The following is a 57,026-nucleotide window of genomic DNA, read 5'->3' as shown; positions in this document are numbered from 1 at the left end:
GCCGTCGTCGTGGCACCGCTGCCCGCTGCCTACGCCACGCCGTCGTCGACTGCGGTGATATCGGAGGCGTACGGCGGCGGCGGCAACTCGGGGGCCACGCTGACGAACGACTTCGTGGAGCTGGCCAACCGTTCGACGACCGCGTACCCGCTCGACGGATACAGCGTCCAGTACCTGCCGGCCTCCGCGTCCGCGAGCTCGCTGTGGCAGGTCACCCCCCTCACCGGCTCGCTCGCCCCCGGCGGCAGCTACCTGGTCGGCGAGGGCGCGGGCACCGGCGGCACCGCCGCGCTGCCGGCCCCCGACGCGACCGGCTCCATCGCCATGGCCGCGGGCAGCGGCACCGTGGCCCTGGTCAAGGGCACCACGGCGCTGACCTGCAAGACGGTCGCCGACTGCACCGGCAACCCCGATGTCGTCGACCTCCTCGGCTACGGCACCGCCGTCGTCCGCGAGGGCTCCGCCGCGCCGGCCGCGACCAACACGACCTCGGTGTCCCGGTCCGCCTCGCTGGCCGACACCGACGACAACTCCGCCGACTTCACCGCCGGTACGCCCACCCCGACCAACAGCGCGGGCCAGACCGCGGGCGGCGGCGACGGCAGCGGCGGCTCCGGCGGCCCCACCGCGCCCGGCGCGTTCCGCATCCACGACATCCAGGGCACCACCCGGGTCTCGCCCCTCAAGGGCCAGAGCGTGGTGGGCGTCCCCGGCATCGTCACCGCCGTGCGCACCACCGGCAGCAAGGGCTACTGGATCCAGGACCCGACCCCGGACGCCGACCCGGCCACCAGCGAGGGCCTGTTCGTCTACACCGGCTCCGCCGCCCCGACCGTCTCGGTCGGCGACTCGGTGCTGGTCAGCGGCAAGGTCACCGAGTACTACCCGGGCACCGGCACGCAGTCGGTCACCGAGCTCGGCAGCCCGGTCTCCACCACCCTGTCCAGCGGCAACGCCCTGCCGGCCGCGGTCGTCCTCGACGACTCGACCATCCCGGACGTGTACACGCCCACCGCGGGCGGCGGCAGCATCGAGGCCCTGCCCCTCCAGCCGGCCGTCTACTCGCAGGACTTCTACGAGTCGCTCGAGGGCATGCGCGCCTCGGTCAGCGACGCCCGCGTGGTCGGCGCGACCAACACCTACGGCGAGATGTTCGTCACCGCCAAGCCCGACGAGCGCCCCACCCCGCGCGGCGGCACCGTCTACGGCGCCTACGACCAGCAGAACACCGGCCGTATCGAGATAGCCGCGGCCGACGGCTCCACCCCGACCCTCAACGTCGGCGACGAGCTGGCCGGCACCACCACCGGTCCGGTCGACTACGCCTCCTTCGGCGGCTACCTGCTCGCCCCGACCGCCGCCACCACCGGCACGGCCGTCGACAACGGCCTCAAGCCGGAGGTCACGCGCCGTCAGAAGGGCAATGAACTCGCCCTGGCGACGTACAACGTGGAGAACCTCGACCCGACCGACAGCGACGACAAGTTCACCCGTCTGGCCAAGGGCGTCGTCACCAACCTCGCCTCGCCCGACATCGTCACCCTGGAGGAGATCCAGGACGACAACGGCGCCACCGACGACGGCACCGTCTCCGCCGAGGCGACGCTGACCAAGTTCACCGCGGCCATCAGGGCGGCCGGCGGCCCGAAGTACTCCTGGCGCTACGTCAACCCCGTCAACGACAAGGACGGCGGCGAGCCCGGCGGCAACATCCGCCAGGTGTTCCTCTTCAACCCCAAGCGGGTCTCCTTCGTGGACCGCGCCTCGGCCACGGACGTCTCCACCACCGCCGTCTCCGTGGTCAAGGACCGGTGGACGCGCGAGGCCCACCTCTCCGCCTCGCCCGGCCGCATCAACCCCACCAGCACCGCGTGGAACAGCAGCCGCAAGCCCCTGGTGGGCGAGTTCAGGTTCCAGGGCCGCACGGTCTTCGTGATCGCCAACCACTTCAACTCCAAGGGCGGCGACGACCCGATGCACGGCCGTTTCCAGGAGCCCAGCCGCTCCTCGGAGACGCAGCGCAAGCTCCAGGCGCAGGAGGAGAACGCCTTCGTCGACTCCCTCCTCGCCGCCGACCCCAGGGCGCGGATCGTGGCCCTCGGCGACCTCAACGACTACGAGTTCTCCGACGCGGTCAAGACGCTGACGGACAACGGCGCCGTCCTCACGGACCTCATCAACACCCTGCCCGTCGCCCAGCGTTACAGCTACGTCTACGACGGCAACAGCCAGACCCTCGACCACATCCTGACCAGCCCCTCGGTCACCCACTACGACTACGACGTCGTCCACATCAACTCCGAGTTCGCCGACCAGGCGAGCGACCACGACCCCCAGGTGGTCCGGATCGACGTGAACAAGTGCGGCGGCAAGGCCTCCGAGCCCGCGCCGGGCACGCACAAGTAGGTCCGACCGTCCCTTCCCCCCGAGCCCTCCGTCCGCGCCCCACCGCTGGACGGGGGGCTCGGGCGTGTGCGCGCGGCCGCATACCGCACGAGGACGGCGGCGATCGCGGATTCACCGGTACCCGTCCTTGCCCGTCCCACCGCTTCCTACCTTGGACCCCCGAGGCAGCCGTGCGGGCGGCTCCCGCCGGAGCAGGCCCGCGCGCTCGCACAGACGCTCTGATCAGGGGGTGCCGTGAAGACCTCACGACACGGGTACGACGCCGAAGTGGCTGAGCTGGGACGGCGGATGCTCGAACGGGCCGCCCCCGTGGCGCCGGAACAGGTCGCCGCCGAACGCCGGGCGTTCGCCATGATGGCCATGGCGTACTTCGCGGATCCCCGGCGGGCGCCGGCACCGCGCGCGGCGGCGGAGGACGGACCCCTGAGGCTGGGCCTGCCCGGCGCGCACGAGCTGCTCACGCCGGTCCTGCTGGCCGCGGCCTGCGCGGTGACGACGTACCTGGCGGACAAGGCGGCCGCCTCCTCACGGGAGCTGATCCGCCGGATGCTCCACCGGACCCCCGGCGAGGCCGGGCCGCCGGGCGCCGCTCCCGCGGCGGAGGAACCGCCGGTGGCGCGGCTCGACGAGGAGCAGTGGCGGGAGGTGCGGCGGATCGTGACCCGCACCCTGATGCACCACGGAGGGATGCCGCAGGACCGGGCGGAACTGATGGCGGCCGCGGTGGTCGGCGACGGACCGGCCGGGCAGGAACCGACCGGCTGACCCCCACCCGGCCCGGAACCGGCACACCGTACGCGAAGGAACCCGCGAAGGCACCAGCGAAGACACCCGCTCGGCTGCCCGGCCGGCGTACGGACCGGGCCGCCCGGCGCGGTCCCGTCGAGCAGGGCTCCACCGGGGTGCGACCCTTGAGCTTCGCTGTTCACAGGGTTGCCGACAGGCGCTCCTGCCGCTGGAGGACCGCTCTGAGTACCACCGTTGCCTTCGAGGCCGTCTCGGTCGTGCTGCTGCTGGCCGTGCTGGCCTTCGCCGTCGTGCGCCCGCGCGGCTGGCCGGAGGCGGCGGCCGCCGTACCCGCGGCCGTGCTGGTCATGCTTCTGGGGGCCGTGTCGCCCCACGACGCCTGGGCGCAGACGCGCAGTCTGCTGCCGGTCGTCGGTTTCCTCGCCCTGATCCTCGTACTGGCGCAGCTGTGCGCGGACGAAGGCCTGTTCGAGGCTGCCGGGGCGGCGGTCGCGCGCTGGTGCGGCAGCGGCGCGGGCCCGCTGCTGACCGGGGTGTTCGTGGTCGCCTCGGTGACCACGGCGGTCCTCAGCCTGGACGCGACGGTGGTCCTGCTCACCCCGGTCGTCTTCGCGACCGCGGCCCGCACCGGCGCCCGCGCGCGCCCCCATGTGTTCGCGACCGCCCATCTCGCGAACTCCGCGTCCCTGCTGCTGCCGGTGTCCAACCTGACCAACCTGCTGGCGTTCTCCGCGAGCGGGCTGACGTTCACCCGGTTCGCGGCGCTGATGGCGCTGCCCTGGCTGGCCGCGATCGCCGTGGAGTACGCCGTCTTCCGTGTCTTCTTCCGCACCGACCTGGCCGCGGGCACCACGCCGGGCAGCCCGCAGCCGAGCCCCGAACTTCCGGTCTTCACCCTCGTGGTGCTGGCCCTGACGCTGGCCGGCTTCGTGCTGACGTCCTTCGCCGGGCTCGACCCGGCGTGGGCGGCGCTCGGCGGCGTGCTCGTCCTCGGCGGCCGCGCCCTGCTCCGGCGCCGCAGCACACCCCGGGAACTGGTCGGCGCGGCCGCCCCGCTGTTCTGCCTGTTCGTGCTGGCCCTGGGCATCGTGGTGCAGGCGGTCGTCGACAACGGCCTGGACACCGGGCTCGGAAAGCTGCTGCCCGCCGGGGACTCGCTGACCGAACTGCTCGTCGTGGCCGTGGTGGCCGCGGTCCTCGCCAACCTGATCAACAACCTGCCCGCCGTCCTGGCCCTGCTGCCCCTCGTGGCACCCCACGGTCCCGGACCGGTCCTCGCGGTCCTGATCGGCGTGAACCTCGGCCCCAACCTGACCTACGTCGGATCCCTCGCCACCCTGCTGTGGCGGCGCATCCTGCACACCCACGGCACCCGCGCGGAGCTCGGCCCGTTCACCCGGCTCGGCCTGCTGACCGTACCGGCCACGCTTCTTGCGTCCACCCTGGCCCTGTGGGGGATGCTGCACACCATCGGCACCTGAAACCGCCCCTCCGCTCCCGGAGCCGCCCCATGAGCGCCATCGTCTGGATCACCGAGGGCACCTGGCCCGCCTGCGTCGACGCCGCCCTCGCCCGCACGGCCCCCGACGAGGAGATCGTGCTGCTGTACGTGAACGACGACGCGCTCGCCGAGACCGTCCACGGCGCCTTCGCCGGTCTGCTGGGCCGCGGCCACCGGGAACGCGACCCGGGCACCCGGCTCGAACACCTCGCCGCCGACGCGGCCCACCGGCTGCTTCAGGATGCCGCCGACCGCCTCGGGCGCGACTGCGTCCGCGTGGAGCGCGGCGGACGCGTCGAACACGAGGTCGTCCTCGCGGCCGAGGGCGCCGATCTGCTCGTCCTGGCCCGTGACGGCGACCGCACCCGCCTCGGCCCGCACAGCCTCGGCCCGGCCACCCGCTTCGTGGTCGACCACGCCCCGTGCCCCGTGCTGCTGGTCTGGCCGGGCGAGGCCCCGCGGACCGCGCTGCCGCCGCCGCCCGGGCCCGGCCACCACCACTGACCCGGCGCCTCGGGGCGCCGGGTCGAGTTGACTCGACCGACACGCGGGCCAAGGATCGGAAGCGGGCCGACTCTCGACACATGAGCGGGTGATCCGGACCCGCCCTCGCAGGAGGAGGCAGGTCCATGCGAGGAAGAATCCAAGCAGTCGCAGTCCTGGCAGTGACATCCGCGGCCGCGAGCGTCATCGCGGTGTCGGCCGCGCCCCCCGCAGCGGCACACAGTCCGGGGAACCCCGCCGCGGAATCGGCGCTCCGCTGCTATGCCACGCGCAGTGATCCGGCGGATATCGTGTGTTATCGAATATCGGCGAAGGCCGAATTCCGGCACGGCGAAATGGTCTACGTTCCGTTTCTCGTCCAGGTGCCCAGGCCATCGAATCCGCCGGCCACGATAACCGTCGAAAGCCTCGACGACATCCACCCGACCTGACGGGTCACTCGGCGGACCGGTCTCCCAATACACCGTATTTGAGTGCCAGCCGGGTGAGATCGGCCCTGCGCCGGGAGCCGCTCTTTCTCCGCAGTCGCTCCAAGTGCGTGTGAACGGTGTTCTCGGTGATGTTCAGTTCGGCGGCGATCTCGCGATCCGTGGAGCCGCCCGCGACCAGTTGCAGGATCTGCCTCTCCCGGAGGGTGATGCGCGGGGGCGGCGCGGGCAGGCTGTGGCCCGCGAGACTGGCGCCGAAGTAGCTGCTGCCCGCGGCGACGGCGCGGACGGCCGTCACCAGCTCCGTGTCGTCGGTGTGCCGGCTCAGATACCCGCGCGTGCCGGCCTGGATGCACAGGACGGCGTCGGACTGCGTCTCCGAGATCGACAGCACGATGACCGCGTACCCCTGCCGGTGCAGCCGGGCGACCTGCCCGGACGCCACTTGATCGGACATCTGCAGGTTGATCAGCATGGCGATGTCCGCGACGTTCTCCTTGTGGGACAGGTCTTCGACGCTTTTCACGAAGGCCGTGATCTCGAGGTCCGGCTGGGTGTTGATCGCCTGCGCCAGACCGGACCGGAGCAACGGCCAGTCGCAGACAACGGCCAGGGACGTCACCGACGGGCTCATCGAAGGCTCCAGCGTAGGCGGGGGCCCCGGCCGCATGACGGGGCGGGGCGGACCGGCCGGCGGCTCCTGCCGTCCATTCCCAGCGTCGGTCCTCGCGCGGGGCGCAGCACTCCCGGCGGCCCATACGGGCGGGTGTACGGGCGGGTGCGCGACGGTTCCGCGGCGAGCGGGCCCGTGCCGCCGAGGCGTACCGCCCGGCACCGCGCACCACGTGTGGTCAATTCCGCCCTCGGCATGTGGTTAATTCCACCCACAGCACCGACACCGGTTCGCTTATTGATTACGTCGGTCCCTTGCCTCACGTGTGGGCATTTCCGGTGACAGCCGAGGTGATCGAATATTCTCCGACCTGGGATTCCAGTTGACTCAGCCGACACGCGAGGCGAGCATCGGACTGGGTCGCGTCGTCGACCGTACGGAGCAGCCGAAATATATTCGACTCCCTGGAGGAGGAATTCCATGGCAAAGGGAATTCTGGCAGCGGCGGTGACAGCGGTGATATCCGCGGGATCGGTCGTCTGCTCCATTCCAGCCGCTCAGGCCGCCACCGGTCCGACGGCTGCCCCGGCGGCGACATGCAAGCTGCAGGGCGGGACGGTGACCGGCACCGGCTTCACCCCCAATCAGATGTACGACGTCATGAGCAACGGAAAGTCCGTTTTCAGGACCTCCGCCGGAGCGACCGGAGACATCAAGGCCACGGTTTCCGCCAGCGGCCCGATCTCCCTGGGCACCGTCAAGTGCACGTCGTCGGGGACCGCGTCCGGCACGGCAGCGAGCGCCGGCGCCGCAGCGGCCACCGCGAAGGGGACCGCAGCCGCACAGCAGGCGGTACGCAGTGGCGCGTCCGCGGCACAGGCCACCGCGATCGGGCGGCAGGCGGCACAGACGGCGGCGCAGCAGCTCGGCCTGCCGGCTTCCGTGGTGAACCAGGTGACGAACAACGTCACGAACATCGTCAACAACACGATCAACGGCGGTACCGGCAACACCATCGGCGGGACCCAGATCGGCGGCCAGGGCAACACCCAGGGCGGCACCCAGGGCGGGGCCGGCAACACCCAGACCCAGGGCGGCACCCAGGGCGGCACCGGCAACGCCCAGGGCGGGACGACGGGCACGACCGGGACGACCGGCACCACCGGGACCACGGGCACGACCGGAACCACCGGGACCACCGGCACCACCGGGACCACGGGCACGACCGGCACGACCGGGACCACGGGCACTACCGGGACGACCGGGACCACCGGGACCACCGGGACCACCGGGACCACGGGCACGACCGGGACCACCGGGACCACCGGCACCACCGGCACTACCGGCACTACCGGCACGACCGGAACCACCGGGACCACCGGCACGACCGGAACCACCGGAACCACAGGCACTACCGGAACCACCGGAACCACAGGCACTACCGGCACGACCGGGACCACAGGCACTACTGGGACCACCGGGACCACAGGCACTACTGGGACCACCGGGACCACGGGAACTACCGAGACCCCGGGCACTACCGGCACTACCGGCACCACCGGCACCACCGGCACCACCGGCACCACCGGCACCACCGGCACCACCGGCACCACCCAGAGCGGAACACCGACCGGCAACACCACGACGACAACGCCTTGAGGTGCGCGAAGACCAACTAAATCCGCGGTTCATTCGCTGCGCCTCCCCAGGCGGTCGGCGGTCCGCGTCAGACAGCACTGAAAGCCGAAGCAAGCATCGCTTCACGCAAAGAGAAAAGGAGCACGTCGTGCGGCTCAGTCGGAAGCAGCAGACAGCCACAGCAATCGTGTCGATGGTGATCGCCGGAGGACTCGCCACGGTCGGCGCAGCCCCTGCCTCAGCGGCGCCTGCACCGAGCAGCGCTCAGACGCAGGTCGAGAAGACGGTCTGCAAGTTCAATCAGCAGCGCACGCAGCGGGTCTGCAAGCAGGTTGTCGGCAACACCCAGGGCGGGACGCAAGGTGCCGGCCGGGGCAACACCCAGGGCGGGACGCAGGGCGGTGGCACCGGTAACACCCAGGGCGGCACGCAGGGCGGTGGCACCGGTAACACCCAGGGCGGGACCCAGGGTGGCGGCGGCGGCAACACCCAGGGCGGCACGCAGGGCGGTGGCGGCGGCAACACCCAAGGCGGCACGCAGGGTGGCGGCGGCGGCAACACCCAGGGCGGGACCCAGGGTGGCGGCGGCGGCAACACCCAGGGCGGGACCCAGGGTGGCGGCGGCGGCAACACCCAGGGCGGCACGCAGGGTGGCGGCGGCGGCAACACCCAAGGCGGCACGCAGGGTGGCGGCGGCGGCAACACCCAAGGCGGCACGCAGGGTGGCGGCGGCGGCGGCAACACCCAGGGTGGAACCCAGGGTTGACCGTTCAGATCAGTTCAGCGCCTCGCGGGGTTTCGCCCCGCGAGGCGCCTCTGTGTGCTCTCACCTCACGTCGACGAAGTCCCCGGCCGCCGTGGACGGTCCGGTGGTGGTCGTACCGGCGAAGCGGAAGCGGTAGTAGCCGTCGGTCCCGGCCTTGACGGTGGTCCTCACCGTGCCGCCGCTGCCGCTGGTGACGGTCTTGAGGGTGGTGTAGGTGGTGCTGCCCTTCTTGCGGAACTGCAACGCGACCGGCCGGCCCGCGTAGCCGGTGTAGGTGCCGCTCTCCCAGTTGGCGCGGGTCAGCCTGCCGGTGACCGTGACGGTCCGGCCCTTCTTCACCGGCTCGGGCGAGGCGTTGACCGTCACCTTGGCGTACCGCTCGACCGACGCCGTGCCCGCGACGTCGACGGCCGTCCAGTCGTCGCCGTTGTCCTGTGCTTCGGCGAGTACCTTCCAGGTGCCGGCGAGGGCGTTGTGGTGGAGGTCCCGGGCGTTCACGGCGAAGCTCACCCTGCAGGTGGAGACGGCGGGGTCGGCGGGCGAGACGGTGCAGGTGCCCGCGGGCGGGTAGACCGGCAGGCGGCCGTCGGCATCATCGGTGTCGGATCCGTGCCACAGGTAGGCCCAGGACGCGGCGACGCCGTCCGGGTCCGTGGCCGTCCAGGTCAGGGTGACGGTCGTGCGGGTGGTGAGGCCCAGCACGATGTCCTTGCCGCCGTTGACGACGACGTTCGAGAACGTCGTCGCTCCGGACGTGTCCCGGCCCGCCGCCTGGGCGGCCGCCGGGATCACCGATACGCACACGAGGGTCGCCAGGGACACGACGGTCATGGCCGGGCGGATGCGCATGGAATCCCCCTTCGGGAGCCTTGGCCCCGCCGGCCTCTCACGGCGGAACCCGCTGGAGTGTCACGCTGCCTAGACCCGCGAGGCCCGCTCCTGGTTGCCCGGCCGCCGTGACCGGCGCCGCCCGGACCGGACGGACGGGCGGACGCACAAGGCGGCGAATGGGCGCAACTGGTCGTTACTCCTTCAAATACTGTCGCGCAAAAGGGAGTTGGCGGTCGGGTTTCGAAAGTGAAAGGACACACACAGCCTCTTCCCAGCCGGTAGCTTCTCCCCGTCAGAAGGGGCCCGAGCAAGGGTGGATGTGTGGTTACCTCTCCGCAGACCGAGAAGTTCGCCGCCTGTCTCAGGCTGCTGAAGGACCGCAGCGGCCGGGGCTACGACCGTCTGGGCAAGGAAGCGGGCGTCAGCGGCTCCAGTCTGCACCGGTACTGCTCCGGTCTCAGCGTCCCGGCCGACTACCGGGTGGTGCACACCTTCGCCAAGACCTGCGGCGCCAGCGCGGAGGAGCTCCGCGAACTCCACCGGCTGTGGGCGCTGGCGGACGCCGAACGGGACGTACCGGCCGCGACCGCCAAGGAGGACCCGGAACCGGCCGCGGCCCCGGACGAACCCTCCGCCCCCGCGCGGACGGGCGCCGGACCGGCCGGAGGCACCCCGCCGGGTGCCGCTCCCGACGGGGCGGGGCGACCACGCCGGTACCGGGTGCCCGAGAAGCTGTCCTCCCGTTTCGCGGTCCTGGCGGCCGTGGTCGCGGTGGCGCTGGTTGCGGGCTTCGTATGGCTGCCCGCGGGGCACTCGGCCAGTGCCTCGCCGACGGCCGACGACGGGCTGCTGTACTCCCCGGCGTGCAGGTCGGTGAGCATGGGACAGCACGACGAGTGCGTGCGCGAGGTCCAGAAACTGCTGGTGCGGGCGAAGGGCAGGCTCGCCGTCGACGGGGACTTCGGGCCGGAGACGCTGCGCCGGCTGACCGCGTTCCAGGTGCTGGCGGGCATGACGGCCACCAACGTGGTCGACGACGCCACCAAGAAGGCGCTCTACGCGCAGAAGGTGAGCATGGCGACCTGGTCGCCGGACCGGGTGACGCAGCGGATCCGGGAGGTGTTCACCGAGGATCCCGACACCGCCGTGGCGATCGCCCGCTGTGCCTCGTTCCTCGACCCGCTGTGGGTGCTGCCCAACACCAACGGCAGCCGCAACTGGGGCGTGTTCCAGATCTCCGACGCCCGGCTGCGGGAGCTCGGCGGCACACCGCTGCGGGCGTTCGACCCGGCGTGGAACATCGAGGCGGCCCACCGGCTGTGGAGCGCCCGGCGGGACTTCCACGACTGGCCCTCCTGCGAGGCGGCGCTGCGGAGCGCACCGACGGACGCACCGAAGAGCTGAGGCCAGGCGGCCCCGGGTACCGCCGCCGCGGTACCCGGGGCCGCCTGCTACGGACGGTCCGGAGCGGCGTCAGACCGTACCGTCCTGCCACCACCAGTCGCGGCCGAGGTCGGCCCTGCTGTCGACGTGCTGGTGGTCGACCGTGTACGTCTCCAGCCCGGAGAACCCGCAGGTCTCCGCCTTCTGGTAGACGGTCTTGGTGGCCACCCCGGGAACGTCGAGGTCGGCCGCGGTGCCGTACAGGTGCATGCTGTCGCTGGCGCCGCCGATCTCGGCGTTGTGCGCGATGTTGCGGAAGCCGGAGTTGACCGTGATCGGCTTGTCGCCCAGCTTCTTGCGCAGCGCCTCCAGCTTGTACATGCAGCGGCGGACGTTCTCCTTGACCTGCGACGCGCTCACCTTGCCGCCGTTGAAGGTGCCGTCCGTCTGGTTGTAGAACTCGCTCCAGTTGAAGTGGAGCGTGGAACCGTCCGACTGCTCCAGCGCGTTGAGCTTCGCCTGGGTGTTGGGTCCGACGCTGGCGTCGGCGGTCAGCCCGTACGCCGCCTGGAACCGGCGCACCGCCGCGGCCGTGCCGGGGCCGAAGTCGCCGTCGATGCCGACCCGGCTGTGGCTGGCGCTGTCCGCCGCCCAGCCCGCGACCCTGATCTGCAGCTCGGTCACGTCGGCGCCGGTGTCGCCCTGGTTCAGGGTGCGCGACCACGAATAGGCCTGCGCGGTGCCCGAGAACAGGAGCTGGCCGAACGCGACGCCGGCACCGACGGCCAGCGTGCCCCGCAGCATGCTGCGGCGGTCCATGGGACGGGAGGAGAAGGTCATGTGTCGTCCTTTCGGAGAGCGGTCGTGCGGGAGAAGGTCAGTAGGCGATCTGGAACGTCACGTTCTGCGCGTCGATGTCGTAGGCGTGCACGCGCAGGACGAAGTGGGTGCCGTCCTTGACGTCGGTGGCGACGGTCGCCCACTCGGTACCGTGGGTGGTGTACGCGTCGTCGTTGTTGCACTTGGTGGTGTGGTCGGTGAACACCACGCAGGCGTCCAGGAACACCCCGGGGACGTCCGTGACGAGCCGCATGTTGATGTCGTTGCAGCGCGAGGACGTGGTGTAGGTGCCGTACTCCTTGGCCGCCGCCTGGTAGTGGTACGTCAGGGTCTTGGCGCCGCCGTAGCAGCTCGTCGCGGCGGCCGAGGGCTGCGCGGAGGCGGCGGCGGGAGCGACGCCCGCGCCCAGGAGCGCGGCCGCGGTGCACAGAGCCGAGGCGAACACTCTGCTTGCGGTCATGGTGGTCTCCGTTCGGGTGGGGGGTCAGAAGGCGATCTGGAGGGTGGCGGAACTGCCCTCCAGGTCGACGCCGTTGGGCACGGTGAACCGGGTGCCGTCCAGGACGTCGGTGGCGATGGTCGTCCAGCTCCAGCCGACATTGGTCCAGCGGTTGCAGACGCCGGTCTTCTCGAACTTCACGCAGGCGACGACGTACTCCGCGTCGCCTCCGACGATGCGCATGTTGATGTCGTTGCAGCGGCTGGTGGTCCGGTACGGGCCGAAGTCGAGCACCTCCCCGTAGTGGACCGTGACGGCCCCGCCGTAGCAGCTCGTCGCGGCGGCGGCGGAGCCGGCGGCCGAGGCGGGCGCCGGAACGGCGAAGCCCAGGGCGACGAGCAGGCCGACGAGGGACGCGCGGGCGGATCGGCCGGTCATGGGGGTCCTCCTCGTTGCGTCCGGGGTCACCGGTTGGCCAGCCGGTCGAGATCGGCCTGGGTGCCGTTGAAGACGTCCGCGGTGGCCGGTGCCTTGACGCCCGGGAAGAGCGCGGCGTCGGTGTACTGCCACATCGCCCAGGTCGTCGAGCCGTTCGGCACCGGCGGCTGGGTGATCGACTGGCGGTAGTCGGCGAGTTGCAGCGGATACCGGGCGAAGGCGGTGGTCGAGCCCAGGCAGTCGTCCAGGAAGGACTTCTGGGTGTAGATGATCGGGGTCCGCCCGAAGGCCGCCTCCACCTTGTCGAGCCAGGCCTTGGCGTCGGCCACCGTGCCGTAGGTGGGGCAGCGTCCGCTGCCGTCGTCCATGCGCTCCAGGTCGAACACCGGCGGCAGGTCGCCCGCGCGCTGTCCGGTGTAGCCGGTGGCCTTCACGGCGGCGATGAACCGGTCGGCCTGTGCGGCGCCGGTGCCGGCCGCGGTGCCCGTGTAGAAGTGGTAGGGCGCGACGGCCAATCCCGCCGCCCTGGCCGCCGGCAGGTCGGTGGCGAGGTACTCGTCGGTGACGTTCAGGCCGCGGGTGGCCTTGACCGTCGCGAACTCGACACCCGAGGCCTTCACGGCCTTCCAGTCGATCGCCGCGCCGCCGGGGTGCTGGTACTTGGCGGTGTCCAGGCCGTCGATCGGGTAGCCGGCGGGGCGCGGCGGCGTGCAGTACGTGTTGCGGCCGGACCAGTCCACCAGCTTCGCCCAGGTGTTGGGGCCCACGACGCCGTCGGCACCGAGGTTGGCGCAGTGCTGGAACTCGATGACCCGGCTCTCGGTGCCGCCCCCGAAGTCGCCGTCGATCGTCAGCGGCGGGTAGTGGAAGGGCTCCATGGCCAGGTTCAGCCGGCACTGCACCTCTTCGACCTCGGTGCCCTTCGCGCCCTTCTGCAGGCTCGGGCGGGTGTCGGTGTGACCGCACACGGCCGCCTGCGCCGTGGCCGAGGTGCCCTGGGTCGCGCAGGTGTGCGGCTGGGCGGCCCAGGTGTTCAGCGCCGCCCAGGTCTGCGGGCCGAGCACGCCGTCCGCGTCCAGCCCGGCACACCGCTGGAACTCCTTGACGCGCGTCTCCGTCCCGGATCCGAACGAGCCGTCGGCCGCGATCGGTGTGTACCGGCTCGGCTTCGTCGCCAGGTTCAGCTCGCACTGCGCCTCGACCGTCGAGTCCCCCGTCGATCCCCGTTGCAGCGTGGGCTGTGCGCTCGTGTGCCCGCAGACCGCGACCGCGGCGGCCGCGGCGGACTGCGCCGCCTGCGCCACCACGGGCCCGTACAGGGGCAGGACCGCTGCCACGGCGAGGGTCAGGCCCCGCAGAAGCGTCCGTTGTCCCATCTGTGTTCCCCTCTTGTGAGTCGCCGGGAGCCCCGGCGCGGATCATGCTGGCAGCGGTTGCCGCGCAGCAGATCCTTTTGCCGCCGGATTGGGACGCCGGGACAGTCCCACCCCTGTGACCTGCTGGGACGGGTCACCGCTGAGACGGCCGTGGGACACGGACGGGAAAGCCGGGGCTGGCGGGAGGGGTGAGGCGGGCCGGACGCCGGCCCGCTGGGCGGACGCCGGCCGCGGATGGACGCCGGCCGCGGGCGGACGCCCACCACGGGCGGACGCCCACCGCGGGACGGACGCCCACCGCGGGACGGACGCCCACCGCGGGACGGACGGCTAACGCGGGGCGGGCGGCTAGCGGGCCCCGACGGCCGTCAGGTCCACGTCCTTGGTCTCCCGGTAGCGCAGGAACGACACCGTGCTGATCAGGCAGAGCGCCGCCACGTACCAGGGGTACCAGCCGGCGTGCCCGTGCGCGGAGAGGTACTCGATCAGATAGGGCGCCGTGCCGCCGAACACGGCCACCGTCAGCGCGTACGGCAGCCCGATACCGCTCGACCGCAGCGCCGTCGGGAACATCTCCAGCGTCGCCGACGGCGCGGCCCCCGCGTAGCAGCCGAACAGCAGGAGCGCCGCCGTCATCACCACGCCCAGCCGCACCGCCGAACCCGACAGGAGCCCGAAGAGCACCGGGGCCAGACAGGCGGACCCGAGTCCGAAGACCAGCAGCAGCGGACGGCGCCCGAAGCGGTCGGCGGCCGCCCCGAACAGCGGCAGCGCGGCCATGAACACCACCTGCGCGACGACGGCGGCCTTCAGTGCGGCGTTCGCCCCGATTCCGTACTGGAGTTGGGCGTACAGCGGCAGGTACGAGGCGAAGGTGTAGTAGACGACGGTCGCCCCCAGCGTGAAGCCGGCCACGCGGACGGCGGCCCACGGGTGGCTGCGCAGCACCTGCCGGGCGGGGTTGCGCGGCCGCTCCCGCACCGCCTCGAAGACGGAGGTCTCCCGCATCCGGCCGCGCAGGTACCAGCCGTACAGGGCGAGCAGCGCGCCGAGCGCGAAGGGCACACGCCAGCCCCAGCCGCCCAGTTGGGCCGGGGTGAGGGTGTCGTGCAGGAGCAGCGCGAGCAGGGTGGCGGCGAGGGAGCCGAGGGTGGTGCTGATGTAGACGGCGCTGGAGTACAGGCCGCGGCGCCCGGCCGGCGCGATCTCGTTCACGTACGTGCTCATCGCCGCGCCCTCGCCGCCCGCGGACAGGCCCTGCAGCGCCCTGGCCACCACCAGCAGCGCCGGGGCCAGCGCGCCGGCCGTCCGGTAGGGCGGGGCGAGCGCGATCAGCAGGCTGCCGGCCGCCATCAGCAGCAGGGACAGCCGCAGCGCGGGGCTGCGGCCGTGGCGGTCGCAGTACGCCCCGATCAGCGCGGCGCCGAGCGGCCGGAACAGGAAGCCGACGGCGAAGACCGACAGGGTCTGCAGGACGTTCGTGGCCGGGTCGCCCGCCGGGTAGAACTGCGGGCCGAGCAGCGCGGCGAACGTCACGAACGTGGCCCAGTCGAACCATTCCATGGCGTTGCCGACGGACCCGGCCAGCAACGGGCGCAGCCGTTCCCGCCCGGCAAGGACTCGAGGCGCGTCGGCGGCAAGGGTGTCGGTGTTCACGAGGTCGCCCTCCCGAGCGGGGGTCGTGCGGCGGATGGGATGCCGAGCCGGGCGCGGACGTCGTCGGCCTCGGCGACGCCGATGTCGGTGAAGGCCTCGAGGGCCTCGGTCCAGTACGCGTGCGCCCGCGGGTGGTCGCCGTCGGCCTCGGCGACGGCGCCCAGGACGTGCTTGGCCCTGGCGATGTTCAGGCGCTGCGCGGTCGGCTGGGACAGGGCGATCGCGCCTCGCGCGCACTCCTCGGCGCGGCGCGGGTCGTCCAGGCTCAGGTGGAGCGGGGCCAGTTCCAGGAGGATCTTGCTGCGGGCGATGTGGTTGGCGCTCCCCTCGGCGAGCAGACGGGCCTCCTCGGCGTACCGGGCGGCGTTCCGGCCGCCCAGCAGGCCGTCGGTGACGGCCATGCGGGCCAGCGCGTACGCCTCGCCGTCGACGTAGCCGATCTGCCGGGCGCCGTCGAGCGCCGCGGCCGCGTGGGAGGCCGACTCGGCCAGTGAGCCGAGGCCCGCCCCGATGGCCGACAGCAGGCACAGCGTCTCCACCTCGTAGGTGCGGTCGCCGCCCTCCTGGAAGGAACTCAGGGCTCGCTGCGCCGAGTCGAGCGCGCTCTCGTACCGGCCGATGTCCAGGTCGACGAGGGCCAGCCCGTACAGCGAGATGCTTCTGTCGTACGAGGAGTTGATGGACTCGGACACCTTCAGCGCGCGGGTGAAGCAGGACCGTGCCTCGGCCGGTTCCCCGGTGGCCTGGCGCACCAGGCCCAGGTTGCGCAGGCTGTAGGAGCTGATGTGGTGCAGGCCGAGGCCGCTCGCGGTGGCCAGCGACGCCGTGAGGCACTCGGTGGCCCGCGCCATGTCACCGCGCGTCCAGTGGATGAACCCCAGCAGGCCCTGGGTGCTGGCCTCCAGGCGCGGGGACCGCAGCGTGTGCGCGGCGGCGAGGGCCCGCTGCGCCGCCTGGAGCGCCTGCTCGCCCCGGCCGAGGCTGAGGTGGGCGAGGCTCATGTTGTTGAGCGTGGCCGCGACCTCCTCGGCCATGCCCAGCCGGTCGTGCAGCGCGAGACTCTTCTCCTGGTGCGCGATGGCCCGCTCGTAGTCGCCCAGCGTGTTGTGGAGGTTGGCGAGGCTGCGGTGCATGGACGCGATGCCGCGCTCGTCGTGCAGATTCTCGGCGGCGCTCAGGCCGACGCCGGTCGTCTCCCGCCACTCGGTGCGGTACTTGCCCGTCCAGAAGAAGCCGCGCAGCGCGTCGGCCAGATGCCAGGACAGGTGGTACGGGCCGTTCGTGCCGAAGTGGCGCACACAGGCCATCAGGTTGCGCCGCTCGGCCAGCAGCCAGGCCATCGCGTGGCTCTCGTTCGGGAACTGCGGCACCTCGAAGGTCGCCTTGGGGCGCTCCGGCTGGGCGAGCCGCACGAACTCCGAGTACAGGACGTCGGCCGCGGCGCAGGCGCCCGCCAGGTACCACTGGCCGAGCCGCTCCAGTGCCTCGGCCCGCTCCCGGGCGCCGTGCTCGGCGAGCGCGCGGTCCTGGGCGTACTCGCGCAGCAGGTCGTGGAACTGGTAGCGGCCCGGGGCGGGTTGCTGCAGCAGGCTGGCCGTCTCCAGCCGGCTCAGCCCGGTGCGTGCCTGCGCCTCGCTGATGTCGGCGAGCACCGAGACGGCGGCGGGTGTGAAGTCGGAGCCGGGGAAGAGCCCGGCCAGCCGGAAGACCGCGCGGTCGTCCGGGGTCAGCGCGTCGTACGACAGGGCGATGGCCGTGGAGACGGCGGACGTGGTGTCACCGTCGACGGAGAGGGCGGCGAGACGGTTGCCGCGCCGCAGACTCTCCAGGTAGTCCTCGGTCTGCCCGCCGGGCGCGCCGATGAGGTTGGCGGCGGCGATCCGCAGCGCGAGCGGCAGGTACGAGCACAGGGCGGCCACTTCGCGCACGACCTCCGGCTCGATCGCCACCGCGGCCTGCCGCATCATGCCGGTGACCAGGTCGGCGGACTCCTGCTCGCTGAGCGTGCCGACCCGGACCACCTGGGCGCCGTGCGTGACCGCGAGGGAGCGCAACTGCCTTCTGCTGGTGATCAGTACGGAGCATCCCGGGTCGCCGGGGATGAGCGGCAGCACCTGTTCGACGCCGGACGCGTTGTCCAGCACCACCAGCACACTCTTCCCGGTCAGCTTCGACCGGAAGAGGTTGGCCTGTTCGACCGGGTCGACCGGGATCTGTTCCGCGGGCACGCCCAGGCTGCGCAGGAACTGCGAGAGCACCTGGTCCGGCGGGAGCGGGGCGTGCGCGCCGCCCTGTTCGTAGCCGCGCAGGTTCACGTACAGCTGCCCGTCGGGGAAGGCGCCCCGCACCCGGCTGCCGAGCCACACCGCGAGCGCCGTCTTGCCCACACCGGGCGGCCCGGACAGCACCACGACGGGGACCCCGGTACGGTCCGAGACCGGCGGGAGTATCGCCTCGATCCGGCCGACGACATCGTCCCGGCCCACGAATCCCAGCGCCAGGGGCGGGAGTTGGGCGGGCACCGTGACGGCTCCGAGACGCGGTCCGTGCGGCGCCGCGAGGGCGGGGTCCGATTCGAGGATGCCCGCGTGCAGCGTGCGCAGCCGTTCGCCGGGCTCGACGCCGAGCTGCTCGACGAGTTCACGGCGGGCCTGCTGATAGACGTCCAGCGCCTCCGCCTGCCGGCCCGAGCGGTACAGGGCCAGCATCAGCAGGCTCCAGAAGTTCTCCCGCAGCGGGTTGTCCATCGCGGCGGTGCGCAGCTCCTTCACGAGCTGCGCGTGCCGGCCCAGGTGGAGCTCGGTCTCGAAGTACGCCTCCAGGGCGCCGAGCCGTTCGTCCTCCAGCGCCGGCGACTCGTCACGGCGTAACGCGTCCGACGGGATGTCCGCGAACGGCACGCCCCGCCAGGCGCTCAGCGCCTCGGCCAGCAGCCGCGTCCGCTCCTCCGGCGTCTCCGTCCGCTGCGCCAGCAGGACCAGCCGGCGGAACCGGGTCAGGTCGAGTTCCTCCTCGGCCACGTCGATCCGGTAGCCGCCGGCCGCCGTCTCCACCAGGTCGTCGCCGAGCAGCATCCGCAGCCGTCGTACGTAGGTGTGCAGCGCCCCGCGCGGGTTGGACGGCTTGCGCTCGTCCCACAGCCATTCGGCGAGACGGTCGTTGTCGACCACCGAGCCCGCCCTCAGCAGCAACGCGGCCAGCAGCACCCGGAGTTTCCCGGAATCGACCACCACTTCTTTGCCGGCGACCCGGACGGCGAGCGTTCCCAGTATTCCGAAGCTGTTCCCGGCGCCGGGCGCGCCGGGGCTCCGCGATGGAACGAGTTCTGTTCGCACCATGCAGTTCTTGTCATCCCCCGTAGACGTGTGCACGGCCTCCCGGTGCCGCGCAGCGCGCCATTGCCGAAGCGCGGACAAGGGGACCCTCAGCCATGCGTCTGCCACCCTAGGTGACGGGGATGCCGGGCCGGGAGTTCCACCTTGTTCGATTCATCACACGGAGGAGTGGTGCCCTCACGTCCCGTACCGCCGGTCCAAGAGCGTCGGGAGTGATTTCGGTACGAAACGAGAATTCCCCGCGCGGCGCTTTACCGCGCGAAAGCGACGGGCTCGTAACAGACTCTTGACGAGTTCAATACCCTTTCATCGACCGGGAATTCACGGCCCGGACGAGTACGGCGGCGCGATACCCGTGAACCGGGAAATCGCCGCCGTCAGCGGGTCCGAGAAGGACGTCTCGTCAAGGCCGTAGGACGGGCGCGGGGCGCGCAGTACCCGGAGGAAGTCGTCGGCCGCGTCGGGGTTTCCGGTGTCGGCGGCCGGGGGTGCGGGGGGTGCCGGAGGCCCGCCGGGCGAGGGGGCGGCGGCGCCCGCGCCGGGTTCGGGGACGTACGGCGGCCTCGTGTGCCCGTACGCCTCGGACCTGGCGCGCGTGCCCGCCGTCCCGCCCAGGTGCGCTCTCGGCCGCACGCGCCGGACGGCGGTCCTGTCGTTCGCATGACGCATCACAGTCTCCTTCGTTCGCGGTTCGTGTCCGGCGGTCGTGCCCGGCGGTCGTGCCCGGTGGTCCTGTCCGGGCGGGGTCCGCGCCGTCAGACGCGGCGCAGGTGGTCGACGACGAGCGATCCGATGGCCGGCGACCAGTGCGGCGGGAAGATGTGGCCCATGCCCGCGATCCGCCACAGGCGCGCGTGCGGGATCACCCGGCGCAGTTCCTCACCGTGTTCGAGCGGCAGGACCGGATCGCGCTCGCCGTGCACGACCAGGGTCGGCACGTCGAGGGCGGCGATCCGGCCGGTCAGCGGGGGCGTGCGGTCCAGGGCCACCGCGTGCCGCCAGGCGGTGTCGGGCCCCTGCCCGCGGGCCGTCACGCGTCGGACCAGGTCCCCCCAGTAGACCTGGTCGAACGGCATGGTGTCCCCCACCAGCACCCGCCAGCCGTCGACCGCCGCGGCCAGGCACTCCTCGGGCCCCCGCGGCGGGGACGCGGTGAGCCGGGCGACCCTCTCCAGGACGGGTGGCCGCGGGCCGGGCAGCCCGGTCTCCGGCGGCAGCCGCACATCGCCGTTCGCGTCCGGGGAACTGGACAACAGCACCAGCGACCGCACGAGTTCGGGCCGGTCGAGCGCGAGCAACTGGGCCACCATGCCGCCGGCGGACTGCCCCACCACGTGCGCCGCGCCCAGACCGAGCCCGACGATCACGTCGGCGGCGTCCGCGGCCAGCGTCGACAGGTCGTACTCGCCGTCGGACTTCCCCGATCTGCCGGTGTCCCGGTGGTCGTAGCGCACCACGAAGTAGCCGTCCGCGGCGATCAGCCGGCACAGTTCGTCGGGCCACACGATGCCCGGCGCCGTGCCGCCCATCACCAGCAGCAGCGCGGGATCGCGGCGGCTGCCGAACGACTCCGTCCACAGCCGCAGCCCGTCCTGCGTCGCGATCTGCCTTTCCATCGGCTCTGTTTTCCCCTTGGTAGGGTGCGGTGGACCGCTGATCATCCGTCCTGGGGGAACTGAATGACCCGCGCACGCACGGCACTTGTCCTGGTTGATCTGCAACGGTGGATCGTCGACATGCCGTGGCAGCCGATCGGCGGCGAGGCCGTGACCGGGGCCTGCGCCAGGCTCCGCGAGCGGTTCGCGGACACCGCCGCCTCGACCGTCGTCCTCGTCCGGTATGTACGGGCCGACGGCGCCGACGGCGGTGTCGGCGCCGCCGCCAACCAGTTGGTCCCCGGTCTCGAACCGCGCGACGGCGAGCATCTGGTGACCAAGCACGGCCTCGACGCCTTCGAGGGCACCGATCTCCACGACCGGCTGCGCGGCGAGGGCGTCACCGACGTGGTGATCGCCGGCCTGTCCACCGCGCACGGCGTCGCGTCCACCGCCGCGACGGCGGTGCGCCTCGGCTACGGCGTGGTCGTCGTCTCCGACGCCACGGCCAGCGTGGACGAGGCGCAGCACCGCGAGGCGCTCGGCCGGCTCAGCGCGCTCGGCGCGCGCACCGGCCGGGTCTCGGACTTCGTGCCCGCGGGGGCCGACGCCAACTGACCTCGCGGTGCCGCCGGTTCACTGGTGGCTGACCGCCGTGGGCTTGACCACGTAGACGATGCGGTGGGCGACGTCCGGCGGCGGGCCGTCCAGCTTCATGCCGTACCGCTCGGCGAGCTGCGCGAAGAACTCACCGGAGGAGTCGTCGTCGATGCGGACCACCTCGCCCCTGATCTCCAGGTAGCGGTACGGCTGGTCCGGGTCGTTGACCGAGACCGCGACATGCGGGTCGGCGGTGATGTTCTTGTACTTGTAGCGGACCGTCGTGTTGGTGAAACGGACGTACTCGCCGTCCCAGGTGAACCACATCGGGTTCACCTGGGGGCCGTCGCCCGCCGCCCGGATCGTGGCCAGATGGCCGAAGAGCGGCCGCTCCAGCAGATCCCGGTGGCTGTCCGGAATGAGACTCATACCGTGTGTTCCCTCACTTTCCGTCGTTCGCCCCTCGGGGCGGTGAGCAGGGGGCGGAACAGGTCCGTCAGGCGGGCCCGCATCGCGGGGGCGTCCCTGGCGATCCAGTCCACATGGCCGTCCGGCCGAGCCAGCACGAGCGCGGTCCTTCCGCGCCGCGCCTCGGTGCGGATGTCGACCACCGCGCCGAGCCGGTCCCGGCACCACCGTGTCAGCTCCCTCGCCGACTCGTCCTGCGGCCCGGTCAGGATCAACGTGTGGCGCAGATCGTCGAGTTCCCCGCGCAGCGGCAGCGGCACCAGCGCGCCGGGCACGAAGCCGGCCGTCCTCCTCCCGGCCGCGGGCTCGGCCCGGTACTTCGTGCGCAGACCGGCGAGCCACGGGATGTACGCCAGGTCGAACAGGCGCAGGCCCGACGCGACCCGCAGCACGTTGTCGCGCAGGACCACCTGGTGCGCCTTGCGCAGCAGCCAGAGCCTCGTCTGGACGTCGGCCTGGCGCACCACCGTGCGCGCCACCTCGCCGCGTTCGCTCTCGTAGCTGTCGAGCAGCCGCCCGGCGCTGTGTCCGTGCCAGACGAGGGCCAGCTTCCACGCCAGGTTGTGGGCGTCGTTGACACCGGTGTTGAGGCCCTGCCCGCCGGCCGGGCTGTGGATGTGCGCGGCGTCCCCGATCAGGAAGACCCGGCCGGCCCGGGTCGTCTCGGCGTGCCGCGCGTGCACGTTGAACACGCTGATCCAGTCGGGGTCGCGCAGCCGGATCCCGCCGGGCCCGCGCTCGTCGACCAGGCTCTGCACCATGGCGAGGTCGACGTCCTCCTGGCTCACCCCGGGCGGCGCCGAGGTGAACACGCGCCAGCGGCCGTCGGGCAGCCCGCAGGCCACCAGGATGCCCCGCGGCGAGCAGAAGTAGTGCGTCATGCGGTGGTCGAAGCGGGTGTCGACCATGACGTCAGCGACCACGAACCGCAGTTCGTACGTGGATCCCTCGAAGCCGACGCCGAGCCGGCCGCGAACGGTGCTGCTCGCCCCGTCCGCCCCGACGACGTACGCGAACTCCTCCTCGTGCTCGGTGCCGTCCTCGTGGCGGGTCCGGGCCCGCACCCGGTCGTCGAGCTGCTCGAAGCCGAGCAGTTCGGTACGCCACCGCACGGCACCGCCGACCGAGGCGAGGTTGGTCCGCAGGACCTCCTCGATGTCCGGCTGCGGGCAGATCAGCGGCCGGGTCGCCGCCTTGTAGCGGAGGTCGGCGATGACCTTGCCGTCGGAGTAGTACCGCATCTGCGACTGGGGCAGCGCGCGGGTGGCGAGCAGCTCCTGGCCGCCGACCCGGTGGATCAGCTCGACGGTCCGCGGCCACAGGCCCAGCGCCTTCGACAGGGTGCTGGGACCCTCGGCCCGGTCCACGCAGCGCACCGGCACACCGCGCCTGAGGAGTTCGGTCGCCGCGGTGAGCCCGGCGGGTCCCGCGCCCACCACGAGGACGGGGAGCGCGTCCTCGGGGGTGGTCATACGGCCGCCTCCTCGACGGCGGGCTCGGCGGCCGCGGCGGGCCGGGTGCGCTCGCGCAGCATCACGCTCACCAGTACCGCGCTCGCGGCGCAGATGACGGCGACCGTCCACAGCACCAGGTGCAGGCCGTCGGTGTAGCCGCGGGTGAGCAGGTCGAGGAAGCCGGAGCGGGCGGAACCGGCGACGGTGTGGACCGCCCCGGCCAGGTCGCCGCCGATCACGCGGTCGGCCACGCCGTCCACGTCGACGTCCTGCGCGCCGCGGACCGCGGGCAGGCCGTCGGAGATGTGCGAGCGGGTCGAGTTGAGCAGCACGGCGCTCATCACGGCGATGGCGAAGGCCTCACCGGCCAGGCGCATCGTGTTGAAGAGACCGGCGGCGGCACCCGCCTGGGCCGGCTCCACGGAGGTGATGGCCGCGCCGTCCACCAGACCGGCCGTCATGCCCATCGAGATGCCGAGCAGCAGCAGCGGACCGGCCAGTGCGGCCACCGACACGTCCGGGCCGATCAGGGTGAGCCAGGCCGCGCCGACCGCGGCGACCACGAGGCTCAGGGTGAGCACGAGCCGGGTGGACACGCCGTTCTTGACCAGCTGGCTGACGACGAGCGGCACCACCAGGACGGGCAGGGTGAGCAGCATCATCGTGGCGCCCGAGGCGTTCACGCTCATCCCCACGACCCCGGTGAAGTACGTGGGCAGCAGCACCAGCAGGCACACGAAGCTGAAGGACAGCGCGATGGGGATCAGCGAAACCGCCATGAAACGGCCCTGCTTGAGGAGCGAGAGCTGGATCATGGGCTGACTCTGCCGGAGTTCGGCGACGACGAACAGCGCCATCAGTACGGCGGCCGCGCCGAGCAGCAGCAGCGTGCCGGTGCTCGTCCAGCCCTGCTGCGGGCCCTGGACGATGGCGTACATCAGGCAGAACAGGGAGAGCGTGAACGTGGTGGTGCCGGCCCAGTCGACCTTCGTCGCGGCGGGGTTCCTCGACTCCGGCATCATCGGCACCGCGAGGAGCACGAGCACCGAGATGACCAGGTGCGAGAGGAACACCGAGCGCCAGCCGTAGGCGTCGACGAGCAGGCCCGCGGTCGACGGGCCGAGGGCCAGACCGGCACCGGCCGACGAGCCGAGGATCGCGAAGGCTCGCGCCTGGGCGGCGCCCTCGAACGTCGTGGCCAGGATCGCGGCGCCCGAGGTCATCACCGCGGCGGCCCCGAGTCCGGCGAGCGCACGCGTCACGTCGAGCACCACGATGCTCGACGTGATCGCGCCGGCCAGCGTCGACAGCGCGAACAGGACGGTACCGGCGGTGAACATCCGCCGCCGACCCACGATGTCCGCGAGGGAGCCGCAGCCCAGCATGAAGCAGGCGAAGGCCAGGTTGTAGGCGTTGACCACCCATTGCAGCGAGGCGAGCCCCACGTGCAGATCGGAGTTGATCTCCGGGAGCGCGACGGAGGTACCGGTCAGCGAGGCGGGCAGAACCAGGACGGCGAGACAGACCGCCACCAGTGTCAGTGTCGGGTTGCCGCGACGGGCGTCCGGACTAGCCGTACTCATGAAACATCCTCTTTCAGGGGTTGTATGGGGGGTGAGGGGAAAGTCGGGGCGGAAGAAGCGGGGGGCGCGGGAGGTCAGCGGGCGGGCCGGGCGACGATCGCGCAGGTGAAGCCGAAGCCCCCGCCCGCCGAGACGGCGACGGCGATCTCGCCCGGGGCCAGGAGTTCCAGCGCCCGGATGTCCGCGAGGTTCGCGGCCAGGTCACCGGCGCCCAAGTGGCCGGTCCGGGCCCCCAGTTCGACGATGTCCGCCTTGGTCAGCCCTTCGACCGCCGGGTGGTACGTCTCGCGGCGGACCTTGACGCCGACCCTGGGCAGGGCGAGCACCCGGATCCGGGGATCGTCGGCGTCGACTCCGGCCTCTTCCAGCGCGGTCGTGACGATGCCGCGCAGGGCGTCGTGCACACCGCTGTAGAAGCCGTCGAGGCCGACATCGGTGATGAACGCCTTCTTGGTGCGCCTGACGTCGATCCGGTCGCTGTTCCACCGGGTCGCCGGGGTGAACTCGTCCCGGCCGCGGTGCAGTCCCTCGGCCGCCGAGACGGCGGCGCTGGACAGCCCAAGCAGCGTGAACTCGTCGACGCTGTCGTCGCGTTCGTGCAGCAGGAGCGCCGTGGCGCCGTCGCCGTAGAAGACGCCGTAGTCGCCCGCCCAGCGGTCGAAGCCCTCGTCGGGGAAGCGGTCGCCGGTGGTGACCAGGGCGGTGGCGGTGGAGCGGTCGGCCAGCAGCCGCGAAGCGGCCGCCTCCAGCGCGGTGCCGCCGCCGTTGCACATCACCTGGATGCCCAGCGGCACACCGCGCACCGCGCCGACCTGGTGCGCCACGTAGTGCGCGGGCGACCAGAAGTCGTGGCCCTGGTGGTGGATCCAGGCGTGCGCGGTGAAGCCGAGGTCCGCGCCGTGCCAGCCCGCCGCGTCGAGCGCGCCGCGCGCCGCCCGGACCGCCAGGTCCGGGGCCGACAGCGTCGTCGAGACCGGGACCTCGGTGACGCCGGTGTTCACCAGGTCGTCCTCGTCGATCCTGCCGCGGGCGAGGGCGTCCTGGGCGGTCTCGACGGTCTCGGGCAGACAGGTCCTGACGGCCCGTATGCCCAGTCCGTTACCGAGTCGCATGGGTGAGTTCCTCCGTGCTCGCCGGGATGGGGGTCGAGGGAGCCGCCGCCGGGGTCGCCGGGGTCCCGGGCGCCGACGGCTCGGGCGGGGGCGCCGATTCCGCGGCGTACGCGCTGGTGGCCGGGCCGGCAGCGGCGCTCCCCTGTGCCGTCGCTGCCGGCCCGGCGGTCTCCGGTACCGCCGCCGTCGCGGCCGTCGGCCCGGCGGTCTCCGATGCCGGTACCGCCGCCGCCGCCGTCGTCGCCGTCGTCGGCGCCGTCGGCGCGGCGGTCCGCGGCAGCCGGGTCCAGCCGAGCCGGTCGGCGTGTGCGGCGAGCACCGGGTCGTCCCCGACGATCCCCGCACGGCCCACGCAGGTCAGCAGCGGCAGGTCCGAGGCGTGGTCGCCGTACGCGACGCAGTCCTCGGGACGGGCGCCCGACCGGGCCATCAGGGCACGGGCGGCGGTGGCCTTGGCCTCGCCGATCATCGCGGCGTGCACCTCGCCCGTGTACCGGCCCGCGACCACCTCGGGGTCGCTGCACAGCACGTGTTCCGCGCCGAGCCGCTCCGCGATCGGGTCGAGGCAGGCCCGGAACGACCCCGAGACGAGCGCGACCCGGTACCCCTCGGCCCGCAGCCGCCGCAGCTCGCGTACGGCCTCGCGGTGGAGGAAGTCCTCGCGCCGCCGTTCCCGGGCGAACCAGCGGCGCCCGCTCTCGGCGACCGCGGCCTGTTCCATCCCCGTGTAGTTGCGGTAGTAGGTGCGGTTGGTCTCCTCGCGGGGCACGCCGGCCCGTGCCGCGCTCGTCAGCTCGCTCTCGGCGGCGCGGTACCGGTCCGGGTCGGCGAGGTGGAACTCCAGGAAGGAGAACATGCTCTTGATGTCGATGAGCGTCTCGTCGACGTCGAAGAACGCGATCCGGACCGGCCGTGCGGGCCCACTGCCGTGCTCGCCGCCCCGGTCGCCCGGGTGGCCGGTGCCGCCGGGTGCGGCGCCGGCGGGGCGCGGTTCGTCGCCCATGGGCTCAGTACCTGCTTCCGACGGCGGTGGGCAGGGCAGCCAGGGCTGCCAGGTCCTCCGCAGCGAGGTGGACCTCCGCCGCGGCCAGGTTCTCCCGCAGATAGCGCGGGTTCTTGGTGCCGGGGATCGGCACCACCCGCTCGCCCTGCGCCAGCGTCCAGGCGATCGCGATCTGGGCGGGCGTGGCCGAACGGCGGTCGGCGACCTCCCTGATCCCGTCGACGATGCGCTGGTTCGCCTCCATCGCGGCGCGGTGGAAACGCGGGTTGGCGGTGCGGAAGTCGCTGTCCTCGAACTGACCGGCGTGCAGGGTGCCGGTGAGGAAGCCTCGGCCCAGCGGCGCGAACGGGATGAAGCTCGCCCCCACGCTCTCGCACCAGCCGACGATCCCGCCCGCCTCTCCCTCCAGCGCGTCGCGCGTCCACAGCGACAGTTCGGACTGGACGGCGGTCACCGGGTGGATCTCGTGCGCGGCGGCGGCCTGCGCGACGGTGGCCTCGGACAGGCCGAGCCAGCGCACCTTGCCCTCCGCGACCAGTTCGGCCATCGCTCCCCAGGTCTCCGCCAGCGGGACCGCGGGGTCGATGCGGTGGACGTAGTAGAGGTCGATGACGTCGACGCCCAGCCGGCGCAGGCTGGCCTCGACCGCCTTGCGCACATAGGCCGGCGAGTTGTCGCGGTGGGCCGTCCGCTGCTCGAGATCGTCCAGGACGATGCCGAACTTCGTCGCGATGACGACCTCGTCGCGGCGGCCCGCGACGGCCTTGCCCAGCAGCGTCTCGTTGTGCCCGGCCCCGTAGAGATCGGCGGTGTCCAGCAGGTTGCCGCCGAGGTCCAGCGCCTCGTTGATGACCCGCACGGAGCGTTCGTCGTCCCGGGCGGACTCCTGGTAGAGCCAGCTCATCCCCATACACCCGAGACCGACGCTGCCGATCTTGATTCCCGTGTTGCCCAGACTTCTCAGGCGCACTTCTTGCTCTCCTTCCGCCGTCAGGCGGCCGCGAATACGAGGGCGGCGTTGTGGCCGCCGAAACCGAGTGAGGTGCTGACCGCGACCTCCAGGGCCGCCTCGGCCGCCCTGCCCGTCGTGACGTCGAGGTCGATCTCGGGGTCGAGCTCGGTGAGGTTGGCCGTCGGGGGCACCACGCCGTGGCGCAGCGCCAGTGCGGTGAAGGCCGCCTCGATGGCGCCCGCGGCGGCGAGCGCGTGCCCGGTCACCCCCTTGGTCGAGGTGACCATCGGGCGCTCGCCCAGGACCCGGCGCAGTACGCGGCCCTCGGTGACGTCGTTGAGCGGGGTGGAGGTGCCGTGCGCGTTCACGTGGTCCACCTCGTCCGTGCCCACGCCCGCGTCGGTGAGGGCGGCGCGCAGCGCCCGCTCCATCCCGGCTCCGCTCGGGTCGGGCGCGGTGGCGTGGTACGCGTCCGTCGACGAGCCGAAGCCGATGACGTCTGCGTAGACCGGGACACCGCGCGCCCGCGCGTCCTCGGGCCGCTCCAGTACGAGGATCCCCGCGCCCTCCGCCGCGACGAAGCCGTCGCGCGCGGCGTCGAACGGCCGGGACGCGGCGCCCGGGTCCTCACGCCGGCCCGAGAGCCCGCCCATCCGGGTCAGACCGGTGATGGTCCCGGGCGTCAGGGCTGACTCGGCTCCGCCGGCGAGCACCACGTCGCAGGCGCCGGACCGGAGCAGGTCACGGGCGACACCGATGGCGTTGGAGCCGGAGGCGCAGGCGGTGGCCGTGACCATGCTCGGCCCGGACGCCTTGACGTCGATGGCCGTGTGGCCCGCGACCATGTTCGACATCCCCATGGGAATCATCAGCGGGGAGACGCTCTTCGGCGCCTCCTCCAGGAACCTGCGGTGCTGCTGCTCCCAGGTGGCGGTGCCGCCGAGGGAGTTGCCGATGACGACGCCCACCCGGGTGCCGTCCCAGCGCTCCGGGTCGAGGCCGGCGTCGGCCACCGCCTGGCGGGCGGCGACGATCGCGAGCTGGGTGAAGCGGTCCAGCCGCCAGGCGCTGCCTGGGCCGAGCAGCGCGCCGGCGTCGAAGCCGGGCACCCGGCAGGAGAAGTCGACGGGCAGTCCCGCGAGTTCGGGATCGGGAGCGGCGGTCGGCCGGCCGGAGCACACCCGCTCCCAGCTCGTCCGCGTGTCGAGACCGGCGGCGGTCACCAGTCCGACACCCGTGATCGCCACGGCCCCCTTCGAGGAGAGGGTCACGCGCGCACGCCCTGGGCCTCGATGAGTTCGATGGTGTCCGCGACGGTCGTCTCGCCCTGGAGGATGTCGTCCGTGAGGTCGACCCCCAGCTCACGGTTGATGATCATGGTCAGCTCGATCAGGGCGAGCGAGTCGAGGGCGAGGTCCTTGTAGCTGATCCCGGGCTCGATCTTCGCGGCGGGCACGCCGAGTTCGGAGACGAGCAGACCGGTCAGCTTTTCCTGTACAGCGCTCATGATGCGTTCTCTTCCTTCACTTCTTACGGGTGGATTCGTCTCGTACGGAGGCCGGACGCGGCTCGTGCGACCGGACTCAGCTCGTACGGACGGACGTGGCAGGCGCCGCGAGACCGGGCAGGGGTTCGACGGAGAGCTCGGGGAACTCCAGGGCCGCGGCCCCCCAGGTGAGGCCGCCGCCGAAGCCGCACAGCAGCGTCCGCTGCCCCGGCGTGATCGAGCCCGCATGCGCGGCGTCGACCAGCGCCAGCGGGACGGAGGCGGCGACGGTGTTGCCGACCCTGTCGATGTTGACCACCAACTTCTCCTCGGGCAGCCCGAGTTCACTGCCCACGGCGGTCAGGATGCGGATGTTCGCCTGATGGGCGACGAGCCGGTCGATCGATTCGAGGGGCCAGTCGAGCTGTTTCGCCAGCCGCCGCGACGACTCGCTCATGCGGGTCACCGCGTTGCGGAACACCGAGCGCCCCTGCATCGTGAAGAACTCGTCGCCCGGTGCGGCGAGTCCCTTGGAGCGGTACTCGGACCCGCCGCCCGGCACGGTGATCAGGTCGGCCTGGGTGCCGTCGCTGGCCAGGTCGAACCCGAGCAGCGCGCCGCGTTCCCCCAGGTTTCCGGCGCGCAGCACCACCGCCCCCGCGCCGTCCCCGAAGATCGCCCTGGTCGTGCGGTCCTCGGGGTCGAGGATGGTGGAGAAGGTGTCGGCGCCGATCACCAGGGCGCTGTCGGCGATCCCGGCGCGGATCATGCTCGAGGCGGTCGCCAGCGCGTACACGAACCCGGTGCACACGGCGGCCACGTCGAACGCGGGGATCTCCCCCAGCCCGAGCCTGCCGGCCACCTCGGGCGCCGTGGCCGGGCACGGATGGTCCGGGGTGCTCGTCGCGAGGACGAGGAGGTCCACCGTGTCCGTGCCCGCGGAGGCGAGTGCCCGTGCCCCGGCCCGGACCGCGAGGTCCGAGGTGGACAGTCCCGGCGGGACGACGAACCGCTGCCGGATCCCGGTGCGGGTGGTCACCCACTCGTCGGTGGTGTCGAGTTGCCGGGCGAGGTCGTCGTTGGTGACGCGGTCCGGCGGCAGCCAGCCGCCGAGCCCCGTGAGCACCGCCGCGCGTCCGCTCACCGTGCGCTCCGGTGCGAGGCGGGGACGGCCGTGGTCTCCACGGTGCCGGACGCGACCTCGTCGCCGTTCTGCCGGAAGGTGATCCGGAAGGTCCTGATCCCGCCGTTCTCACCGCCGGGGACCACCTCGACCGTGGTCGGCGCGTCGAGTTCGGCGAACTTGGCGAAGCCGAGGTCGAACCCGACGAGCGTGGTCTCCTGCGCGGGCCGGTCCAGGAGCCGGACGCCGGCGAGCAGGGCGGCCTGGCGTGCGGCCTCGGTGAGCACCATGCCCGGCAGGTGGTCCTGGGCGTGGTCGAACATGCTCGGGTTGTCGTTGGGGATCCGTACCCCGGCCGAGATCCCGTCGCCGTCCCGTACGGGATCGACGAGCAGGGCGTTGACCGGGTTCACGCGCCCGAGGTCCGCCGGGGCCACCGTCGCGGGGAGGGTCGTGACGTCGTCGGACCAGACGGGCGGGCTGCCGCGCCGCTTCGAGCGGACGAAGGAGTACGTCCCCGACGACAGGTAGCCGACCGTCATGCGCGCCTCGCCGGCCTCCTCGCCCGAGAGCAGGAAGCGCATCCCGTACGTGACGGACCGGGCGGGGGTGGTCGCGTCGGCCGGCCGGTCGGTGGTGACCTCGACGGTCAGCTCCGCCGGGTCGCCCGAGTGCGCGGCGAACAGGCCGGGCAGCCGCATGGACCACGACTGCAGGACGAACTTCGTGTCGCCGTCGACGCCGAGGTGGGTGTGCGCGCCGTAGGTCTCGGCCTGCCGGGCGCATTCGAGCAGCAGGATCGGGTCGACGACCGTGTGGCCCACGTGGTCGGTGAAGTAGGCGTGCGAGGAGGGGAGCTGGGCGCCCGCGAGGAAGCGCTGCCCGTCCACCGCGACGGTGTCGGTGAGGAACACCTCCGACAGGGCCCGGCGGTGGAGCAGGCGCCGGTCGACCGACCGGACGAACTCCAGCGCCCGGACACCGGACGCGAACGTGGCTGTGGACACCGTCATCGGTGACTGACCCCCCTTGCCGAGAGCGCGGCGGCAGACGCACCGGCGCTCCCGGAATCTCGTAGTCGTGCACCGCGGACCGACGCGGCCGCGGCTGACAAGAACGAAATTAGCCACGCGCTCTTTCGTCCCGCTGTCGGCGCGTGTAAGGGGGCGACATCCCCTCGAAAGGGCCGCTGACCTGGGATTCACCGGCAGAGCGCCGGATGTGGGGGGCACCTCGTGCCGGGAGAGCCGGTGGCGTTTCTCGCCGGGAAGCGGGCCTCGGACTGCTGCCGCTCGCCCCTCCGGGCGTACCTGAGGTCACGCACGCGGGTCACACGGGCGGGTCACGCCGGCGGGTCACACGGGCGGGGGCCGAGAGGCGAAAGAGGCGGGAGGGCGCGCGGCTCGGGGCGCCTGTCGATACCGCCCGGGGAGCGCGAGGGCCCCCTTTCACGGCGGGGGCTGCCGGACCGTCCCCGGTCACCTGGACGGTGCGGTTGTGGCGCTTGGTGGGGCGGGTGGGACTCGAACCCACGGCCGACGGATTATGAGTCCGCTGCTCTAACCGGCTGAGCTACCGCCCCATACGGCGTGTCGCGTACACGTGTGCGCGCCGTCTGCCGCAGCATAGCCGCTCATACGATCTCCTGCCTCGTATGGTCGACTTCGCGCGACCAGGGGGACCGTGCTGCCGCCTGCGCGGTTCCCCCGGACATGAAAAAGGACCCCGGAGGGGTCCTCGTTCACCATGCTCCCCCGACTGGACTCGAACCAGTAACCTGCCGGTTAACAGCCGGCTGCTCTGCCAATTGAGCTACGGAGGACCGAGCTCCCCCGACTGGACTCGAACCAGTAACCTGCCGGTTAACAGCCGGCTGCTCTGCCAATTGAGCTACGGAGGAATGCCTCGTTGCATCGAACTTACCTCCCTGGGTATTCGCCAGGGGGCGGTTGCTCGCTGCGACACATACATTAGCGCAAGCAGGGGGGTGCTCCGCCAATCGGTACTGCTCGGCCCCGTTGCCGCGCCAGAGACCTACGCAAGGGAAGGGCGGTCGCCATGCGCTACCGGCTCACGTTCGTCGCCGGAGTCGTCTTGGGTTACGTGCTGGGCTCACGGGCCGGGCGCGGGCGTTACGAACAGCTGAAGAAGTCCGCGCTCCAGGTCGCCCACAACCCCGCCGTGCGCAACACCGCGGAGACGGCGGCCCAGCAGGGCCGCCAGTTCGCGGGCAAGGCGTACCACGCGGTGAGCGTGAAGGTGGGCGAGCGGATGCCCGACTCCGTCTCGGACCGGGTGCGCTCGCTGCGGACCCGCAACGCCGACGGTGCGCTCGACGACGACTGGGGCACCAGCAACACATGACGCACGTCACAGGGCGGCTGCCGTGGGGCGTGCCAAGCTGCAACCTCCCCGAGGCCTCACCCGGCACGGATACCTCTCCCGGTGCGGCAGAATTTTGGTCATGGGGATAGTCGCCGGGTTGGACAGTGCGCCCGATTTCACTCGTATCGTCGTCTGCGACTCGGACACGGGAGCCGTGCTCAGGCAGGGCTATGCGCCGCATCCGCTGGAGGGCGGCGAGAACGGGCGCCCCGCCGACGTCGATCCGCAGGCCTGGCTGCTGTCCCTGGGCGAGGCCGCGGGCGGCGGACTGCTGGAGGGCGTGCAGGCCATCGGCGTGTCCGCGCAGCAGAACGCGATCGTGCCGCTGGACGCGCAGGGCAACACCGTGCGGCCCGCGCTGGTGGGCGGCGACAAGCGCACGCAGGTCTCCGCGGCCGACCTGGTGGACGGGCTCGGCGGACGCGAGGCGTGGGCGCAGGCCGTGGGCTGTGTCCCGCAGGCCGCGCAGCCGGTGACCAAGCTGCGCTGGCTGGCCCGTAACGAACCCGACAACGCCCGGCGCACCGCCGTCCTGCTCCAGGCCCACGACTGGCTGGTGTGGCAGCTGCTGGGGCGCCCGGCCCGCCGTACGACCGACCGGGGCGGCGCCTCGGGCACCGGGTACTGGTCGGCCGCCACCGGCGCCTACCGGCCCGACCTGGTCGAACTGGCGCTCGGCCACCAGGTGATGCTGCCGGACGTGATCGGCCCGTCCGAGGCGGCCGGTACGACCCCGGAGGGGCTGCTGATCTCCGCCGGTACCGGCGAGACCATGGCCGCCGCCTTCGGGCTCGGCCTCGGCTTCGGCGACGCGGTCGTGTCGCTGGGCGCGTCGGGTTCCGTGATGGCCGTCCATCCCGAGGCCCTGGTCGACCAGAGCGGGATGATCACCTCCCTGGCCGACGCCACCGGCATGCACCTGCCGGTCGTCACCACGCTGAACGCCGTACGCACCCTGCGCGGCACCGCCGAGCTGCTGGGCCTGGCCGACCTGGAGGCCCTGTCGGAGCTGGCGATGAAGTCGACCCCGGGGTCGCACGGCCTGGTGTTCCTGCCCTACCTGGAGGGCGAGCGGACGCCGAACCTGCCGCACACCGCCGGGACCCTGGCCGGCCTGCGACGTGAGTCGATGCGGCCCGAGCACCTGGCCCGGGCCTCGTTCGAGGGGATGCTGTGCGGGCTCGCCGACGCGCTGGACGTGCTGCGCGGCCGGGGTGTGGAGGTGCGGCGGGTGTTCCTGCTGGGGGCGGCCGCGGAGCTGCCGGCCGTGCAGGCGGCGGCGCCCGCGCTGTTCGGCGCGCAGGTCGTGGTGCCGCAGCCCGCCGACTACGCGGCGATCGGGGCCGCCCGGCAGGCCGCCTGGGCGCTCGGCGCCTCCCAGGGCACCCTCGACCCGCGCACTCCGCCCGCCTGGCAGGGCGCGGCCGCACAGGTCCTGGAGCCCGGCGACCAGCTGGCGGTGGGACAGGCGGTACGCCAGCAGTACGTGTCGGTGCGCGAGCAGACCCATCCGACGGCGTTCCGCGGATGAGCACACCGGAGCGCCGAGTCAGGCGCTAAATGGGTTGAGGTAACACCGGTGGAGTGTCCGACGATAGGGGCCAGGGGCAACCGTTTCGCCCCTGTCGCCGACTCCGAGAGACGTAGCGTGCTCATACGACTTCTGCGGACCTACCTCAGGCCCTACAGGAAACCCATCATTGTGCTGGTGCTGCTGCAACTGATGCAGACCTGCGCCACCCTCTACCTGCCCACGCTCAACGCGGACATCATCGATCACGGTGTCGTCGCCGGTGACACGGGCTACATCCTCAGCCGCGGCGGTCTGATGGTCGGCATCTCGCTGGCCCAGGTCGTCTGCAACATCGGCGCCGTGTACTACGGCGCGCGCACCGCCTCCGCGCTCGGCCGGGACGTGCGCGGTGCCGTCTTCGACCGGGTGCAGTCGTTCTCCGCGCGTGAGGTGGGCCGCTTCGGGGCGCCTTCGCTGATCACCCGCACGACCAACGACGTGCAGCAGGTCCAGATGCTGGCCCTGATGACGTTCACCCTGATGGTGTCGGCGCCGATCATGTGCGTGGGCGGCATCGTCCTGGCCCTGGGTCTGGACGTGCCGCTGTCCGCGGTGCTGGTCGCGGTCGTACCGGTGCTGGGCATCTGCGTGACGCTGATCGTGCGCCGGCTGCGCCCGCTGTTCCGGGCCATGCAGGTCCGCCTGGACACCGTGAACCGGGTGCTGCGCGAGCAGATCACCGGCAACCGGGTGATCCGCGCGTTCGTGCGCGACGAGTACGAGCAGGAGCGTTTCCGTAAGGCGAACACCGACCTCACCGAGATGTCCCTGGGCACGGGCAATCTGCTGGCGCTGATGTTCCCGGTGGTCATGACGACGGTGAACGTGTCGTCGATCGCCGTGGTGTGGTTCGGGGCGCACCGCATCGACAGCGGCGGGATGCAGATCGGTGACCTGACCGCGTTCCTCGCCTATCTGATGCAGATCGTCATGTCCGTGATGATGGCGACGTTCATGTTCATGATGGTGCCGCGCGCGGAGGTGTGCGCCGAGCGGATCCAGGAGGTCCTGGACACCTCCTCCAGCGTGGTGCCGCCCCTCGCGCCGGTGCGTGAGCTGAGCCGGCACGGCCACCTGGAGATCCGCGGGGCGGGCTTCCGCTACCCGGGTGCCGAGGAGCCCGTGCTGAAGGGCATCGACCTGGTGGCCCGCCCCGGTGAGACGACGGCCGTGATCGGCTCGACCGGCAGCGGCAAGTCGACCCTGCTGGGCCTGGTGCCCAGGCTGTTCGACGCCACCGACGGCGAGGTGCTCGTCGACGGGACCGAGGTCCGCGACCTCGACCCGCAGCTGCTGGCGCGCACGGTCGGGCTGGTCCCGCAGAAGCCGTACCTGTTCGCGGGCACGGTGGCGACCAATCTGCGCTACGGCAATCCGGACGCCACGGACGAGGAGCTGTGGCACGCGCTGGAGGTGGCGCAGGCCAAGGGGTTCGTCGAGCGGCTGGAGAACGGCCTGGACTCGCCGATCGCCCAGGGCGGCACGAATGTGTCGGGCGGTCAGCGCCAGCGGCTCGCCATCGCGCGCACGCTGGTGCAGCGCCCGGAGATCTATCTGTTCGACGACTCCTTCTCGGCCCTCGACTACGCCACCGACGCGGCCCTGCGCGCGGCGCTGGCCGCCGAGACGTCCGAGGCGACCGTCGTGATCGTCGCCCAGCGGGTGTCGACCATCCGCGACGCCGACCGGATCGTCGTGCTCGACGAGGGCCGGGTCGTGGGATCCGGCCGCCATCACGAGCTGATGGCGGACAACGAGACCTACCGGGAGATCGTGCTCTCCCAGCTGACGGAAGCGGAGGCTGCCTGATGGCCGGGCCCATGGGGCGGATGATGGCCGGGTCGGGCCCGGAGAACCGCTCGCTCGACTTCAAGGTGTCGGGCCGTCGGCTCGTCGCCCGGTTCAAGCCCGAACGGCTCACCATCTACGCGTTGCTGACGTGCGTGGTGGTGAGCGTGGGCCTCAGCGTGGTCGGGCCGAAGATCCTCGGCCGGGCCACCGACCTGGTCTTCGCGGGGATCGTCGGGCGGCAGATGCCGGCCGGGGCGACCAAGGAGCAGGTCCTCGACTCCATGCGGGCGCGGGGCAACGACGCCGTCGCCGACATGCTGCGCGGCACGGACTTCACCCCCGGCCAGGGCATCGACTTCGACGCGGTCGGCCAGGTGCTGCTGCTCGCGCTCGGCACCTTCCTCTTCGCGGGCCTGCTGATGGCGTTCGCGACGCGGCTGGTGAACCGGGCGGTCAACCGGACCATGTTCCGGATGCGTGAGGACGTACAGACGAAGCTGTCGCGGCTGCCTCTGTCGTACTTCGACAAGCGCCAGCGCGGCGAGGTGCTCAGCCGGGCCACCAACGACATCGACAACATAGGGCAGACGCTCCAGCAGTCGATGGGCCAGCTCATCAACTCGCTGCTGACGATCATCGGTGTGCTGGCGATGATGTTCTGGGTGTCGTGGCTGCTGGCGCTGGTCGCGCTGGTGACCGTGCCGCTGTCGTTCGTCGTGGCCACCCGGGTGGGCAAGCGGTCGCAGCCGCACTTCGTGCAGCAGTGGCGCACCACCGGCAAGCTGAACGCGCACATCGAGGAGATGTACACCGGGCACACCCTGGTGAAGGTGTTCGGGCGGCAGGCGGAGTCGGCGAAGCTGTTCGCCGAGCAGAACGACGCGTTGTACGAGGCCGGGTTCAAGGCGCAGTTCAACAGCGGGATCATGCAGCCGCTGATGATGTTCGTGTCGAACCTCAACTATGTGCTGGTGGCCGTCGTCGGCGGTCTGCGGGTCGCCTCCGGGTCGCTGTCGATCGGTGATGTGCAGGCGTTCATCCAGTACTCGCGCCAGTTCTCGATGCCGCTGACGCAGGTCGCGTCGATGGCGAACCTGGTGCAGTCGGGTGTCGCGTCCGCCGAGCGGATCTTCGAGCTCCTCGACGCCGAGGAGCAGCAGGCCGATCCGGTGCCGGGCGAAAGGCCCGAGGAGCTGCGCGGGCGGGTCGCGCTGGAGCACGTGTCGTTCCGCTACGACCCCGACAAGCCCCTCATCGAGGACCTGTCGCTGAAGGTGGAGCCCGGGCACACGGTCGCCATCGTGGGTCCGACCGGCGCGGGCAAGACCACGCTGGTCAACCTCCTCATGCGGTTCTACGACGTCACCGGCGGGCGGATCACCCTCGACGGCGTCGACATCGCGCGGATGTCCCGGGACGAACTGCGCGCCGGGATCGGCATGGTGCTCCAGGACACCTGGCTGTTCGGCGGCACGATCGCCGAGAACATCGCGTACGGCGCCGCGCGGGAGGTCACCCGCGGGGAGATCGAGGAGGCGGCGCGCGCCGCGCACGCCGACCGGTTCGTGCGCACGCTGCCCGACGGCTACGACACCGTGATCGACGACGAGGGCACCGGCGTCAGCGCCGGTGAGAAGCAGCTCATCACCATCGCGCGGGCGTTCCTGTCCGACCCGGTGATCCTGGTGCTGGACGAGGCGACGAGCTCCGTCGACACCCGCACGGAGGTGCTGATCCAGAAGGCGATGGCAAAGCTCGCGCACGGGCGTACGTCGTTCGTCATCGCGCACCGGCTGTCGACGATCCGGGACGCCGACACGATCCTGGTGATGGAGGACGGCTCGATCGTCGAGCAGGGCGCGCACGCCGAACTGCTCGCGGCGGGCGGGGCCTACGCGCGCCTGTACCAGGCGCAGTTCGCGCAGGCCGTGGCCGAGGTCGACTGACGGCCGGCCCGCCGACAGCCCGGGGGGCCGCTCGCACTCGTACGAGGTGAGCGGCCCTCCTCAGTCCAGGTAGCCCCTGAGCTGGTCGGCGAAGGTGTGGTCGCGCAGTTTGTTCAGGGTCTTGGACTCGATCTGGCGGATGCGTTCGCGGGTCACCCCGAAGATGCGGCCGATCTCCTCCAGGGTGCGCGGGCGGCCGTCGGCCAGTCCGTAGCGCAGCTGGACGACCTTGCGCTCGCGTTCGCCGAGGGTCGACAGGACCGCTTCCAGGTGCTGCCTGAGCAGCAGGAACGCCGCCGACTCCACCGGTGAGGCGGCGTCGCCGTCCTCGATGAGATCGCCGAGGGCGACATCGTCCTCCTCGCCGACGGGCGCGTGCAGCGAGACCGGTTCCTGGGCCAGGCGCAGCACCTCGCTGACCCGCTCGGGCGGCAGGTCGAGCTGGCCGGCGACCTCTTCCGGGGTGGGTTCGTAGCCGCGTTCCTGGAGCATGCGGCGCTGGACGCGCACGACCCGGTTGATCAGTTCCACGACGTGGACCGGCACGCGGATGGTGCGGGCCTGGTCGGCGAGGGCGCGGGACATGGCCTGGCGGATCCACCAGGTGGCGTAGGTGGAGAACTTGTAGCCGCGGGCGTAGTCGAACTTCTCCACCGCCCTGATCAGGCCCAGGTTTCCTTCCTGGACCAGGTCGAGCATGGTCAGGCCGCGGCCGACGTACCGTTTGGCGACGGAGACGACGAGCCGCAGGTTGGCCTCGATGAGACGGCGCTTGGCCATCCGGCCGAGGACCACCAGGCGGTCCAGGTCCATGGCCAACTGGCTGTCCAGATCGGGGGTGTTGAGCAGCCGCTCCTCGGCGAACAGCCCGGCCTCGACCCGGCGGGCGAGCTCGACCTCGTCGGCCGCGGTGAGCAGCGGGATGCGGCCGATCTCGCGCAGGTACTGGCGGAACAGGTCCGAGGACGGGCTGCCGCTCTCGGTGCGGGCGGGCGGCGCCTCGACGGGCTCGGGGGCCTCGTCCCGGGCGACCTCCTCGGCGGAGGGTTCCGCCGCTTCGGGCGGATCGTCGGGATCCGCCTCGGCGTCCGTCTCGGGGTGGTGGGCGACGCGGTCCTGCGGGGGCACGGCGACCAGTACGTCGGCCCGGTCGTCCGGCTCGGCGGCGTCCGCGGCACTTGCGTCGACGTTCCTGCCGCTGTTCGCGGCACCGGCCGCGGCGCCGCTCTCGCGGGCCTTCTCACGGCCGTTCGCGCTGCCGTTCTTGCCGCGGTGCGTGCTTGCGTCGGTCTGGGCGAGGGTCTGGGTCTGCACGGGGGCGACCTCCAGGATGATCGCTGCTGAGGTGTGCGCAGCGGTACTTCGACAACGGGGCAGGCGGCCTTGCCGCCGTCCGTCCCGTACGCGATGAGCGGAACCGCGGGGGGTATGGACCCGTGGACGACGGGTCGGCCGCGCTCCGAGGACTCAGGCACCGGAACCCAGTGTGGAGTACGACACATCGCCGCCACGAGGGGCGTGCGGTGACTTTTTGCGTCCGGCCCGTGACCGCACGCAGATCCCGCCCGTACGGGTACGCAGTTCCGCGGAACTCAAACCGCCGCGGACCGCCGGGGCCTGCCGGGCCTCAGAGGGCGGCCGCGCCCTGCTCGCGCAGGGTCTGGTCGTACTGCTGGAGGATCCACAGCTCGTTCTGCACGGCGGCCAGTTGGCCCGGGTCGCCGTGTGAGCCGAGGCGGGCGAGGGTGGACTGGATGTCCCGGATCCGGCGCTCGACGGCCCGCCTGCGCACGGTCACCAGCTGCTCGCCCGCGTAGTTCTCGTCCACCGTGCGGCGCATGATCGCCTCGACCGCGAGTTCCGTCACCATCGCGCGGACGCTGTCGTCGGGGGCGGCCTCGCGGACCCGGACCAGGTATTCCTGGGCGTCCTGGATGCCGTACTCGGCGCCGCCCGCCTCCATGACGGCCAGGCGTACGGCGGCGTAGGGCACGGCGGTGAACTCGTCGACGCCGTACGCGTCGAAGGCCGGGGAGACCAGTTCCGGGCGCTGGAGGGCGAGTTTGAGGAGCTCGCGCTCGGTGGCGTAGACGGGGTTGCGGAGATTGAGGGCCGGGCCGCCCGCGGCGGGGCGCGGGGCGGCCTCGTACGGCTGGGCGCCGCCGCGGGCCGGGCCCTGGGCCGGGGCGCCCTTGCCGCCGCGCTCGCGGGCCCAACGGGCCAGCTGCGCCACCCGCTTGACCACGAACTGGGTGTCCAGGATGCCGAGCATGCCCGCCAGCTGGACGGCGACCTCGTGCTGGGCGCCGCTGTTCTTGATGCGGGCGACGATCGGGGCCGCCTCGTCGAGGGCGGCGGCGCGGCCCGCGGGGGTGTCCAGGTCGTAGCGCACGACGATCTGGCGCAGCGCGAACTCGAAGAGCGGGGTGCGTGGTTCGGCCAGGTCGGCGACCGCCTCGTCGCCCTTGGCGAGGCGCAGGTCGCAGGGGTCCATGCCGTCCGGCGCGATCGCGATGTAGGTCTCGGCGGCGAACTTCTGGTCGTCCTCGAAGGCGCGCAGGGCGGCCTTCTGGCCGGCCGCGTCACCGTCGAAGGTGAAGATCACCCGGGCGCTGCCGTTGTCCATCAGCAGCCGTCTGAGGATCTTGATGTGCTCGCCGCCGAAGGCGGTGCCGCAGGTGGCGATCGCGGTGGTCACCCCGGCGAGGTGGCAGGCCATGACGTCGGTGTAGCCCTCGACGACGACGGCGCGGCTGGACTTGGCGATGTCCTTCTTCGCCAGGTCGATGCCGTAGAGGACCTGGGACTTGCGGTAGATCGGGGTGTCGGGGGTGTTGAGGTACTTGGGGCCGTTGTCCGCCTCGTACAGCTTGCGGGCGCCGAAGCCGACGACCTCGCCGCCGATGTCGCGGATCGGCCACATCAGCCGGCCGCGGAAGCGGTCGATGGGGCCGCGGCGGCCCTCCTGGGAGAGGCCGGAAAGGGTCAGTTCCTTGTCGGTGAAGCCCTTGCCGCGCAGATAGCGGGTGAGGTGGTCCCAGCCCTGGGGGCTGTAGCCGACGCCGAAGTGGACGGCGGCGGCCTGGTCGAAGCCGCGCTCGGCGAGGAAGATCCGGCCGGTGTCGGCCTCGGGGCTGGTGGCGAGCTGTTCGGCGTACCACTGGGCGGCGATCTTGTGGGCCTCGACCAGGCGGATGCGCTCGCCGCGCTGGTGGGCGGGGTTGTAGCCGCCCTCCTCGTAACGCAGGGTGATGCCGGCCTGGGCGGCCAGCCGCTCGACCGACTCGGAGAAGGTGAGGTGGTCGACCTTCATCACGAACGTGATGGTGTCGCCGCCCTCCTGGCAGCCGAAGCAGTGGAAGAGTCCCTTGCTCGGGCTGACCTGGAAGGACGGCGACTTCTCGTCGTGGAACGGGCACAGGCCCTTGAGGTTGCCGCCGCCCGCGTTGCGCAGTTGCAGGTACTCGGACACGACGGCGTCGATCGGGACCGCGTCCCGTACCGCCTTCACGTCCTCGTCGTTGATCCGTCCTGCCACGAAGCGATTCTACGGGGCCGGACCGACACTGCCGGGGCGAGCGGGGTCCGAGGTCAGGGGACGAGGCTGTCCAACGGCGTGTGCGGGTCCGCCAGCGCCTCGCTGTCCACCGTGGCACCGGACCGGATCAGCTGCTGGATCGGCTCTGTGACGTCCCACACGTTCACGTTCATGCCGGCCAGCACCCTGCCCTCCTTGACCCAGAAGGCGATGAACTCGCGCTTGCCGGCGTCGCCGCGGATCACGACCTGGTCGTACGACCCCGGGGGCGCCCACCCGCTGTACTCCATCCCCAGGTCGTACTGGTCGGAGAAGAAGTAGGGCACGCGGTCGTAGGCGACGTCCTTGCCGAGCATCGCGCGGGCGGCGGCGGGTCCGCCGTTGAGCGCGTTGGCCCAGTGCTCGACGCGCAGCCGGGTGCCGAAGAGGGGGTGCGGGAAGGAGGCGACGTCACCGGCCGCGAAGATGTCGGGGTCGGAGGTGCGCAGCCGGGCGTCGACCGCGATGCCGCCGCCGTGCGCACGGTCGGCGAGCTCCAGGCCCGCCGCCTCCGCCAGGGCGACCCGGGGGGCCGCGCCGATCGCCGCGAGCACGATGTGCGCGGGGTGTTCCTCCCCGTCGTCGGTGCGGGCGGCCAGCACCATGCCGTCCTGGCCGACGATCTCGGTGAGGCGCACCCCGAAGCGGAAGCGGACCCCGTGCTCCTGGTGCAGCTCGGCGAAGACGCTGCCCAGCTCGGGGCCGAGGACGCCGTGCAGCGGGGTCGGCTCGGGCTCGACGACGGTGACCTCCGCACCGTACTCGCGGGCCGCGGCCGCGACCTCCAGGCCGATCCAGCCGGCGCCCGCGATCACCAGGTGGCCGTTGTCGCGGCCGAGGGAGGCGAGGACGCCCTTGAGGCGTTCGGCGTGGGAGAGGCGGCGCAGATGGTGGACCCCGGCCAGGTCCGTGCCGGGGACGTTCAGGCGGCGGGGCTCGGCGCCGGTGGCGATCAGCAGCTTGTCGTAGTGGGCGAGGGTGCCGTCCTCACCGCAGCGGACCGACTTCGCGTCCCGGTCGAGGGCGGTGACGGTGTGCCCCAGGTGCAGCTCGATGTCGTTGCGCGCGTACCAGGCGGGCTCGTGCACGAAGACGCTGTCGCGTTCCTCCTTGCCCAGCAGATAGCCCTTGGACAGGGGCGGCCGCTCGTAGGGGTGGTCGCGTTCGTCGCAGATCAGTATCACGCGGCCGGTGAAGCCCTCCGTCCGGAGCGTCTCGGCCGCCTTGGCCCCGGCCAGGCCGCCTCCGACGATGACGAATGTCTGATCCGCGTCGACCACTTGTTGCCTCCTACAGGGGGTCTCGGGGGTGTCTCCCCGGAAAACACTGCGGGTGTCGCCACATGCGAGCCTCCCGCACGCGGCGTGGGTCGGGAAGAGGGGGTGGCCCGATCAGGCCACGCACGGTCACCTTCGGGTGCTCTTCCGCCTCAGGAGTGAACTGTGCTCACCCGCCACGCCGGGACGTCAGCCAGGCGTGCAGCGAACGGGCCGAGGCGTCGGTCAGGGAGGCGATCTGGTCGACGATCACCCGTTTGCGCGTACGGTCGTCACCCGCCTGGTCGAACAGCGCGCGGAACTGGGGGTCCAGTCCCTCCGGGGCGCGGGCGGTGAGCGCCCCGGCCAGTTCGGCGACCACGATCCGCTGGTCGGCTCTGAGCAGTTCCTGCTCGGCGCGCTGCATCACATAGCGGTCGGCGACCGCCTTGAGGACCGCGCACTCCATCCGGACCTCGCGGGGTACGACGAGCTCGGCACCGTAGCGGGTGAGGCGTCCGCTGCCCCACGCGGCCCGCGTGGCGCCCTCGGCGGCCAGGCAGAAACGGCCGATGAGCTGGCTGGTGGCGTCCTTCAGTCGGGCCTGGGCGACCGCCGAGCCGTCGTAGCCGTGCGGCCACCACTCCTGGTCCTGGAGCCTGTCCAGGGCCTCGGCGAGCTCGGCGGGGTCGGTGTCCGCCGGCACGTACCGGCCGACGGCGACCGCGAAGACCTCGCGGCGCTCGGGCCCGGCGCGCAGGCAGCCGGGGTCGATGTGGCCGGCGTGCAGCCCGTCCTCCACGTCGTGCACCGAGTACGCCACGTCGTCCGACCAGTCCATGACCTGGGCCTCGAAGCAGGTACGGCCCTCGGGGGCGTCCTTGCGGACCCAGTCGAAGACCGGCCGGTCGTCCTCGTAGACGCCGAACTTCGGGGAGGCCGGGTCGCCCGGACGGGCACCGCGCGCCCAGGGGTACTTGGTGGCCGCGTCGAGCACGGCGCGGGTGAGGTTGAGGCCGACGCTGACGAGGTCGCCGCCCGCCGCGGCGGCGTCCGCAGCCGCCGCCGGGTCCCGGACGAAGCGCTTGGGCTCGATGCGGGTGAGGAGCCGCAGCGACTGGGCGTTGCCCTCGAAGCCGCCGCAATCGGCCGCGAACTCGTTCAGCGCCTGCTCGCCGTTGTGCCCGAAGGGCGGGTGGCCGAGGTCGTGGGAGAGACAGGCCGCCTCGACGAGGTCGGGGTCGCAGCCGAGGGAGGCACCGAGCTCGCGGCCCACCTGGGCGCACTCCAGGGAGTGGGTGAGCCGGGTGCGGGGGCTGGCGTCCCACACCTGGCCGCGGGTGCCCGGGGTGACGACCTGGGTCTTGCCGGCCAGGCGGCGCAGCGCCGCGGAGTGCAGCACGCGGGCGCGGTCGCGCTGGAAGGCGGTGCGGCCCGCGCGTTTGTCGGGCTCGGCGGACCAGCGCTCGACGGCCTGCCCGTCGTATCCGGCGGGCAGTGCGCTGTCCTCGTACGCCTGGGGCGGTGCGGTGCCTTCCATGCCACGACAGTAAGCGCAGGCAGTGACAATCGGGACGTTCGCGCCCGGGTGCCGGGACCCCTGGCCGGGCCACGCCCGGTCGCCGGGGCTCGCCTCGCCCGGCTCGCTCCGGCGTCAGGCCGGGATCCGCGCCGGGGCCGAGGGGGCGGCCGGGTTCGCGGGGGTGGTGGCGGTGCCCTCGGGCTCGGACGCGGGCGGCGTGGGCGTGGCGGGCGTGGGCGCCTCGGCGGCCGCGCGTGCCTGGTCGTAGCGGTGCAGGACCAGGCGGGCCATCGCAGGGTGGGCGCCGAGGGGGGCGGCGGCGAGCCAGGGGGCGGCCTCGGCGCTCTGGGTGGCGAAACGGCCGGGCGCGGTGAAGTACCCGGCCACCGCGATCCGGTGCCGGCCGCGCCCGGCCAGCGCGCGCACGGCGGTGCGGACGTCGGGCGCGGCGGCGGAGGCGTACGCGGCGAGCACCGGGACACCGAGCCGTTCGGCCAGCTGCCGGGCCGTGGCACGGGTGTCGAGCGCCGACTCCGGGTCGCGGGAGCCGGCCGCGGCCAGCACCACACCGCTCGCCCGGCGTTGCGCGTCGCTCAGCCTGGTCCGCCAGCCGGCCTCGATCAGACGTTCGTACAGGGTCTCGACGAGCAGCGGGTGCGGGCCGAGCGGGGCCGCCACGCGCGTGCGCACCCGGGCGCCCGCCGCCGTCTGCGGGATGTCGCGCTTGACGTGGTGGCCGCGGCCGAGGAGCAGCGGCACGAGCACGGCCTCGGGCACGTCGCGCGCGTCGAGGGCGGCGAGCGTGTCGGCCAGCAGGGGCTCGTTCAGCTCGATGTGGCCGAGATGCACGGCCAGTCCGGGCCGCAGCTCACGGACCCGGTCGAGGAGCGTGCGGACCGTGGCCAGCGCGCGCGGGTCGCGGCTGCCGTGGGCCACCAGGACGAGCGGGGGCGGGGTGGGGCGCCGCCTGCCGTCGGGGGCGACGAGGCTGAGCCGGCCGGCGAGCTGGGCGCCGATCCGGTGCATCAGGTGCGCCGTGCTGTCCAGCGTCGCGCCGGGCGACGGCGCGAACGCCGCCTGGTGCGACACCGGGTGGGCGCCGCCCGGCAGCGGGCTGCCGGGGCGGCGGTGGCCGGACCCGTCGGGGGGAGAGAGCGACACCGTCATGAACCGATCGTGGCGGCCGGACATTGCCTTCCCGTTGCATGGGGGTGACGGGTTTTTTCCATGGGTTCACGGCGGGCCGCCCGGGGTGTGTGAGGTACCGTGACCTGCGGTGACGGCATCGAACGTGAGTCCGCTCACACCGTGGGCGGCGAACCCGGACCCCGCGGTCCGCGTCCTTCATGGTCGAGAGCGGCCACGGCGCCCCGCCGCGGCCACCTGGGGAGGGACCGTCCGATGCGCCGACCGAAGCTGGGCCGACCTCGTCTGCCGCGCACCCGCGCGGGCCGGCGGCGCGCGGTGCAGGCCGTGATGGCCGGGTGCGTCCTCGCGCTGACCCCGATCACCTGGCTGTACGTCTCGACCGGCGACCGGCTGCGCACCACGGCCGACGTGCCCCGCACGGACGTCGCGGTCGTCTTCGGCGCGGGTCTGTGGGACGGCGAGCCGTCGCCGTACCTCGCGCACCGCCTCGACGCGGCGGCCACCCTCTACCGCGCGGGCCGGATCGAGGTCGTCCTCGTCACCGGCGACAACAGCCGCAAGGACTACGACGAGCCGGACGCGATGCGCGCCTACCTGACGAAGCACGGCGTGCCCGACGCGCGGATCGTCAGCGACTACGCGGGCTTCGACACCTGGGACTCCTGCGTCCGCGCCAAGCAGATCTTCGGCGTGGACCGGGCGGTACTGATCAGCCAGGGCTTCCACATCCGGCGGGCGGTCGCGCTGTGCGAGGCGGCGGGTGTGCGGTCGTACGGCATCGGTGTCGACGCCAAGCACGACGTGACCTGGTACTACGGCGGCACCCGGGAGGTCTTCGCGGCGGGCAAGGCCGCGCTGGACGTGCTGTTCGAGCCGGACCCGCGCTTCCTCGGCCCCAAGGAGGCGGGGGTACGACGGGCCCTGACCACCGCCCGGTGACCCGGAGTGCCGCCCGCTGACCCGGAGTGCCGGCCGGTGACCCGCACCGCCGGCCGGGTCAGCGATGCGCCCGCCAGTCGCCGCCCTCGACGATCCTGCCGCCCGCCCGCAGGCGCTCGGCGACCGCCGGGGCGGCGACGTACACCCAGGCGCGCACGGCCGCGCCGTCGGCGTCCCGGCCGACCTCGCGCTCGACGCGCAGGTAGAGGCTGCGCGGATCGCCGGGCACGTACTCCTCCAGCCGGTCCAGCTCGGCCAGCAGTTCGTCGTACGCCTCCACCGGCACGGTGACCAGTTCCCCGCGCACCCCGCCGCCCCCGGGCTCCTCCACGGCGTACGGGTATCCGGGTCCGTCGTACAGCACCGCGCCCGCGAGCCGGGCCGGGTGCGCGGAACGGGTCCGGCCGCGCAGGTAGGCGTCGTGATAGCGCCCACCGGGCCGGAGCGTCCCGTAGACGAAGAAGGGAAGTTGCTCCCGCACGCCCACTCGGCCTCCCACCTGTACAGCCACGCCGTCGCAGCGTTGCAGAAACGATTCTCAGCCCTCACATCTCCTCCCGATAGGGCTATGGACATGACATGTCATGCCCCCTTAAATCTTGCGGAGCACATCCAGCGCCCCCCACGCGCCCGATGGCGCCTTTCCGAGGAGATTGATGAGTCGGATACGGCAGTACGTCAGCTCGGTTCGCAGGTCCCGCCGTCTCGCCGCCGCCGGCGTGGTCGCCACCACCGCCACCCTGCTGGCCGCCGCGCTCTCCCCCGCCGCCGACGCGGCCGACAGACCGACCAGGGCCACCGCGCTCCGCAACGCCGCGACGGTCGTCGCGGACCGGGCGGACGCCCTCGGCCTGACCTCCGTCCAGCACACCCGGGTCCGCGACGTGATCATCGACAAGAACGGTGCGCAGCACATCCGCTACGACCGCACCTATCGCGAACTCCCGGTCCTGGGTGGCGACTTCGTGGTCCACCTGGCCCCGGACGGGACGTACCGCAGCACGGACCGGGCGACCGGGGGCACCCTCGACCTGCCCTCGATCACCCCCACCCTGTCCGCCCCGAAGGCCGCCGACTCCGCGGCGAGCGCGCTGCGCGCCGCCCGTCCCGGCCAGACCCTGCGCAAGGTCACGGCAAAGCCGCAACTGGTCGTCGACGCGCTGCACGGCAGCCCGCGGCTCGCCTGGCGCACCGACGTGGCCGCCCTCGACACGCTCGGCAACCCGGTGGCCCGCACGGTGCTGACCGACGCCCGCACCGGTGCCCGGATCGACGCCTGGGACAGCATCGAGACGGCGACGGGCGACGGACAGTCGCTGTACGGCGGCACGGTGCCGCTGGAGACGACGCTGTCGGGATCGACGTACCAGCTCAAGGACGCGACCCGCGGCAACACGTACACGGGTGACGCCGCCAACAAGACCGACCTGTGCATCTTCGGCATCTGCTTCAGCCGCGCCCCGTCGACGGTCTTCACGGACAGCGACAACCACTGGGGCACGGGGGCGACTTCCGACCGCGCCTCGGCCGCGGTGGACGCCCAGTACGGCACGAACACGACCTGGGACTACTACAAGAACGTCCACGGCCGCAACGGCATCGCCGGTGACGGCAAGGGCTCGTACAACCGCGTCCACTACGGCAACAGCTACAACAACGCCTTCTGGGACGACAGTTGCTTCTGCATGACGTACGGCGACGGTGACGGGACGACGTTCGGCCCGCTGGTCGCGCTGGACGTGGCGGGCCACGAGATGTCGCACGGCGTCACGTCCAAGACGGCCGCGCTGACCTACTCCGGCGAGCCGGGCGGCCTGAACGAGGCGACCTCCGACATCCTCGGCACCCTGGTGGAGTGGTACGCGAACAACGCCTCGGACCCGGGCGACTATCTGATCGGCGAGGAGATCGTCCGGCCCGGCTTCGGCAAGGCGGCGCTGCGCTTCATGGACCAGCCCTCGAAGGACGGCAGCTCCGCGGACTGCTGGAGCTCCTCGGTCGGCAACCTCGACGTGCACTACTCCTCGGGCGTCGCCAACCACTTCGCCTACCTCCTCGCGGAGGGCAGCGGCGCGAGGACCGTCAACGGTGTCAGCTACAACTCGCCCACCTGCAACGGCTCGACGGTCACCGGCATCGGCCACGACAAGCTGGGCGCGATCTGGTACCGGGCGCTGACGGTCTACATGACGTCGTCGACGAAGTACGCGGGCGCCCGTACGGCGACCCTGAACGCGGCGCGGGACCTCTACGGCGCGAGCAGCACGGAGTACGCGGCGGTGGCCGCGGCCTGGAGCGCGGTGAGCGTGAGCTGACCACGCGGGGCGAACCTGGTGAGCGTGAGCTGACCACGCGGCGAGCGCGGTGAGCGTGCGCCGATCATGCGGCTGACGCGGCCGGGGCCGGTCCCTTCGGGGCACCGGCCCCGGTCGCGCTCACCCGTTCGTCCCTCCGCCGTACATCCTTCGCGGTTCTTCATCCACGTATCGCCGCATACCCACTGACCTGCCGAAACAGCGGCGGTCTGCGCTCCGCGCCGGGCCTTTGCGACACCCGTTCACCGCAATTCTGACGATCCCTCAAGAAGCGGCCCGGGGCCACTGCCATTTACCTCGGAGAAGCGGGGCACGACCGACGCAGCGGCACTCGAGGGTGTCGCGGGCCGTCGCCCCTCCATGAGCCGAGGGAGCACCGATGCGACGTACCGCCCGTCTGCTGGCCGGCACCGCGCTCGCCGTCGTCGCCGCGGGCGCGGTGGCCGCGCCCGCCTACGGCGGTGCCACCGGCAGCCTGGAGGTGTACCCGTCCACCACCGTGCCGGGCGGGCAGGTCACGGTGAACACCGCGGCGTGCGGCAAAGGCGGTTCGGCGGCGGGGGACGCCAGCGCGGTCGGTGCCGGGCGGTTCACGCTGGCGCCCAGCACCCACGAGAACGACGCGATCGGACAGTTCCGGGTCCCGCCGAGCGCGCAGCCGGGAACGTACGAGATCGTCGCGGCCTGCGCCGAGGGCAGCCTGCGGGTGACGGGCGACCTGCACGTCACCCTGACCGCCCTGTCCGGGCAGGTGCAACCGAAAGGAAGCGTGAAGACGGGGGTCGGCGGCGCACTCGGCCCCGACCCCGTACAGACCGCGGCAGGCTTGACGGCGCTCGCCGTGGCCGCCGCGGGCGGTACCTGGCTCCTGCATCGCCGGGCGAGAGGCGACGGGATCTGACGGACACCCTCCGCCGTCCGTCCGCCGGTACCGCATGTCCCCTCCCCCTCCGGGCCCGACGCCCCTCGCGGCCCGGAGGGGGCACGGGGACCGACTTCCCACGGGGACCGACTTCCCGGGGGGTCCGACTTCCCACGGGGACCGACTTCCCGGGGGGTCCGACTTCCCACGGGGACCGACTTCCCGGGGGGTCCGACTTCCCGAGGCGACCGACTTCCCAGGGGGTCCGACTTCCCGGGGAGAGGGAGAGGAAAGGTTCCGGGGAGGAGAAGGAGAAGAGGAGGCAGGCATGCCCAGAGTCGGGAACACCGCCATAGCCACCGTCACCGCCGCCGCGCTCTGCTCGGGCGTGCTGCTGCTGCGCGGTCCGATCGGCATCCATGCCCCGCCGCAGCCCTCCGCCGCGCAGGCGCACGCCGACCCGGGCGGCGAACGCGCCGCCGCCCCCGCGCTGCCGCCGTCCCCGCCCGTCCGCATACGCATACCGTCGATCCGCGTGAACGCCCCGCTGACGGGGCTCGGCCTGACGAGCACCGGCAGCCTCGACGTCCCGCCCGCCGCGAACAAGAACCTCGCCGGCTGGTACGAGGCGGGCACCACCCCGGGTGAGACCGGCACCGCGATCGTGGCGGGCCACGTCGACAACACCGAAGGACCCGCCGTCTTCTACGACCTCGGCGCCCTGCGCAAGGGCAGCGCCGTCGAGGTGGACCGGCGCGACGGCAGTGTCGCGCTCTTCACGGTCGACGCGGTCGAGGTCTACGAGGCGAAGGACTTCCCCGACGACAAGGTCTACGGGGCCTCGGCGCGCCCCGAGCTGCGGGTGATCACCTGCGGTGGCGGCTACTCGCGCAGCACCGGGTACCAGGGGAACGTGGTCGTCTTCGCCCACCTCACCGACAGCCGCTGAGCCCGGACGGCTCTCCATCCACCCGGGCGGCGACGGTCCGCGCGCAGGCCAGGGACTCGGTGCGGGTGGTGTCCACCTCCAGGTCGTAGAACACGCCCTGATGCACGGCTTCCGCCTGGGCCGCGGCCATGCCCGGGACCCGGTCCCCCCGGGCCGTCTCGCGGCCCGCGGCGACCTCGGCGGCGCAGCGGACGCCGACCCACAGCACGTCCAGCCCGTCGAGGGCCTTGCGCCACCGGTCCTGCGAGGCGGCCGCGCCGAGGAAGACATCGTCGACGACGACCCGGGCGCCCGCCCGTACCGTCGCGGCGATCCCCGCCATCCAGGCCGCCTCCAGTTCCCGGAACCGCGGCCCGATGTCCACGCCGCCGTCCGGGGCGAAGTCGATCCCGGCGTCCGACGCCTTCAGGGACGCGGGCATCGCGTCGACCAGCGCGTCGATCCCGAAGGCCAGCCACGGCTGCGGCAGCACGGCCTGGAGACACCGGGCGATCCCGGTCTTGCCGGAGCTGGAACCGCCGTTCAGCACGATCACTTGGGTGGTCATCGGGTCACCGTAGGGGAAACCCCGACCGGACCGGCAACGGATTTCGGCACGGGACACCGGCGGCGGCCGCCCCCGTCCACGGAGCCCGGACGACGGCCGCCGACGAAGGACACACGTCCGTCAGGACACACGTCCATCAGGACACGCATCCGCCAGGACACCCGTCCCCTCAGGCCACCCACTGCGTGTACGCCAGATTCGCCACCAGTGCCAGCACGACCGTCAGCAGCACGACCCGGACGAAGCCGCTGCCCTTCTTCAGGGCCGTGCGGGCGCCGAGGGTGCCGCCGGCCAGGTTGAAGACGGCCATGAGCGCGGCCGGCTGCCACAGCACCGTGCCCTGCCAGGCGAACATCGCGAGGGCGCCCGCGTTGGTGCAGCAGTTGACGATCTTCGCGTTGGCGGAGGCCGTCACCAGGTCGAGGTGCAGTACGGCGGTGAGGGCGAGTACCAGGAACGTACCGGTGCCGGGGCCGATGAACCCGTCGTAGAAGCCGATGCCCAGGCCCGCGAGGCCGATCGCGGCGAGGACGCGACGGCGGCCGACCGGGCCGGGCGCCGGGGCGGTGCCGAAGGCGGGGCGCAGGATCACGAAGGCCGCGACACCGAGCAGCACCACCATGATCACCGGTTTGAGCACCTCGGTGCTCATCCCGGCCGCGAAGAACGCCCCGGCCGACGACCCGGCGAGCGCGGTCAGACCGATGCGTACGGCCAGGCGCACGTCCACCGGGGTCCTGCGGACGTACGTCACCGCCGCCGCGGACGTGCCGACGATCGCGACCGCCTTGTTGGTGCCCAGCGCGTACGCCGCCGGGGTGCTCGCCGGCAGCCCGAGCAGCAGCGTGGGCAGCAGCAGGAGTCCGCCCCCGCCCACCACCGCGTCGATCCAGCCGGCCGCGAGGGCGGCGAGGCACAGGAGGGCGAGCGTGGTCAGGGGTATGTCGGGCATGACCGCGACCCTAAGGCACGGACCGGTGCACCCCACACGGACCTCGCTGTCCGCCGGACCTGCCGCCCGCCCCTCGCCGGACCACCGGCCCGCCTCCCACCGGGTCGCGGGGCCACCCCTCGCCGGGCCACCGGCCGCCTCCCACCGGGCCGCCGGTCCTCCGCCCGCGAACCCTCACACCCCGGGCCGTCCCTCGCTGAGGGCAGCGTTCCTCTCGGGAAACAGAGGTGATGCGGCAGGGAAACACCGGCCCCGCACGCTGCTGACACAGCGACACAGCCTCGGGTCCGCCGCCGCTGTCCCACCCGCTGCTCCCGCCCCGCCCACTCCACCTGCTCCCCAACGATGGAGGCTCCTGATGTCCACGACCGCAAGTGTCGGGGGCCGGTCCCGCCCCACGATCGTGCTCGTCGGCCACGGCATGGTCGGCCAGCGCTTCCTCGAAGCGCTCGCCGAACGCGGCCTGACCGCCACGCACCGGGTGGTCGTGCTGTGCGAGGAGCCGCGCCCGGCGTACGACCGGGTCGCGCTGACCTCGTACTTCTCGGGGCGGACCGCCGAGGACCTCTCCATGACCGACATGGGGTTCATCCGCGAGCACGGCATCGAGCTGCACATCGGCGACCCGGCGGAGACGATCGACCGCGCCGCGCGCACGGTGACGGCCCGCTCCGGTCTCTCCGTCGGCTACGACATCCTCGTCCTGGCCACCGGCTCGTACCCGTTCGTGCCGCCGGTCCCCCACAAGGACGCCGAGGGCTGCTTCGTCTACCGCACGATCGAGGACCTGCTCGCCATCGAGGAGTACGCGCGGACCAGGGCGACGACGGGTGCGGTGGTCGGCGGCGGGCTGCTGGGCCTGGAGGCGGCGGGCGCGCTGAAGGGCCTCGGCCTCACCAGCCACATCGTGGAGTTCGCGCCGCGCCTGATGCCCGTACAGGTCGACGAGGGCGGCGGCGCCGCGCTGTTGCGCACCATCGAGGACATGGGCCTGTCCGTCCACACCGGGGTGGGCACGCAGGAGATCGTGGTCGGCGAGGACGGCGCGGTCACCGGTATGAAGCTGTCCGACGGCTCCGAACTCGCCACCGACCTGGTGGTGTTCTCCGCCGGTGTCCGCCCCCGCGACCAGCTGGCCCGCGCCTCGGGCCTGACGGTCGGCGAACGCGGTGGCATCGCGGTCGACGAGCGGTGCCGTACGGTCGGCGATGCGCGGGTGTTCGCGATCGGCGAGTGCGCGCTGGCGGCGGACGGCCGGGTGTACGGCCTGGTCGCCCCCGGCTACGAGCAGGCGGAGACGGCGGCCGCCGCGATCGCCGCCGACGCCGCTGCCGGGGCTGTCGACGAGGCCGGGCAGCCGTCGTTCACCGGTGCCGACCTGTCCACCAAGCTGAAGCTGCTCGGCGTGGACGTGGCCTCCTTCGGCGACGCGCACGGCACCGCCTCAGACTGTCTGGACGTCGTCTACTCGGACGCCCGGGCGGGCCTGTACAAGAAGCTGGTCATCGGCCGGGACGGCACGCTGCTGGGCGGCATCCTGGTCGGTGACGCGGAGGCGTACGGCACCCTGCGCGCGTTCACCGGCTCGGTCCCGCCCGTCGCCCCCGAGCAGCTGGTGCTGCCGGCCGGTGCCGGGGGACCCGTCCAGCTGGGCCCGTCCGCGCTGCCGGACGAGGCGGTCGTCTGCTCCTGCCACAACGTCACCAAGGGCACGATCCGCGGCGCCGTCACGGAGCACTCCTGCACGACCGTGCCCGAGGTGAAGAAGTGCACCAAGGCCGGTACCGGCTGCGGCAGTTGCGTGAAGGTGCTGAGCCAGCTCGTCACCGCCGAGCTGGAGGCGAACGGCGTCGAGGTCGACAAGGGCCTGTGCGGCTGCTTCGCCCAGTCCCGCGAGGAGCTCTACGAGATCGTCCTCGCCCTGCGCGTCACCTCCTACCGGGAACTGCTGGACCGCCACGGCCGCCCGGACGCCCGGGGCGGCGACGGCTGCGAGATCTGCAAGCCCACGGTCGGCTCGATCATCGCCTCCCTCGCCCCGACGATCGGCGCGCACGGCTACGTCCTGGACGGCGAGCAGGCGGCCCTCCAGGACACCAACGACCACTTCCTCGCCAACCTCCAGAAGAACGGCTCGTACTCGGTCGTGCCGCGCATCCCGGGCGGCGAGATCACCCCCGAGAAGCTCATCGTGATCGGCGAGGTGGCCCGCGACTTCGGGCTCTACACGAAGATCACCGGCGGGCAGCGCATCGACATGTTCGGCGCCCGCGTCGAACAGCTCCCGCTGATCTGGGCCCGGCTGGTGGACGCAGGCTTCGAGTCGGGGCACGCGTACGGGAAGTCGCTGCGCACGGTCAAGTCCTGCGTGGGGCAGACCTGGTGCCGTTACGGAGTCCAGGACTCGGTCCGTATGGCGATCGACCTGGAGCTGCGCTACCGGGGCCTGAGGTCGCCGCACAAGCTCAAGTCGGCGGTGTCGGGCTGTGCCCGCGAGTGCGCGGAGGCCCAGTCGAAGGACTTCGGCATCATCGCCACCTCCAACGGCTGGAACCTGTACGTCGGCGGCAACGGCGGCGCCACCCCGCGCCACGCGGACCTGCTCGCCCAGGACCTGTCCGACGCCGAACTGGTGCGGCTGATCGACCGGTTCCTGATGTTCTACATCCGCACCGCGGACCGGCTGGAGCGCACCTCGACCTGGCTGGAGCGGATCCCGGGCGGCCTGGACCACGTCCGGGACGTGGTGGTGGAGGACTCCCTCGGCATCTGCGAGGAACTGGAGTCGCTGATGGCCGCGCACGTCTCGGCCTACCGCGACGAGTGGGCCGAGACCATCGACGACCCCGAGAAGCTGAGCCGGTTCGTGTCGTTCGTCAACGCGCCCGACACCCCCGACCCGGTCGTCGGCTTCGTCCCCGAGCGCGACCAGATCAAGCCCGACCTGCCGCTGCTGACCATCGGCACGCGCCCCCTGGAAGGAAGTGCCCCGCGATGACCCTGGCACCCGAGACGACCGCCCTGAAGGTCCGGCTGCGCCTTGCGGACTCCTGGTTCACGGTCTGCGACCTGACCGCGCTGACCCCCGGCCGGGGCCTGGCCGCGCTGCTGCCCGACGGCCGCCAGGTCGCCCTGTTCCGCGACCGGTCCGGGACGCTGTACGGCATCGACAACCGCGATCCGTTCAGCGGCGCGGCCGTCCTGTCCCGCGGGCTGACCGGCACCCACCGGGGCCGCCCGTTCGTCGCCTCTCCCCTGCTCAAGCAGCGCTTCGACCTGGTGACCGGGCAGTGCCTGGACGACGAGACGGTGCGGGTGGCGGCGTACGAGGTACAGGCCGGCTGAGGCCCGGCCCCTCCGAGGTACAGGCCGGCTGAGGCCCCGGCCCCTCGCGCCCGTCAGGGCTTGAGCCTCTCGGCGGTCGGAGCCGGGGCCGCTCGGTGGCCGTCAGGGCTTGAGCCCCTCGTACGTCACCCCCGTGAGCTCCTCGGACGCGGCCCACAGGCGCTCGCTCACCCGGTCGTCGCGGGTCCAGGAGGCCCGTCGCGACGGTGCGGGCGCCCCGCGCCACATCGCGAAGGACGGGCCGGTGAAGGAGTCGGGGCGCACGCCGGGGGCGGTGGCGGCGTACAGGCTGGGCAGCGCGCCCGCCTCGGCCGGCTGGGCGATGATGCGGTTGCCCAGCTCCATCAGCCGCTCGGCGCCCCGGCGGCCCTCCGCGCGCGGACCGGCGGTCTGGAGGTTGGTGGCCGCGTACCCGGGGTGGGCCGCCGCGGCGACCGTGTCCGAGCCGGCCGCCGCGAGCCTGCGCGCCAGTTCGTGGGTGAACAGCAGGTTGGCGGTCTTGGAGCGGGCGTAGACGATCCAACGCCGGTATCCGTGCTCGCTGTTGAGGTCGTCGATGTCGATGTTCGCGAGCGCGTGCATCATGCTGGAGACGGTCACGACCCGGGCGCCGGGGGTGGCGAGCAGCGCGGGCAGCAACAGCCCCGTGAGGGCGAAGTGCCCGAGGTGGTTGACCCCGAACTGGGTCTCGAACCCGTCGGCCGTCGTCCCGTACGGAAGCGCCATCACCCCGGCGTTGTTCACCAGCAGATCGAGCCGCTCGTACGGGAAGCGGGTCGCGAACTCCCGTACGGACGCCAGGTCGCCGAGGTCCAGCCGGGCGAACTCCACCTCGGCGCCCGGCACTTCGGCGCCGATCCGGTCCACCGCGGCCCGTCCCCGCGGCTCGCTCCGGCAGGCCACGACCACCCGGGCGCCGTGGCGGGCCAGCTCGCGCGCGGTGACGTACCCGAGCCCGCTGTTGGCTCCGGTGACGACCGCGGTACGGCCGCCCAGGCCGGGTATGTCGTGCGCGCTCCAGCCGGACATGACGTCTTCCCTCCGCAGGTCTACCTGGACCTCCACCCTAGGGCCGCCCGCGGAGAGCGGCTCGGCAGGGTGGGCCGGGCCGGGTCAGGCGGCGGCGGGCGCGTTCAGGTCCCGGTTGACGGCCCGGGCGGCGGCTTCGAGGGTGGCGACGCCGTCGGCCATCGTCCGGCTGCCGTCCGAGAGCACGGCCATCGCGTAGTCGTGGCCGCCGCCGGTGAAGGCGCCGACGCTGTTCACCCGCCAGCCGTCGGTGGCGTCCGGCAGCCAGCCGTTCTTGACGTGCACCGTCGCCGTCGCGGGAGCCCCGGCCGGGGCTCCCCAGCGCTGCTCGGGAATCACCTGGTTCATCAGGCGCAGCGCGTAGGCGCGGGCGCTGGGGCCGAGGACCGCGTTGTCCGAGGTGAGCAGCCGGAGCAGGGTCAGCTGGTCGGCGGCCGTGATCTGGGTACGCCCCCAGTGGCCGTTCGGCGCGGGCACGGTGTCCCGCATGCCGGCCAGGGTCAGGAAGCGCTGGACGCCGGCCGTCCCGATCTGGTGCCACAGGGCGTTGGTCGCGTCGTTGTCCGACTTGGTGATCATTGCGGTGGTCAGTTCCACCTCGCGGGACGTCAG

48 protein-coding genes and 3 tRNA genes (2 of these 51 running past the window's edge) are annotated in these 57,026 nt (G+C 72.4%); 18 read left to right on the top strand and 33 right to left on the bottom strand.

Features of this window, described 5'->3' with window-relative positions:
• The 4 genes from ACZ7OY_RS03070 to ACZ7OY_RS03055 form a co-directional block, all read left to right on the top strand.
• Positions 1 to 2,406, top strand: partial view of an endonuclease/exonuclease/phosphatase family protein gene (locus ACZ7OY_RS03070; protein WP_471909749.1) — the 3' portion only. The gene continues 69 nt to the left of window position 1, outside the view; the window shows 2,406 of its 2,475 coding nt (coding positions 70-2,475); its start codon lies beyond the left edge, outside the window; the stop codon is at positions 2,404 to 2,406.
• Between the two features lie 234 nt (positions 2,407 to 2,640).
• The gene (locus ACZ7OY_RS03065; protein ID WP_471909748.1) at positions 2,641 to 3,171 is read left to right on the top strand and encodes a hypothetical protein; all 531 of its coding nucleotides are present in this window, start codon (positions 2,641 to 2,643) and stop codon (positions 3,169 to 3,171) included.
• 203 nt (positions 3,172 to 3,374) lie between these two features.
• Positions 3,375 to 4,634 (top strand): SLC13 family permease, encoded by a 1,260-nt coding sequence (locus tag ACZ7OY_RS03060; RefSeq protein ID WP_471910365.1) that lies wholly within the window; start codon positions 3,375 to 3,377, stop codon positions 4,632 to 4,634.
• Positions 4,635 to 4,663: 29 nt separating this feature from the next.
• Positions 4,664 to 5,158 (top strand): universal stress protein, encoded by a 495-nt coding sequence (locus tag ACZ7OY_RS03055; RefSeq protein ID WP_471909747.1) that lies wholly within the window; start codon positions 4,664 to 4,666, stop codon positions 5,156 to 5,158.
• Positions 5,159 to 5,593: 435 nt separating this feature from the next.
• Here the strand turns inward: ACZ7OY_RS03055 and ACZ7OY_RS03050 are convergent, their stop codons facing one another.
• Positions 5,594 to 6,220: a LuxR C-terminal-related transcriptional regulator gene (locus tag ACZ7OY_RS03050; protein WP_471909746.1), complete on the bottom strand. Its 627-nt coding sequence runs from the start codon at positions 6,218 to 6,220 to the stop codon at positions 5,594 to 5,596.
• Between the two features lie 459 nt (positions 6,221 to 6,679).
• Here ACZ7OY_RS03050 and ACZ7OY_RS03045 point away from each other — a divergent pair, with 459 nt between their 5' ends.
• Positions 6,680 to 7,858, top strand: coding sequence for a hypothetical protein (locus ACZ7OY_RS03045; protein WP_471909745.1), 1,179 nt, complete (start codon positions 6,680 to 6,682; stop codon positions 7,856 to 7,858).
• A gap of 127 nt (positions 7,859 to 7,985) precedes the next feature.
• Positions 7,986 to 8,603: a hypothetical protein gene (locus ACZ7OY_RS03040; RefSeq protein WP_471909744.1), complete on the top strand. Its 618-nt coding sequence runs from the start codon at positions 7,986 to 7,988 to the stop codon at positions 8,601 to 8,603.
• Positions 8,604 to 8,663: 60 nt separating this feature from the next.
• Here the strand turns inward: ACZ7OY_RS03040 and ACZ7OY_RS03035 are convergent, their stop codons facing one another.
• Positions 8,664 to 9,452: a hypothetical protein gene (locus tag ACZ7OY_RS03035; RefSeq protein ID WP_471909743.1), complete on the bottom strand. Its 789-nt coding sequence runs from the start codon at positions 9,450 to 9,452 to the stop codon at positions 8,664 to 8,666.
• A gap of 303 nt (positions 9,453 to 9,755) precedes the next feature.
• Here ACZ7OY_RS03035 and ACZ7OY_RS03030 point away from each other — a divergent pair, with 303 nt between their 5' ends.
• Positions 9,756 to 10,838: a helix-turn-helix domain-containing protein gene (locus ACZ7OY_RS03030; RefSeq protein WP_471909742.1), complete on the top strand. Its 1,083-nt coding sequence runs from the start codon at positions 9,756 to 9,758 to the stop codon at positions 10,836 to 10,838.
• Positions 10,839 to 10,907: 69 nt separating this feature from the next.
• Here the strand turns inward: ACZ7OY_RS03030 and ACZ7OY_RS03025 are convergent, their stop codons facing one another.
• The 8 genes from ACZ7OY_RS03025 to ACZ7OY_RS02990 all read right to left on the bottom strand — a co-directional run bounded on the left by ACZ7OY_RS03025 (position 10,908) and on the right by ACZ7OY_RS02990 (position 20,517).
• Entirely contained in the window at positions 10,908 to 11,657 is a 750-nt protein-coding gene (locus ACZ7OY_RS03025; protein ID WP_471909741.1) for a D-Ala-D-Ala carboxypeptidase family metallohydrolase, read from the bottom strand.
• A gap of 37 nt (positions 11,658 to 11,694) precedes the next feature.
• Entirely contained in the window at positions 11,695 to 12,117 is a 423-nt protein-coding gene (locus tag ACZ7OY_RS03020) for a hypothetical protein (RefSeq protein WP_471909740.1), read from the bottom strand.
• Positions 12,118 to 12,141: 24 nt separating this feature from the next.
• Positions 12,142 to 12,534 (bottom strand): hypothetical protein, encoded by a 393-nt coding sequence (locus tag ACZ7OY_RS03015; protein WP_471909739.1) that lies wholly within the window; start codon positions 12,532 to 12,534, stop codon positions 12,142 to 12,144.
• Positions 12,535 to 12,560: 26 nt separating this feature from the next.
• Entirely contained in the window at positions 12,561 to 13,910 is a 1,350-nt protein-coding gene (locus ACZ7OY_RS03010) for a GH25 family lysozyme (protein WP_471909738.1), read from the bottom strand.
• A 348-nt stretch (positions 13,911 to 14,258) separates the two neighbouring features.
• A complete protein-coding gene (locus tag ACZ7OY_RS03005) occupies positions 14,259 to 15,566 on the bottom strand; it encodes an MFS transporter (protein ID WP_471909737.1) in 1,308 nt (435 codons plus the stop codon).
• Positions 15,563 to 18,796: an AfsR/SARP family transcriptional regulator gene (locus tag ACZ7OY_RS03000; protein WP_471909736.1), complete on the bottom strand. Its 3,234-nt coding sequence runs from the start codon at positions 18,794 to 18,796 to the stop codon at positions 15,563 to 15,565. Before ACZ7OY_RS03000 ends, ACZ7OY_RS03005 begins: the two co-directional genes overlap by 4 nt.
• A gap of 426 nt (positions 18,797 to 19,222) precedes the next feature.
• On the bottom strand, positions 19,223 to 19,570 hold the full coding sequence (locus ACZ7OY_RS02995) for a hypothetical protein (protein WP_471909735.1): 348 nt from the start codon (positions 19,568 to 19,570) through the stop codon (positions 19,223 to 19,225).
• 86 nt (positions 19,571 to 19,656) lie between these two features.
• Positions 19,657 to 20,517 (bottom strand): alpha/beta fold hydrolase, encoded by an 861-nt coding sequence (locus ACZ7OY_RS02990; protein WP_471909734.1) that lies wholly within the window; start codon positions 20,515 to 20,517, stop codon positions 19,657 to 19,659.
• A gap of 63 nt (positions 20,518 to 20,580) precedes the next feature.
• Between ACZ7OY_RS02990 and ACZ7OY_RS02985 the strand changes: the two genes are divergently transcribed.
• Positions 20,581 to 21,114, top strand: a complete 534-nt coding sequence (locus tag ACZ7OY_RS02985) for a cysteine hydrolase family protein (protein ID WP_471909733.1) — start codon at positions 20,581 to 20,583, stop codon at positions 21,112 to 21,114.
• Between the two features lie 18 nt (positions 21,115 to 21,132).
• Here ACZ7OY_RS02985 and ACZ7OY_RS02980 read toward each other — a convergent pair whose 3' ends face one another.
• From ACZ7OY_RS02980 to ACZ7OY_RS02920, 13 genes are all read right to left on the bottom strand, one after another.
• Positions 21,133 to 21,525, bottom strand: a complete 393-nt coding sequence (locus ACZ7OY_RS02980) for a PPOX class F420-dependent oxidoreductase (protein WP_351618014.1) — start codon at positions 21,523 to 21,525, stop codon at positions 21,133 to 21,135.
• Positions 21,522 to 23,036 (bottom strand): FAD-dependent monooxygenase, encoded by a 1,515-nt coding sequence (locus ACZ7OY_RS02975; protein ID WP_471909732.1) that lies wholly within the window; start codon positions 23,034 to 23,036, stop codon positions 21,522 to 21,524. Before ACZ7OY_RS02975 ends, ACZ7OY_RS02980 begins: the two co-directional genes overlap by 4 nt.
• Positions 23,033 to 24,601: an MFS transporter gene (locus ACZ7OY_RS02970; protein WP_471909731.1), complete on the bottom strand. Its 1,569-nt coding sequence runs from the start codon at positions 24,599 to 24,601 to the stop codon at positions 23,033 to 23,035. Before ACZ7OY_RS02970 ends, ACZ7OY_RS02975 begins: the two co-directional genes overlap by 4 nt.
• A gap of 74 nt (positions 24,602 to 24,675) precedes the next feature.
• Positions 24,676 to 25,713: a ketoacyl-ACP synthase III family protein gene (locus ACZ7OY_RS02965; RefSeq protein WP_471909730.1), complete on the bottom strand. Its 1,038-nt coding sequence runs from the start codon at positions 25,711 to 25,713 to the stop codon at positions 24,676 to 24,678.
• Positions 25,700 to 26,716, bottom strand: coding sequence for an HAD family hydrolase (locus ACZ7OY_RS02960; protein WP_471909729.1), 1,017 nt, complete (start codon positions 26,714 to 26,716; stop codon positions 25,700 to 25,702). Before ACZ7OY_RS02960 ends, ACZ7OY_RS02965 begins: the two co-directional genes overlap by 14 nt.
• A gap of 4 nt (positions 26,717 to 26,720) precedes the next feature.
• Positions 26,721 to 27,686 carry an aldo/keto reductase gene (locus tag ACZ7OY_RS02955; RefSeq protein ID WP_471909728.1) on the bottom strand — a complete coding sequence of 322 codons (966 nt, stop codon included), beginning with the start codon at positions 27,684 to 27,686 and terminating at the stop codon, positions 26,721 to 26,723.
• Positions 27,687 to 27,706: 20 nt separating this feature from the next.
• Positions 27,707 to 28,939, bottom strand: a complete 1,233-nt coding sequence (locus ACZ7OY_RS02950; RefSeq protein ID WP_471909727.1) for a beta-ketoacyl-[acyl-carrier-protein] synthase family protein — start codon at positions 28,937 to 28,939, stop codon at positions 27,707 to 27,709.
• Positions 28,936 to 29,175: an acyl carrier protein gene (locus ACZ7OY_RS02945; RefSeq protein ID WP_471909726.1), complete on the bottom strand. Its 240-nt coding sequence runs from the start codon at positions 29,173 to 29,175 to the stop codon at positions 28,936 to 28,938. The genes ACZ7OY_RS02950 and ACZ7OY_RS02945 overlap by 4 nt, the downstream gene beginning before the upstream one ends.
• 76 nt (positions 29,176 to 29,251) lie before the next feature.
• Positions 29,252 to 30,298: a beta-ketoacyl-ACP synthase III gene (locus ACZ7OY_RS02940; RefSeq protein ID WP_471909725.1), complete on the bottom strand. Its 1,047-nt coding sequence runs from the start codon at positions 30,296 to 30,298 to the stop codon at positions 29,252 to 29,254.
• Entirely contained in the window at positions 30,295 to 31,290 is a 996-nt protein-coding gene (locus tag ACZ7OY_RS02935) for an AfsA-related hotdog domain-containing protein (RefSeq protein ID WP_471909724.1), read from the bottom strand. The genes ACZ7OY_RS02940 and ACZ7OY_RS02935 overlap by 4 nt, the downstream gene beginning before the upstream one ends.
• Before the next feature lie 492 nt (positions 31,291 to 31,782).
• Positions 31,783 to 31,859 (bottom strand) — tRNA-Ile (locus ACZ7OY_RS02930).
• A 167-nt stretch (positions 31,860 to 32,026) separates the two neighbouring features.
• Positions 32,027 to 32,099 (bottom strand) — tRNA-Asn (locus ACZ7OY_RS02925).
• Between the two features lie 5 nt (positions 32,100 to 32,104).
• Positions 32,105 to 32,177, bottom strand: a tRNA-Asn gene (locus ACZ7OY_RS02920).
• A 158-nt stretch (positions 32,178 to 32,335) separates the two neighbouring features.
• On the opposite strand from ACZ7OY_RS02920, the gene ACZ7OY_RS02915 reads away from it, so the two are divergent.
• The 4 genes from ACZ7OY_RS02915 to ACZ7OY_RS02900 all read left to right on the top strand — a co-directional run bounded on the left by ACZ7OY_RS02915 (position 32,336) and on the right by ACZ7OY_RS02900 (position 37,972).
• Positions 32,336 to 32,641, top strand: coding sequence for a YtxH domain-containing protein (locus ACZ7OY_RS02915; protein WP_471909723.1), 306 nt, complete (start codon positions 32,336 to 32,338; stop codon positions 32,639 to 32,641).
• Between the two features lie 100 nt (positions 32,642 to 32,741).
• Positions 32,742 to 34,193: an FGGY family carbohydrate kinase gene (locus tag ACZ7OY_RS02910; RefSeq protein ID WP_471909722.1), complete on the top strand. Its 1,452-nt coding sequence runs from the start codon at positions 32,742 to 32,744 to the stop codon at positions 34,191 to 34,193.
• A gap of 117 nt (positions 34,194 to 34,310) precedes the next feature.
• Positions 34,311 to 36,044 carry an ABC transporter ATP-binding protein gene (locus ACZ7OY_RS02905; RefSeq protein WP_471909721.1) on the top strand — a complete coding sequence of 578 codons (1,734 nt, stop codon included), beginning with the start codon at positions 34,311 to 34,313 and terminating at the stop codon, positions 36,042 to 36,044.
• A complete protein-coding gene (locus tag ACZ7OY_RS02900) occupies positions 36,044 to 37,972 on the top strand; it encodes an ABC transporter ATP-binding protein (protein ID WP_471909720.1) in 1,929 nt (642 codons plus the stop codon). The genes ACZ7OY_RS02905 and ACZ7OY_RS02900 overlap by 1 nt, the downstream gene beginning before the upstream one ends.
• A gap of 60 nt (positions 37,973 to 38,032) precedes the next feature.
• On the opposite strand, the gene ACZ7OY_RS02895 is transcribed toward ACZ7OY_RS02900, so the two are convergent.
• The 5 genes from ACZ7OY_RS02895 to ACZ7OY_RS02875 all read right to left on the bottom strand — a co-directional run bounded on the left by ACZ7OY_RS02895 (position 38,033) and on the right by ACZ7OY_RS02875 (position 45,353).
• The gene (locus ACZ7OY_RS02895; protein WP_471909719.1) at positions 38,033 to 39,286 is read right to left on the bottom strand and encodes an RNA polymerase sigma factor; all 1,254 of its coding nucleotides are present in this window, start codon (positions 39,284 to 39,286) and stop codon (positions 38,033 to 38,035) included.
• Positions 39,287 to 39,599: 313 nt separating this feature from the next.
• A complete protein-coding gene (dnaG, locus tag ACZ7OY_RS02890; protein WP_471909718.1) occupies positions 39,600 to 41,510 on the bottom strand; it encodes a DNA primase in 1,911 nt (636 codons plus the stop codon).
• Positions 41,511 to 41,563: 53 nt separating this feature from the next.
• Positions 41,564 to 42,829, bottom strand: coding sequence for an NAD(P)/FAD-dependent oxidoreductase (locus ACZ7OY_RS02885; RefSeq protein ID WP_471909717.1), 1,266 nt, complete (start codon positions 42,827 to 42,829; stop codon positions 41,564 to 41,566).
• Positions 42,830 to 42,995: 166 nt separating this feature from the next.
• The gene (locus ACZ7OY_RS02880) at positions 42,996 to 44,345 is read right to left on the bottom strand and encodes a deoxyguanosinetriphosphate triphosphohydrolase (RefSeq protein ID WP_471909716.1); all 1,350 of its coding nucleotides are present in this window, start codon (positions 44,343 to 44,345) and stop codon (positions 42,996 to 42,998) included.
• Between the two features lie 114 nt (positions 44,346 to 44,459).
• Positions 44,460 to 45,353 (bottom strand): sirohydrochlorin chelatase, encoded by an 894-nt coding sequence (locus tag ACZ7OY_RS02875; protein WP_471910364.1) that lies wholly within the window; start codon positions 45,351 to 45,353, stop codon positions 44,460 to 44,462.
• A gap of 375 nt (positions 45,354 to 45,728) precedes the next feature.
• On the opposite strand from ACZ7OY_RS02875, the gene ACZ7OY_RS02870 reads away from it, so the two are divergent.
• Positions 45,729 to 46,415, top strand: coding sequence for a SanA/YdcF family protein (locus ACZ7OY_RS02870; RefSeq protein ID WP_471909715.1), 687 nt, complete (start codon positions 45,729 to 45,731; stop codon positions 46,413 to 46,415).
• 58 nt (positions 46,416 to 46,473) lie between these two features.
• Here the strand turns inward: ACZ7OY_RS02870 and ACZ7OY_RS02865 are convergent, their stop codons facing one another.
• On the bottom strand, positions 46,474 to 46,896 hold the full coding sequence (locus tag ACZ7OY_RS02865; RefSeq protein WP_471909714.1) for a gamma-glutamylcyclotransferase family protein: 423 nt from the start codon (positions 46,894 to 46,896) through the stop codon (positions 46,474 to 46,476).
• A gap of 175 nt (positions 46,897 to 47,071) precedes the next feature.
• Between ACZ7OY_RS02865 and ACZ7OY_RS02860 the strand changes: the two genes are divergently transcribed.
• From ACZ7OY_RS02860 to ACZ7OY_RS02850, 3 genes are all read left to right on the top strand, one after another.
• On the top strand, positions 47,072 to 48,730 hold the full coding sequence (locus ACZ7OY_RS02860; RefSeq protein ID WP_471909713.1) for a M4 family metallopeptidase: 1,659 nt from the start codon (positions 47,072 to 47,074) through the stop codon (positions 48,728 to 48,730).
• 379 nt (positions 48,731 to 49,109) lie between these two features.
• Positions 49,110 to 49,631 (top strand): hypothetical protein, encoded by a 522-nt coding sequence (locus ACZ7OY_RS02855; RefSeq protein WP_471909712.1) that lies wholly within the window; start codon positions 49,110 to 49,112, stop codon positions 49,629 to 49,631.
• A 289-nt stretch (positions 49,632 to 49,920) separates the two neighbouring features.
• Positions 49,921 to 50,541 (top strand): class F sortase, encoded by a 621-nt coding sequence (locus ACZ7OY_RS02850; protein ID WP_471909711.1) that lies wholly within the window; start codon positions 49,921 to 49,923, stop codon positions 50,539 to 50,541.
• Here ACZ7OY_RS02850 and cpt read toward each other — a convergent pair.
• Positions 50,525 to 51,088 carry a chloramphenicol phosphotransferase CPT gene (gene cpt, locus ACZ7OY_RS02845; protein ID WP_471909710.1) on the bottom strand — a complete coding sequence of 188 codons (564 nt, stop codon included), beginning with the start codon at positions 51,086 to 51,088 and terminating at the stop codon, positions 50,525 to 50,527. The two genes, ACZ7OY_RS02850 and cpt, sit on opposite strands and share 17 nt — an antisense overlap.
• Before the next feature lie 169 nt (positions 51,089 to 51,257).
• Positions 51,258 to 52,040 (bottom strand): sulfite exporter TauE/SafE family protein, encoded by a 783-nt coding sequence (locus ACZ7OY_RS02840; protein ID WP_351605408.1) that lies wholly within the window; start codon positions 52,038 to 52,040, stop codon positions 51,258 to 51,260.
• Positions 52,041 to 52,398: 358 nt separating this feature from the next.
• Here ACZ7OY_RS02840 and nirB point away from each other — a divergent pair, with 358 nt between their 5' ends.
• Both nirB and nirD read left to right on the top strand, forming a co-directional pair.
• Complete coding sequence (gene nirB / locus ACZ7OY_RS02835; protein ID WP_471909709.1) at positions 52,399 to 55,038, top strand: nitrite reductase large subunit NirB; 2,640 nt, start codon at positions 52,399 to 52,401, stop codon at positions 55,036 to 55,038.
• On the top strand, positions 55,035 to 55,385 hold the full coding sequence (nirD, locus tag ACZ7OY_RS02830; RefSeq protein WP_471909708.1) for a nitrite reductase small subunit NirD: 351 nt from the start codon (positions 55,035 to 55,037) through the stop codon (positions 55,383 to 55,385). Before nirB ends, nirD begins: the two co-directional genes overlap by 4 nt.
• A gap of 102 nt (positions 55,386 to 55,487) precedes the next feature.
• On the opposite strand, the gene ACZ7OY_RS02825 is transcribed toward nirD, so the two are convergent.
• Positions 55,488 to 56,414, bottom strand: coding sequence for an oxidoreductase (locus ACZ7OY_RS02825; protein WP_471909707.1), 927 nt, complete (start codon positions 56,412 to 56,414; stop codon positions 55,488 to 55,490).
• A gap of 84 nt (positions 56,415 to 56,498) precedes the next feature.
• Positions 56,499 to 57,026, bottom strand: partial view of a serine hydrolase gene (locus tag ACZ7OY_RS02820; protein ID WP_471909706.1) — the 3' portion only. The gene runs 360 nt beyond the window's last position; 528 of the gene's 888 nt are visible here — the last part of the coding sequence; its start codon lies beyond the right edge, outside the window; its stop codon occupies positions 56,499 to 56,501.

The organism is Streptomyces sp. NPDC107559 (assembly GCF_055657365.1).
Note: the sequence above shows the minus strand (reverse complement) of the source record. Positions and strands in the feature narration are given on the sequence as shown.

Bases quoted from the DNA above. Each gene is read 5' to 3' on its own strand.
- ACZ7OY_RS03055 (WP_471909747.1), top strand. From the start codon at position 4,664: ATGAGCGCCATCGTCTGGATCACCGAGGGCACCTGGCCCGCCTGCGTC.
- ACZ7OY_RS02910 (WP_471909722.1), top strand. From the start codon at position 32,742: ATGGGGATAGTCGCCGGGTTGGACAGTGCGCCCGATTTCACTCGTATC.
- ACZ7OY_RS02900 (WP_471909720.1), top strand. From the start codon at position 36,044: ATGGCCGGGCCCATGGGGCGGATGATGGCCGGGTCGGGCCCGGAGAAC.
- ACZ7OY_RS03045 (WP_471909745.1), top strand. From the start codon at position 6,680: ATGGCAAAGGGAATTCTGGCAGCGGCGGTGACAGCGGTGATATCCGCG.
- ACZ7OY_RS03025 (WP_471909741.1), bottom strand. From the start codon at position 11,657: ATGACCTTCTCCTCCCGTCCCATGGACCGCCGCAGCATGCTGCGGGGC.
- nirB (WP_471909709.1), top strand. From the start codon at position 52,399: ATGTCCACGACCGCAAGTGTCGGGGGCCGGTCCCGCCCCACGATCGTG.
- ACZ7OY_RS03050 (WP_471909746.1), bottom strand. From the start codon at position 6,220: ATGAGCCCGTCGGTGACGTCCCTGGCCGTTGTCTGCGACTGGCCGTTG.
- ACZ7OY_RS02980 (WP_351618014.1), bottom strand. From the start codon at position 21,525: ATGAGTCTCATTCCGGACAGCCACCGGGATCTGCTGGAGCGGCCGCTC.
- ACZ7OY_RS03035 (WP_471909743.1), bottom strand. From the start codon at position 9,452: ATGCGCATCCGCCCGGCCATGACCGTCGTGTCCCTGGCGACCCTCGTG.
- ACZ7OY_RS02985 (WP_471909733.1), top strand. From the start codon at position 20,581: ATGACCCGCGCACGCACGGCACTTGTCCTGGTTGATCTGCAACGGTGG.
- ACZ7OY_RS03010 (WP_471909738.1), bottom strand. From the start codon at position 13,910: ATGGGACAACGGACGCTTCTGCGGGGCCTGACCCTCGCCGTGGCAGCG.
- ACZ7OY_RS02935 (WP_471909724.1), bottom strand. From the start codon at position 31,290: ATGACGGTGTCCACAGCCACGTTCGCGTCCGGTGTCCGGGCGCTGGAG.
- ACZ7OY_RS02945 (WP_471909726.1), bottom strand. From the start codon at position 29,175: ATGAGCGCTGTACAGGAAAAGCTGACCGGTCTGCTCGTCTCCGAACTC.
- ACZ7OY_RS02850 (WP_471909711.1), top strand. From the start codon at position 49,921: ATGCCCAGAGTCGGGAACACCGCCATAGCCACCGTCACCGCCGCCGCG.
- ACZ7OY_RS02840 (WP_351605408.1), bottom strand. From the start codon at position 52,040: ATGCCCGACATACCCCTGACCACGCTCGCCCTCCTGTGCCTCGCCGCC.
- nirD (WP_471909708.1), top strand. From the start codon at position 55,035: ATGACCCTGGCACCCGAGACGACCGCCCTGAAGGTCCGGCTGCGCCTT.
- ACZ7OY_RS02915 (WP_471909723.1), top strand. From the start codon at position 32,336: ATGCGCTACCGGCTCACGTTCGTCGCCGGAGTCGTCTTGGGTTACGTG.
- ACZ7OY_RS02995 (WP_471909735.1), bottom strand. From the start codon at position 19,570: ATGCGTCATGCGAACGACAGGACCGCCGTCCGGCGCGTGCGGCCGAGA.
- ACZ7OY_RS02860 (WP_471909713.1), top strand. From the start codon at position 47,072: ATGAGTCGGATACGGCAGTACGTCAGCTCGGTTCGCAGGTCCCGCCGT.
- ACZ7OY_RS03015 (WP_471909739.1), bottom strand. From the start codon at position 12,534: ATGACCGGCCGATCCGCCCGCGCGTCCCTCGTCGGCCTGCTCGTCGCC.
- ACZ7OY_RS02825 (WP_471909707.1), bottom strand. From the start codon at position 56,414: ATGTCCGGCTGGAGCGCGCACGACATACCCGGCCTGGGCGGCCGTACC.
- ACZ7OY_RS02975 (WP_471909732.1), bottom strand. From the start codon at position 23,036: ATGACCACCCCCGAGGACGCGCTCCCCGTCCTCGTGGTGGGCGCGGGA.
- ACZ7OY_RS02990 (WP_471909734.1), bottom strand. From the start codon at position 20,517: ATGGAAAGGCAGATCGCGACGCAGGACGGGCTGCGGCTGTGGACGGAG.
- ACZ7OY_RS02970 (WP_471909731.1), bottom strand. From the start codon at position 24,601: ATGAGTACGGCTAGTCCGGACGCCCGTCGCGGCAACCCGACACTGACA.
- ACZ7OY_RS02875 (WP_471910364.1), bottom strand. From the start codon at position 45,353: ATGCACCGGATCGGCGCCCAGCTCGCCGGCCGGCTCAGCCTCGTCGCC.
- cpt (WP_471909710.1), bottom strand. From the start codon at position 51,088: ATGACCACCCAAGTGATCGTGCTGAACGGCGGTTCCAGCTCCGGCAAG.
- ACZ7OY_RS03020 (WP_471909740.1), bottom strand. From the start codon at position 12,117: ATGACCGCAAGCAGAGTGTTCGCCTCGGCTCTGTGCACCGCGGCCGCG.
- ACZ7OY_RS02870 (WP_471909715.1), top strand. From the start codon at position 45,729: ATGCGCCGACCGAAGCTGGGCCGACCTCGTCTGCCGCGCACCCGCGCG.
- ACZ7OY_RS02880 (WP_471909716.1), bottom strand. From the start codon at position 44,345: ATGGAAGGCACCGCACCGCCCCAGGCGTACGAGGACAGCGCACTGCCC.
- ACZ7OY_RS02965 (WP_471909730.1), bottom strand. From the start codon at position 25,713: ATGCGACTCGGTAACGGACTGGGCATACGGGCCGTCAGGACCTGTCTG.
- ACZ7OY_RS02960 (WP_471909729.1), bottom strand. From the start codon at position 26,716: ATGGGCGACGAACCGCGCCCCGCCGGCGCCGCACCCGGCGGCACCGGC.
- ACZ7OY_RS02855 (WP_471909712.1), top strand. From the start codon at position 49,110: ATGCGACGTACCGCCCGTCTGCTGGCCGGCACCGCGCTCGCCGTCGTC.